This is a genomic window from Streptomyces sp. NBC_00572 (assembly GCF_026341815.1).
Lineage (GTDB): Bacteria > Actinomycetota > Actinomycetes > Streptomycetales > Streptomycetaceae > Streptomyces.
Map to the genome: position 1 here is coordinate 6547632 of NZ_JAPENX010000001.1, position 57671 is coordinate 6605302.

A 57671-nucleotide genomic window follows, 5' to 3' on the forward strand; every position below is an offset into this window, starting at 1 on the left:
GGCCGCAAGCCCATGAGCAGCTACGACGGCCTCGTCAAGGAGTACCGCGCCAAGGGCGGCGACCAGGCCCGCCGCGAGTTCGAGGAAGCAGCCCAGAAGGGAACGAAGCAGTGACCCGCACCCTGCGCGCAGCCGTCGCCACCGTCGCCGCGACGGCCGCGCTCGCCGTCGCCGTCCCCGCGCACGCCGACCCCTCTCACGCCGGTTCCTTCGACCCCGGGCCCGGCGCGCCCGGAGCCGGGGACCCGCTGTTCCCCACGCTCGGCAACGGCGGGTACGACGTACGGCACTACGACCTCTCCTTCGACTTCACCCCGGTCACCTACGACTTCACCGGCAGCATGAAGATCAGCGCCCGGGCCACCCAGGACCTGTCCTCGTTCAACCTCGACATCGACTCCCTCGCCATCGACGCCGTCACCGTCGACGGCAAGGACGCCGCCTGGGCCGTCTCACCCGGCAGCAGCGGCCAGGAGCTCACCGTCACCCCCGAGGGCGGTCTGCGCGATCACCGCCCCTTCGAGGTGACCGTCGCCTACCACGGCAACGGCAAGACCAAGCCGATCGGCGCCCCCGGCTGGCGCCTCATCAGCGACGGCGGCTTCGCCTCCGCCGCCCAGGCCTCCCGCGCCGACACCTTCGCCCCCGTCAACGACACCACCATGGACAAGGCGAGCTGGACCTTCCACCTCACCGCGCCCGACGGCTACACGCCCGCAGCCAACGGCACGGCCACCGGCACCCGCCCGGCCGGCCCAGGAAGGACCACCTGGGACTTCCGGCTCGACGCGCCCATGGCCCCCGAACTCCTCGGCATCTCCGTCGCCCGCCAGACCGTCCTGACCGGACGGGGCCCGCACGGCATCACGCTCCGCCACTACGTCCCCGAGGACCAGGTCGCCACGTACCGGCCGATCGTCGAGCGGACCGCCGGGCAGATCACCTGGCTGGAGAACACCCTCGGCGTCCGGTACCCCTTCGACACCTACGGGATGCAGATCGTCCGCGACGGCTACGGCGACGCCCTGGAGAACCAGACCCTGTCGCTCTTCGGGCCGAACTGGTTCAAGAACGCCGCCACCTCCACGACGTACACCAACGTCATGATCCACGAACTGACCCACCAGTGGTTCGGGGACTCGGTCACCCCCACCACCTGGCAGAGCGCCTGGCTCAACGAGGGCCCGGCCGTCTACTACGCGGCCCTCTGGGCCGACCAGCAGGGCACCGCCTCGATGCGGGACAAGATGAAGGCGGCGTACACCAAGCTGGACGCGGTCCGGAAGACCGACGGTCCGCCCGGACTGCCCACCGCGCTCGGCGGCTTCAACATCTACGACGGCGCCGCCGTCGTCCTCTACGCCCTCCACCAGCAGGTCGGACAGGAGGAGTTCGACGCGATCACCACCTCCTGGCTGAGGAAGCACCGCAACAGCAACGCCGACTCCCAGGACTTCATCGACAACGCCGTCCGCGTCACGCACGACAGCTCCCTGCGGCCTTTCCTGGAGGAATGGCTCTTCAGCACGGAGAACCCGCCCATGCCCGGACACCCGGACTGGGTGTGAGCGCGATGAAGCGGACCCGTGTCCTGACTGCCCTGGCCGCCCTGACAGCGCTGGCCGCGGGCTGTCTCACGAGCGTGCGGCCGGCGGCGGCCACGGACGAGACGGCACCCAAAGTGCTGCATGCCGCACCCGACGGCTCGGGAACGCGGTGCAGCACCGGCCACCCCTGCTCCCTCACCGGCGCACGGGACGCGGCGCGCCGGATCGAAGGCCGTGACATACGCATCGAACTCGACGACGGCACCTACGCGTTGACCCAGCCGCTGGCCCTGGGCGGAGAGGACTCCGGCCGCGGTGGCCACACCGTCACCTGGACCGCCGCCGACGGCGCCGACCCGGTCCTCTCCGGCGGACGCGCCCTGAACGGCTGGGCCGAGAACCCCGACGGCACCTGGACCACCGGCGTCCCCGACGGAGTCACCCCGCGCCAGATGTTCGTCGACGGAGTCCGGGCTGTCCGGGCGAGGGGCGGATCCTGCCCGGCCTCCGTCTGCGACGCGACGAAGACGGCCATGACGGGCGCCCTGGCCACCGGTATCGCGCACTGGGCCCGCCCCACCGACGCCGAGGCCGTCATCAGCGTCCGCTGGCGCAACTACCACTGCCGCATCACCGGCGTCGACGGGGACCTGCTGACCTTCGCCCAGCCGTGCTGGTCGAACTCCGCCTCCGGAACGGACCGCACGGGGCCCGCCTGGGACACGACGACCGTCGACTCCACCCGCTACACGAAAGTGGCCCGCTTCGAGAACGCGGCCGAACTCATCGACGAGCCAGGCGAGTTCGTCTGGAACTCCGCGCTGCGGACGATCACGTACCTCCCCCGCCACGGCGAGGACATGCGCCGCGCGCGGGCCGTCACTCCCGCCACCGAGCAGCTGCTCGTCCTCGACGGCGCCCACGACGTGCGCATCGAGCGCCTCGCCCTTCGGTACGCGGCCTGGGACCAGCCGAACACCGGCGACGGGTACGCCGGCACGCAGGCCGGACTCACCCTCACCGGAGCCACGGGTCCCGTGGACCACGCGGGCCGCCACTACACCAAGCCCGCCGCCGCCCTCACCGTACGCGGAGGCCGTGGCGTCGTCGTCGACCGCGTGGACTTCAGCCGGCTCGGCGGCGCCGGGCTCGTCCTGGAGGACGGCACCAAGGACTCCACGGTCACCCGCTCCCGCTTCACCGACCTGTCCTCCGGTGCCGCCTACGTCGGCGACACGGAACCCCTGCCCGACGACGAGCGAGCGGGCGAGCGGAACACCCTCTCGTACAACACGATCCGGCGCACGGGCGTCGAGTACACCGACTCCGTCGGCATCTGGGCGGGATACGAGGCCGAGCTCACCGTCGACCACAACACCCTCGCGGACCTGCCGTACTCCGGCATCTCGGTCGGCTGGGGATGGAACCAGCCGGAGGCCCGCACCTCCGTCCTCCGCGACAACCGGATCACCGCGAACCGCATCACCGACGTCATGCGGGTGACGGACGACCAGCACGACGGCGGCGCCGTCTACACCCAGGGCGCCCAGCCGGGCACGATCGTCTCCGGCAACTACATCAACCGCAGCGCCTACGGAAACACCGAGCGTGATGGAAACGGCATCTACCTCGACGAACAGTCCAGTCACATCCGCGTGGAGGGCAACGTGATCACCCGCGTCGGCTACAAGTGGGTCTCCAACTGGGCCGACTACGGAATCGACAACCACGCCACCGGCAACTGGACCGACACCGCCGCACCCGCCCTCACCGGCACCGGCTCGACGACGACCGACAACCACACCTCGCTCGACGGGCTCCCCGCCGAAGCCCTGAAGGTGGCCCGCGCGGCGGGCGCGGACGGCCGGGGGACCGTCGAACGACTCCGCCCCGACCTGGCCCGGTCGGCCACGGTGACCCAATCCTCGACCGACGGCGCCGCCATCGCCGGGTACGCCGTCGACGGCGACACCACCACCGACACCCGCACCCTCTCCGAGCCGGGCGCCTGGTGGCAGGCCGACCTCGGAGCCGTACGGCACGTCGGTCAGGTCGAGCTGTGGAACAACACCTCCATGACGACGGCGGACGTCGACGTCCAGCTGGCCGCGTCACCCGACTTCAGCGACGCGACGACGGTGCACGTCACCGGGAAAGCGCTCCGGCCCACCCTGCTGACCACCGACACGGAAGCCCGCTACCTGAGGATCGTGCAGCGTGGCACGGGCCGCGTGGCCCTCGCCCACGTCCTGATCCATCCGTGACGCGCGACCGACCCACAGGCTGCCTCCCGGCCCGGAAAGGAACGACCATGACCGACCTCCGCCTCGGTGTCCTCGGCTACGGACTGCGCGGCTCACTCGCCCGTACGGCCCACCGCCCCGACGCCGGCTCACGGGTCACCGCCCTCGCGGAGCACGACGCACGGGCCCGGGCGGAGGCCGCCCCCGCCTTCCCCGGCGCGCGGATCTCCACCGACCACCGCGACATCGTCGAGGACCCCGACATCGACGCCGTCCTCGTCCTCACCCCCGACCACACCCACGCCGACCTGGCCTGCGAAGCGCTGAAGGCCGGCAAGCCCGTCTTCGTCGAGAAGCCCCTCGCCGTCGACATCGAGAGCTGCGACGCCATCCTGCGCACCGCCCACGAGACGGGCACCCGCCTCTACGTCGGACACAACATGCGCCACATGCCCGTGGTCCGGCTGATGCGGGACGTCATCGAACGCGGCGAGATCGGCACGGTCAAGACGATCTGGGTCCGTCACTTCGTCGGCTACGGCGGCGACTGGTACTTCAAGGACTGGCACGCCGAACGGCGGTACACGAACGGGCTGCTGCTCCAGAAGGCCGCCCACGACATCGACGTCCTCCACTGGCTCGCCGGCGGGTACGCGGAGCAGGTGCAGGCGCTGGGCGACCTCATGGTCTACGGCGACAACCCGCACCGCCGGGCCCCCGGCGAACCCAAGCCCGACGACTGGTACACGAAGGACGGCCACTGGCCGCCGCGCACCCAGCGCGGCCTCAACCCGGTGATCGACGTCGAGGACGTGTCCCTGGTCAACATGCGCCTGGACAACGGCGTCCTCGCCGCCTACCAGCAGTGCCACTTCACCCCGGACTACTGGCGCAACTACACGGTCATCGGCGACGCGGGCCGGCTGGAGAACTTCGGCGACGGTCCGGGCGGGGCGGTCCGGGTGTGGAACTCCCGCCGCTCGGGCTACCGGGAGGAGCCGGACGCCGAGTACCCCGTGCCCGCGGCGGAGGACAACGCCGGGCACGGCGGCGCGGACCCCCTCCTCGTCGACGAGTTCGTCCGCTTCGCCCGCGACGGCGGCCGCACCGACACCTCACCGGTGGCCGCCAGGATGTCCGTGGCGGCGGGTGTCCGAGCGACCGAGTCCCTGCGTACGGGAGGCACGCCCCGAGCGGTCCCGGCCCTCGACCCCGAACTGATCGCGTACTTCGCCCGGGGCCAGAGCCGTTGACGTCGTGGTTCGGCCCGTCCTCGGCCACGAGGCTCCGCAGACGAGCGAGGTCCTGTTCGGTGGTGCCGGAGGGGCGGAGGACGGCGTTCCAGCCGTCGACCACTCGGCTCTGTAGGTGTGGCCGTGGCCGTAGGGTACCCCCGTGGCGAACGGCAGGTCGGCCGTGACCTGCCAGAACGTCACGAACGGGACCCAGGACGTCGTTTCGAGGACGTCGTCGCCGGGGCCTCGCCGATCCGGGCCGATTCGTCGTACAGCAGCTGAGGCCCGGGCAGGGTGCAGGGTGCCTGCACTTTTTCTCGAACGCGATTCGAGATCGTATCAGCTGTTTTGTCCCGCGGAGCTGTGCCCGGAACGGCCGAAGGCGAGGTCGAGGAGGCGTCGCCAGTCCACGGGCGGTGCGGGGACGACGACGCCGGGGCGGTCGCGCGGCACCAGGACCCGCAGGGCGCCCGGGCGCAGGGTGCACACGACGGGCGTGGGCAGGCGCAGCGCCTCGCCGTCCACCGCCACGGGGATCTCGTCCGTACCGGAGTCGTCCGCATCGGGGTCGTCCGTGACGGCATGGTCCGTTTTGGATGCGTCCGTGGCGGAGGCGTCCGGACCGGGGTCGTTCGGGTCGGGATTGCGCGTGGCGGAGGACACCTCGACCCGTCGGGCGGTCGTGACGGTCAGTCCGGTGGACTGCGAACCGCGCACGGCGAGATCCGCGGCCTCCGCGGCGCCCTCCACCCGGATCCCCAGCACACCCAGCTCGCCGTCGTCGAGACTGGGCCGGCGCGCGCCGCCGCTCAGGACGTCGGGCGAGGTGTACGCGTTGTTGCTGACCAGGAGCGCCTGCTGGGACGTCAGCGGCGCACCGTCGATCCGTGCGTCGAGCCGCCGCATCCCTTCGCCGACCAGCAGGTCCGGCATGAGGGTCAGGGCCGTGCCCGCCTTGTCGTCGCGGTACTCGGGGCGCTGTACGACATCGGCGTAGACACCGAAGGACACGGTGTTGACGAAGGCCCGGCCCGCGACGTCACCGAGGTCGATCCGGAGCTCCTCGCCGTCCGTCAGCGCGTCGAGGCAGCGGGCCGGGTCGGACCGGTCGAGCCCGAGGTCCATGGCGAAGTGGTTGCGGGTGCCGGCCGAGATGACGAGGAACGGCAGGTCGTGTTCGGCGGCGACCGCCGCGACCAGGGCCTGGGTGCCGTCACCGCCGGCGACGCCGAGCAGGTCCGCTCCCTCGGCCACCGCCTCGCGAGCGAGCTCGGCCACGTCGGCGGGGGCGGAGGGATCGAGGACGAACACCCGGGCGCCCAGAGCCTCGGCCCGGTCGACCAGCCCGAAGCGGCCGACCTTCCCGCCGCCCGACTTCGGGTTCATGATGAGGAACGCGCGCTGGGGCCGGGGGGTGGCGACCGCCCGTTTGGAACGTCGGGGACGTGCCCTGCGCAGCGCGGCCCGGGCGAAGGCCAGCGCCAGGCCCCAGCACAGGACCAGCGCCAGCGCCGTCTGCCACAGACCGTCCCGCGCGTAGAGCACCACGACGCCGACCGGCGCGGCGATGGCGACGAGGGCCCCGAACAGGCGGACCACGCCGCGGTGCGCCAGGAACCACCACACGCCCGCGACACAGACGACGAGTCCGAGCAGTCCGGCCCCGACGACCACAAGGCCGCCGTCGCCGATGGTGAGCACCAGCACGACCAGGGAGCCGATCGCCGCCAGCACGGCCAGACGCGCGAGGAGCCGTGCGCCGGCATCCGCGCCGGAGCTCGTCGTCCGCGTCCCACCCCTGCCGTCCTGGCCCATCCCGTGTCCCGCCTCTCAGCCCGGTCCGTGCCCCCAGCGTTCACGCTCCGAGCCCGGCGGGCATCCCTGCGGGGCCGCGCGGGTGAGGCTCCTCGCGGGCCCGGTGGCGCGAGGCCGTTCGAGGCGGGCCTGAGGAACGGAGGGGCGGGATCGCGTCGGCCCTTGGTGCGGACGCGGTTCGCGGGCGCCGGGGAGCTTGTCCTGTGGGCCCTGGGGCAGTCCACGAGGCCCGCTTGGTCGATCCCGTTGCGGACGGGGACGGGGTGGCCGTCCGAAGCCGCCGTGCGCTGCCGCCCTTGGTGGGCCGTGCGGCGATCAGTGCCGGATCGGCCGGCCCCTGACGGGCGCGGTGGGCGTTCCGGTACTGCGCGACGGCGACGGCGGACGGGCCGGTACTGCGCGACGGCGGACGGGCCGGCGCGGGGCGCCCCGCACCGGCCCGTCCGCCGTGCTCGTCGTACTCGCCGGCGCTTGTCTCCCCGGCTTCAGGACTCCGTCGGCCGGGGGGCCCGTCGTTCGGCGACGAGGTACGCGATGCCCGGCAGGGTCAGCAGGGCGGAGCCCCACAACGGCAGCAGGAACAGCGTCTCCTCGCCGACCAGCTTCTTCGTGAGGAACATGACCGGCAGTCCGACGACGAGCGCCACGATCCAGCCCTTGCCGAAGCCGAGGGTGCCTCGGCGCAGTTCGAGGACCACGGTGACGGCGCCGATGCTCAGCCAGAAGGCCAGCCGCCCGGCGTCGATGTCCACGACCGTCGTCCAGTGGACGAGGTGCGACATCAGCAGCAGCCCGCCCACGACGAACGGAACCAGCGCCGCCATCCTCGCCACGCGCCGGTGCAGCGGCATCCGCGCCCTGGCCCAGGACGCGGCGAAGGCCTTGACGTCGCGGCCGACGACCTCCTGGGGGGTGCGGCCGGCGGCCGCGGCGTCCTCCAGATGGGCGGTGAGCTCGGCGAGCATCTCCCGGACGGATGCGTCGTCGATGCCCCGGTACTCCCAGTTGCTGCGGCAGACCGCGAGCACGCGCTCGTTCGTCATGGTGTCGGTTCCCCCGTGGGTCGTTCGGTCTCGGTCGTCTCGGTGGGCTCCGTTCCGGCCGCGCCGGCGAGAATCCGGTCGGCCTGGGTGGTGAACCCCCGCCACACGGCCCGCCCGTGGTCCAGTTCGGCCCGTCCGGCCCCGGACAGCCGGTAGTACTTGCGCGGTGCCCCGCCACTGGACGACGGGGCGCGGAACGATTCCACGAGTCCCGCGCGCTCCATCCTGGCCAGGAGGGGATAGATGCTTCCCTCGCTCACCAGTTCAAGCCCGCTCTCCGTGAGCGCCTCCACGAACTCATAGCCGTAACGCGGCCGTTCGGCGATCAGAGACAGCAGGCACAGGTCGAGCACACCGCGCAGAAGCTGGCTGCGCCGTTGATCACCGGCCGTCGACAGCTCCTTTGTCATGCGGTACATGATAGTCGCCGATTATCTTGCGCCGCAAGAGACTCGGGGTTGTCACACCCCTTCCCTAGGCTCGTCCCATGAGCGTCTCTCTCTACTACTCCGCCCGCCGGACGACGCCGCTGACGGCCGTCGAGTCGGCCGCCGTCGCGCGCGTCGTCGCCGCCCACGAGTCGTCCTTCCCCTATCGGGACCAGGAGAGCCTCTGCCTGTACAGCGGTGATCGCACTCCGCCGGACGAGATCGTGGCCGGATCCACGAAGATGCCCCTCGACCTCGGGCGGCTCCTGCCGGTGATCGTCCATGTCCTGGACTCCGTGACCGAGTTGCGCCGTGCTCTGCCGGGAGCGACGTGGCACGTGCACCTGGACGACCTCGACGTCCCCTGGGACGAGAGCGAAGGCTACGCACTTCCCGGCATGCGTGACGCGGACCTGGCGGCCGAGCTGGAAGGTCATTGACCTGGTGGGTACGCGGCAGACGGCCACGACCTCCCGGCCGCGCTCATCGCCCGGAACCGGTAGCCACCGGCGTGAGTGACCCACATCACTTTCTCCGTCCCCCGGCTTTCCGTTATCGACGGCGCGCCCCAGGCTCTCCCAAGCGCAAACATCTCCAACGGACGGGACGGTCGGCGTGCGGCAGAGCACAGGAATCGAGCGGGACACGGAGCTGGTCCTGGCGGCACGGAACGGTGACCCCTGGGCGCGGGACCAGCTGATCACCGCCCACCTGCCCCTGGTCCACACCACCGTGGCGCTGGCCATGAACGGTCGTCACGGTGTCGAGCACGTCGAACACGTCGTACGGGAGACGATGCTCCGCGCCCTCGACGGGCTGGACACCCTCACCGACCCCGGCGTCTTCCGGCCCTGGCTGGTCGCGATCGCCGTGGACGGGATCCGGCGGCACCGGCACGCACAGCCGGCCGGCTACGCGTTCGGGGACGGCGCGGCCGCCGTCCCCCTGCCCGCGACGGGCCATGCGTACGAGATCACCGAGGCGGCCCGCTGGCTGGACCCGGACGACGGTGAACTGCTGGCGTTGTGGTGGCAGGAGTGCGCGGGTGAACTGACCCGGTACGAGACGGCGGCCGCGTTGCGCTGGTCGGCCGAGGAGACGGCGGCTCGGTTCGAGGCGGTACGGGCTCGGCTCGAAGCCGCCCGGGTCGTCGCCGGTGCCCTGGCCGGGAACCCGACCTGCCACTTCCTCAGCCACCAGGCGGCGGACTGGGACGGCCGACCCTCCGCCCCGTGGCGCGAGCACCTGGCCCACCACACCCTCACCTGCGCGCACTGCGCCCCGCGCTGGAGCGGACTGGTCCCGGCGGAGGTAGCCCTCGCGGCCACGCCGCCCGGGTCTGTGGCCCAGGCGGGCGAGGCCGCTGGGGGACCCGCGACGCCGACCACCTCCTCCGCCTTCGCCCCCGACCGGCACGGCACCCCGGGCGGGTACACCACCACCTCCTCCGACACCGACTACGACTCCGCATCCGGCTCCGACCCCTATCGCGCGTCGGAGTTCGGCGAGTTCCGCGAGTTCCCCGAATTCACCGAGATCGCCGACACGGCCGCCACGGCCGACCTGACGGAGCCGTACCTCCTGGCCGGATCCGGACTCTCGGAGCACGGCCACCCCCACATACCCCGGCACGCCCCCGCCTCCTCGGCGCCGCGGCGGAGTGGCTCACGTGCGGCGCTTCGGCGCCGTCGCCAGACGCAGGAGCGGAGCCGGCGCAGGGCGGTCATCGCGGCCGGTGTCGTGGTCATGGCGGTCACGGGCGGGGCGTTCTCGCTGTACGGAGGGCGTGGCGGGGACGACGACCTCCTCGAAGCGAACCGTCTGACGGCCCCGGGCCTGGACCTGCCGCTCACGCAGGATCCGTCCACCCACTCCGGCTCCCCGTCCGCGGCAGCGACGAGCCCCACCGCCTCGCCGTCCGCGTCCAAGACCGCCACCGCACGTCCCTCCACGTCGGCGTCGCCCAGCGCGCGGACCACGACCGCGGCGCCCCGCCCGGTCCGTACCACCGAACCCGCCCAGGTGAAGACGACCCCGCCCCGCACCACGGCACCCACGCCCGGCACGAGGCCGACCCGCCCCGGCACGGGCGACGGCTCGGGCAATGGCACGGGCACGGACGGCGGCAGCGGTACCGGTACAGGTGCAGGTAAGCAGAACGACCAGGGTCAGAGCTCGGCAGCCGATCAGGTCATCGCCCTGGTCAACGCGGAGCGCGCCAAGGCGGGCTGCGGCCCGCTGACCGCGAACGCGACCCTGACCAGGGCGGCTCAGGGCCACTCCGACGACATGGCCGCGCGCGACTTCTTCGACCACACCAACCCCGACGGCGACGGTCCGGGGGAGCGGGTGACGGACGCCGGATACCCGTGGTCGACCTACGGCGAGAACATCGCCATGGGCCAGAGCAGCCCGGAACAGGTCATGGACTCCTGGATGAACAGCCCGGGCCACCGTGCGAACATCCTCAACTGCTCCTTCAAGGAGATAGGCATCGGCATTCACTCCGAGGGCGGTCCCTACTGGACCCAGGTCTTCGGCGCCCGCTGACCCTGCCGCCCCCACGCACGGACCCGGCCCCGGTCACCAGGTGGTGGGGCCGGTGAGTTCGGTGACGGGCCCGCGCCGGGCGTGGGGGAGGCCGAGGCGGTCTCGGGCGTGGTGGACGGCGGCGAGCTGCTCGATCGCGGACGGGCCCCAGTCGAAGAGATCAAGGGCCTGTTCCGGGGTCGTCAGGATCCGGAGGTACGTACGGCCGGTGGCTGGATCCACGGCCGGCGGACCGAGCCGGGTGAGGGCGGCGGCGTAGCGGACCCGGGCGCACGGTTCTTCGGTATCGGAGAGGTACCCGACGTACAAGGCACCGGACAGCTCGGCGGCGGCTTCCTCGGCGGTCTCGCGGCGCAGAGTGGCCTCCGGGTCGTCGTGGTCCTGGGCTTCGGGCGTGCCACCGGGGAGGCAGGCGGCGCCGGTGTCGGGTTCGAGGAGGACGAGGACACGGCCGTCCGGGGCGAAGGCCCAGACCCAGGACTGGCGGACCACCAGCCGGTCCGGCACCGGTGCGGCATGGAAGGGGTAGTGGTGCCGGGCCCGGGCGGTGCGCAGGACGCCGGCGGTGTCGAGTACGGAGGGGGCGATCGGGTGACCGTCCTCCAGGAGCACGGCGCCACCGGCGTCGATGCGGGCGCGCAGCGCCGCGAGGGCGCGGCGGGCATCGCCCGGCGCGAGCAGGCCCGGCAGGTCGGCGGGCTCGACGAACTCGATGCCCGTGATCTCTCGTTCGGGCAGCCGGACGGCGGCGATCCGGTCGTCGCTCCAGGTGCCACCGTCGAAGACGTGCAGGATCTCGCCGGGAAACCGCAGGGGGGCCGATGCGTCGAGGCCGCGGGCGGGAACCCAGTCGACGGCCAGGCCGCGGTCGACGGTCGCGGTGATGCCGAGTTCCTCGTGCAGTTCGCGTGCGGCGGCGTGGGCGGGCGACTCGCCCTTGTCGACGGCGCCGCCCGGGAGGAGACAGGTGTCGCGGTAGTCGACGTGCTGGACCAGGACCTGCCCGCGCTGGTCGGTGATCAGCACCGAGCTCCCGACCCAGAGAGCGGCCGAAGCACGCAGGGCCCCGTACTCCTCGTCGGTCATCGCCGTTCCCGCCGACTCGTCGGGCGTGGAGGTCGTCGTCATCGTTCTCCGATCTCAGTGGGTGTGTCCGTCCGCGCGGGTCCGCGCCGGTCGGCGCCGGTCCGTGACGGACGTTCCGGTGGCCGGGCCTGCATCAGGGGACGCGCCGATGCGGGTCGCCCGGTCACCTCGACCTGCCTGCCGGACGTCGGTTTCGTGGGTGTCATGAGAGGGCTTGGTCCTCACCGAGGTACTTGCTCGGCTCGCCGGTCGGGTCCTTGGGCTGGGTCGGGACAGAAGGGGCCACGAACTGGCGGGCCTGCAGCTCGTACGCCTCGCGGAAGGCGCCCGTGCCGGCGGCGGGGTCCATGAGTTCGGCGAAGGTGCCGTTCTCGACGACCCGGCCCTCGTCGAGGACGTAGATCAGGTCGGCATGACGCACGCTGTGGAGGCGGTGGGTGATCAGCACCACCGTCTGGCCCGAGCCGGCCAGTTCGTGGATCTGGTCGAACACCCGCTGCTCCGCGGCCGGGTCGAGCGCGCTCGTGGGCTCGTCGACGATCAGGACGGCGCCGTCGCGGTACCGGGCCCGGGCGAGGCCGATCTTCTGCCACTGTCCCCCGGAGATCTCCTGGCCGCCCTTGTAGCCGCGGGCGAGCAAGGTGTCCAGGCCGCGCGGAAGGCCGCTGACGACCTCGTCGGCCCCCGCGTACGCGGCGGCGGCCTCGACCGCCGTGCCGTCGATCACGCCGGGTCGGCCGATGCCGATGTTGACGCGGGCGGTGAAGGGCCAGCGGTAGAAGTCCTGGGCGACCATCGCGACCCGGTCGAAGAGCTGGGCGCGATCGGCCTCGGTGGTGCTCACGCCTCCCCACAGGACCCGGCCGGCGTCGGGGAGCCGGGCTCCGCTCAGCAGACGTACGAGCGTCGACTTCCCGCTTCCGTTTCGGCCCACGAGGGCCACGGTCCTGCCGCGCGGGATGACGAGGTCGACATCCCGCAGCGACGGCTCGTCCGCTCCCGGGTACGTGAAGGTCACCTTCTCGAACCGGATCTCGTCGGGCCGCTCGGGCAGATCGCACCCGCCGGTCGGGATGGCGCGCCGGACGGCTTCCTCGCACAGGGTCTCCAGATCGGCGACGAACAGAGCCTCCTCCTGGACATCGGTGACCCTGAGCACGAGGTCGGTGATGCTCGCCGAGCCGGTGCGGATCGCCAGCACGGCCGTACCCGCCACGGCGAGGTCCATCTGCCCGTCCCACAACAGCAGTCCGAGAACCCCGTAGGCCGCCACGGTCGCGATCCCGCGCGCCGAGTCCGCGAACAGGCCCGTGCGCGCGCCGATCCAGGCGAGCCGGGTCTGCTCCCGTTCGCTGGTCTCCGCCATCTGCCGGAAGTGCTGGAGGAGGAACGGTGCGACGTCGTGGACCCGGACCTCGGCGGCGGCCTGCTGGTCGATCAGGAGGCGGCTGATCAGCTGGGCGGCCCGCACGTGCTGGACGAACCGGTGCCAGCTGACGTACCGGTGGCGTGCCATGGTCAGCGATCCCCACGCGCTCGGCAGCGCCATGCCGATCAGGAGCGGGAGGAGCGCCGGATGCAGCACGGTCAGGACGCCGGCCGCGGCGATCAGGGAGATCGCGGAGGTGACCACGGCCGTGCAGTACACGACCATCCGCCGGGCCGACTCGGCCCCCCATTGGGCCGAGTCCATCAGCTTGTGGAACGAATCGTCCTCGATCGCTTCCAGCTCCACGCGTGCGACCAGGCCGAGGTAGCGCTCCGTGGCGGCCCTCTGGACCTTGGGCTCCAGGATCCCGGTCGCCGCCGTCGAGGCCGACTTGCAGGCCGAGCCGATCACGGCGAGGACGGCGACCAGGGTGAGCGACGGCAGCGCGGCCCGCAGCCGGCCGGTGATGTCTCCCGGAGCGAGCAGCTCGACGAGCAGCGTGTTGACCGCGATCAGGGAGACGGCCTGCGCGACCCCGCGGAGGATCTCGCCGATGGCGACCGTGGCGAGCGCCCGGCGGTCGGCGCGGTGGGCCAGCCGGACGGCGACGGCGACCTGCCGGGGTAGCGAGGCCGCCATCGCCCGAAGGCTGAGCTTGAGCCAGGCACCGTTGTGGGTGCCCCACCCGTAGTCGTAGGTGAGTTCGCCGCCGAAGAGCAGCTGCTCGGAGGGCGACGGGCCGTCGGCAGCCGTCGGTGGCGGGGTGCGCATGGTGGCCTCCAGAGCGAGGAATCGGGCTGTCGTGGGGCTCAACGAGGACCTTCGGCGTGTCGAACACATGTGTTTCGGACGTGGCACGAATCCCATGGGTGGGCGAATGTGCGTTCGTGTCGGGTACATCGACCCCTGCGGCACGGGGATCGGCGCGTGCGGCGGGCGTGGCCGAAACAGGGCTGCCTTCGATGCGGACGCGGACGCGGACACGGACACGGGCAGGGGCGCGGGCACACGGACACGGGCGCAGACACGGGCAGGGGTGCGGGCGTAGGCGCGGACACGAACACGCCGTGGTCGCGCAGGAACTGTCGATTCCTCTCACGTTGTGCCCATCGGGCGGCATGCCCTCACATTTTGTGTAACTTGAGGGCGCGCGCCGCCTTGTCGGTTGTGCCTGGGGGAGGGGAGACCTGAGATGCCGGTGGCCATGGTCGGAGCGGTACGGAGCGCACACAGGAACAAGCAGCGGTTCGAGAAGCTCACGCAGCGGCGCAAGAAGCTGGAGCGGCACATCCGGCAGGAGAGCGAGGCGCAGGACACGCGCCGTCGAACTGCCTACGACGAGGCTCTGGTTCCCTTCCAGCAGGTCTTCGCGCGGCTCAAACAGGTGGACCTGGCGGAGCTGGCGCCCGTGGACCCCTCCGATGCCGGCGTATCGGACGTGGCGCTGCGCGAGCTGCAGCACGTGGCGCTCACGGCGGTGGCCTCGCTCGCCGGGGGCGCTGCCGCCGGCGCGGGTGTGGGGGCCGTGACGTACGTGGCGGTGGGGGCCTTCGCGACGGCGTCGACGGGTACGGCGATTTCAGGGCTTTCCGGGGCGGCGGCCACCAGCGCCACCCTGGCCTGGCTGGGCGGAGGGTCCTTGGCGGCCGGGGGTGGCGGGGTCGCGGCGGGCACGCTGGTGATGACCGCCCTGGTGGCCGGCCCGGCGCTGCTCGCGGCGGGAGTCCTGCTGGAGTGGCGCGGCCGCGCGGCGAAGGACGAACAGCGGGCGTTCGCCCGTCGGCTGGCCGAGGCCGACCGGGAGCTGAGGAAGGCCCGGACGGAGCTGTCGGCGGTGTTCCAACGCAGCCGCGAGATTCGCCTGGTCCTCAACGACCTGGGCCGGGCCATGCAGACCCGACAGGCGGCCTTCGCCGAACTGGTGGAACGCTGCGACGACTACGCGTCGTACGGTCCCGGCGCACGGGCCTTGACGAAGGAGATGTTCGACCTCGCCGTGGCCACGGTAGCGGTGATGGGGGCGCCACCGGCCGGTGAGGACGGCTGCGTCAGCGAGCTCTCGGGCCGGGTGGTCGCCGACGCCCGGGTACGGCTGGCGGCTCTGGAAGCGGCAGTGTGAGCGACACGGAGGGGGCCGTGGGAGCCGACGAGGCGGCGTTCACCACTCCGCCCACGAAGCCGTTCACCGCGTCATCAACCGCTCCGCCCGCTGAGCCGTCCACCACACGGTGGGCGGCCGCCGTCGCGTGGTGGGCGGCGGATTCGGCCACCCGCGGGTTCGCCGCCGCGACGATGGAGACGTTGGACACCAGGGAAACCGTGCAGCGCCTCGCCCGCCGCTACGGCGCCATCGCCAACGCCCAGCGGGCCGGCCATCTCTTCGAGGTGGAGCACGCGCTCTCGTTCAATCAGGCCGCGGCCCGGGCGGGATCCGGCGTGCGGGCGGTGGTCACGGAGTGGGCGGCCGGAGGGTCCTCCACGGCTGCCGCCGACATCCTGCTCGTCGAAGGGACACAGACGGTCGGTCAGGTGCAGGCCAAGCTGATGGATTCGGTGTACGGCACCGGATACCAGATTCGCCGCGGCCACTACACGGGGATGACGCGCCTGGTGGCCGGGGACCGATGGGCCGCCGTCGACAGCCTCCTAGAGCGGCGCCTCGCCATGAACCCGGACGGGCTCGGCTTCGCCGACTACGCCGACGCCCGCGCGCACCTCGGCGATTCCATCGCGTACGGCGACATCGCCTCGAAGCCGGTGGATCTGGCCGACGCCCACCGCCATGCCGTCGACCCCGAGAAGTGGATGCGCGGCCAGGTACGCAGGACGGTGGGCCGGGAGGCCGCCACGGCCGCCGCCACCGGGGCGGCGGCAGGCGCCGCGGTCTCCGCCGCCATCACGGCCGCCGGGCAGCTCGGACGTATCCGGGCCGGGGAGACGTCAGCCGCCCAGGCCGCCGTCACCGCGGCCGCGGCGGCGGCCCGCGACGCAGCCCGTTCAGGCTCCCTGGCGGGCCTTGGCTCGCTGGTCCGCACCGCGGGCCGCGCGGGTCGTCTGCCTGCCGCCTTCGGCGGCGGCGAGCTCGCGACCGCCACCGCGACGGCGGCCTTCGCTGTCGCCGAAGCCGGCCTCCAGCTCGCGCAAGGGCGCATCGACGGCCAGGAGTTCGCCGCGCGGAGCGGCGAGGCCGCCCTGCGTGCTTCCCTCACCTGGGCCTGCGGCGCCGTCGCCCAGAGCGTGATCCCCGTCCCCGTCGTCGGAGCGCTGGTCGGCGGGCTCGTGGGCCAGGCCGCCGGGACCGTCATCGTCCAGGGTCTGCAGGCGGCCGTCGTCATCGCCCGGGGCACCCACAGCCCCGGGACGCACTCTCTCGAACACGAACTCCTCGCGGCCTCCCTGACCACCGGCCTGCTGGCCACCGCATCCGCCTCACTGGGCCCGAGCACCCGCACCGGCACCACCGTGCTGCCCGGGCTCACCCCTGTCCGCGACCACCTCACCGGCACCGACCCCGCCCGCGCCCTGTTCTCCTTGGCCGCTGTCACCGCCGAGCACGCGGGTGTCCCCCTCCACCTCACCCCTGAGGCGTTCGACGCCTGGATGGTCGTCCCCGAGGATGTCCCCCTCGTGCTGGACCCCAACTGGTGAGATTGCAGGGTGGGTTGTGAGGCGTGTGGCTTGAGGGGCGCGCGGAAACGGCACGTGCCGCCCTCCCCGTCCCGGCCCTATGGTGTGCGCGCGTCCGCGGCTCCATGATGGACGGGGCGCAATGCCTGCCGAGTGGAGGTCGTTCATGGATCCCTTGTCCCTCGCCATCGCCGGGGCCCTCGCGGCCGGGGTCGCCACCGGAGCGGGTGAGTCCGCCGGAGCGGCCCTGCCCACGCTGTGGCGGCGCGTCCGGGAGCGCTTCGCGGGTCGCCAGGTCGTGCCCGAGGCGGAGGCCGAGATCGCGACCGCGCTGGACGAGGAGTTCACGCGGGACCCGTCGTTCCGACAGGAGTGCGAGACGCTGTGGAACCAGGCGGCCGCCGGTGGCGTCGCCAACTCCTTTCACGGCCAGGCGAAGAACGTCGTGCAGACAGGCGAGATCCATGGTGGTCTGACGATGGGGTGATCCCGCTCCGTCCTCACACCGCGCCTCTGCCCCCGTTTCCGCCCCAGCTCCGGTTTCCGCCCCATCCTCCGCCCCCGTGCACGGACGGCAGGGGCATGTCCGACGTGATGGCCCAGCGCTCGTGGTCGCGCCACACGCCGGCGATCCTGATGAAGCCCGGCGAGAGGCCCTCCCTCCGGAAACCGAGCCGGCGGACCAGTTCGAGGGAGGTCTTGTTCTCCGGCTGAATATCGGCTTCCAACCGGTTCAGTCCCATGACTTCGAACGCATAGTGCACGGCCAGCGCCACTCCGGCGGACATGTATCCCTGTCCTGCATGGGAAAGGAACACGGCATACCCGAGAACGCCCCGCTGATAGGGGCCGCGCACGATGCCGTTTATGTTGATCATTCCCACGAGGTCGCCCTGGTCTTTACGGGCAATCACCATGCAGGCGGCATTCACCTGGTCGGATCGAGCCACGTAGGAGGCGAAAACGTTCGACGTACGGGGCAGTTCCACCCACGGATGGTGGAACTCCGCACTCTCACGCGCCAGTTCCAGGAACCTCGGCTCGTCGGTTGCGACCACCGGCCGTAGCACGATCTGTGACACCCGATCACATTCGTTGCGCACGCTGCCGATTGTACGACAGCCTCCCGGGGAAAGGCATGGGAGAGACGAGGGACAGCAGGGCGTCTCGCTGCTAGCCTGGTATGCCCAGTGGGTCCATTCGCAGACCTGAGCACTCTCGAGCACTCTCGATCGGCCATCATCTCCAGCCGCAGTGGAAAAGGTGACCATGAGCGACATCGAACCTCTCGGGCGTCCGCTTCCCGACCTCAGGAATGTCTCGCTGGCAAGTCTCGTCGCGGATCGCGCCGGTCTGGTCGCGGAATTCCGCATTCACGTCGTCACCCCGGAGACCCCCGTCCGGATGGCGGCGTTCAACTCCGAAATCGGTGGGGACAAGTGCCTTCCTTCATCGACCAGTACGTCCTGAAGGTCCACGGCGCCTGCGATCTGGCCTGCGACCACTGCTATGTGTACGAGCACGCGGACCAGAGCTGGCGGACGAAACCCCGGACCATGAGTCCGACCGTCGCGGAACAGGTCGCGAAGCGCATCGCGGAGCACGTGGAACGGCACGCGGTACCCACGGTGCGCCTCACCCTCCACGGAGGCGAACCGCTCCTCCTCGGCGTCGAGCGCCTGCACGAGCTGATCCGCACGTTCCGCACCGTCCTGGACGGTGTCGTCCAGCTCGGCCTGCACATCCAGACCAACGGCGTGACGCTCAACAAGACGTTCCTCGACCTCTTCGCCGCCTGGGGTGTGCAGGTGGGCGTCTCGCTCGACGGCGACCGGGCCGCGAACGACCGGCACCGTCGGTACGCGAACGGCCGCAGCAGCCATCCCGCGGTGCTGCGCGGTCTGGCCCTGCTGCGCCGCCGGGAGTTCCGCCATCTCTACGGCGGGATCCTCTGCACCGTGGACGTCGAGAACGACCCCATCGCCGTGTACGAAGCGCTGCTGGAACAGGCGCCGCCCCACCTCGACTTCCTGCTGCCGCAAGCCACGTGGGCGCACCCCCCGCCCAGGCCGAGCGGGGCACCCGCGCCGTACGCCGACTGGCTCGGCCGTATCCACGCACGCTGGATCGCCGACGGCCGCCCCGTGCCGATCCGTCTGTTCGACGCCCTCACCGCGGCGGCCTGGGGCGGTCCGAGCGGCAGCGAGGCCGTGGGACTCCGGCCCGTCGCCCTCGCCGTCGTGGACACCGACGGATCATGGGAGCAGGCGGACTCCCTCAAGACCGCCTACGACGGCGCCCCGGCGACCGGCATGTCCGTCTTCACGCACAGCGTGGACCACGTCGCCGCCCATCCCGGGGTGGCCGCCCGCAACCAGGGGTACGCGGACCTGTGCGCCACCTGCCTGGCCTGCCCCGTGGTCCGCGTCTGCGGGGGCGGCCTCTACGCCCACCGCTTCCGCCCCGGGAACGGCTTCGACAACCCGTCCGTGTACTGCGCCGATCTGAAGCGGCTGGCGTCGGAGATCCCGGCGGCGCGGATGCGGGGAATCGCGGTTCCGCACGACGCCGGTCCCCGTACCAGTGCCAGTGCCAGTGCCGCCCCGGATCCCGCCCCGCCCCCCGTCCATCAGCTGCCCGAGGGCGCCTTCGACGGGTTCGCCGAAGGCGCGGGGACCGTCCAGGGCACGCAAGCCCTCGCGGACATGCAGCTTTCACTGACCAGGGCCCTTGTCGCGGGTCTTGACCCGGGCGACGGCGGCACATCGGACCTGGCGGCGGCGGCTGCTCTCGGGTGGCAACTCCTCGTAGAGCTGGACGGCAGCCATCCGGCCGAAACCGCTGAAGTCCTGCGCCATCCGTTCGTACGGACGTGGGCCCGGGCCCAGGCGCTGCGCAGCGAGGCCCCGGCAGGCGCGGGCCACGGGCCGCCGGCCGACGCGGGGGACGGAGCGCGCGACCTGGCACACCTCGCCGGCGTCGCGGCGGCCGCAGCCTGGCGCGCAGGCGTCCCGACGCGGCTGCTGCTCCCCGTACGGGACGGACGCGCGCACCTGCCGGGCCTGGGCGCGGTGCGGGTGGAACAGGCGGGGACCACGGCGGAGGTGAGCGTCGGGGGGACCGACCGGCTGCCCCACCGCTGGATCGGCGTCAGACGCCTGACCACACCCCGGCTGCCCGTCGCCCTGGACGACCTCGACCCCTACCGTGCCCCTCCCACCGACGACATCGCCGGGCACGCCGCCACGGCCCACCCCACGGCCGTCGACCGTCTCTCCCCCCGGCAGTGGACGGCCTGGCAGGTCGCACTCAGCCGGGCCGGACGCGAGTTGAACCTGCTCGTACCGGATTACGCCGCGCCGCTACGGACGGCGATACGGGCCGTGGTCCCCCTGCAGCCGCTGCCGGGGGACCGGCAGGCACGCGCCCTTCACCGGCGGCCGTCGTTCGGCGCGGCAGGTCTGGCGATGCCCACGGGAACCACCGACGTGGCGGCCGCGCTGCTCCAGGAGTTCCAGGGCGCCAAACTCGACGCGCTGATGGACGCGTACGTCTTCTTCGGCAACGGCGCGCCCGCCTTCCTCTCCGTGCCGTGGCAGACCGCCCCCGTACCGCAGGAGCAGGCGCTCCACGGCCTGTACGGCCAGGTCGCCCTGGCGGAACTCTGGCGCGCGCGTGCCGTCGGGCCGCCACGCCGTGAGCCGCCGACCGGTGCGACGCAGGGGAAGACGTTCCGTGGCCGGGACCGCATGCTGTCGGCACGGGCCGCCGCGGTCTTCCGCCGCCGTTTGGCGTGGGCCGACGCCGCCGTCGACGCGCTCGCTGCCGAGGCAGCGCCGGCCCCGGCCGGGGCGCGGTTCGTGGCCGGTCTGCGTACCGCGATCGACCGTCTGTCCGCGGACCAGGTCCCGACGACGGCGGTTCCCCGCCGTACGGCCACGGCACGAAGGGCGGGCTCGTCCGCGTGAACGCAGACAGCGCAGACAGCGCAAGCAGTGCAGGCAACGCAAGGAGCGCCGGCGACGCAGACAACGGGAGCAACGCCTTCGCCGGCCGCGCCACCCATGTGGTGCAGGCCGGGGTCATCTACGGTGGTGTGCACGGTGGCCGGGACGCCCCCTCGGTGCCGACCCTGCCGGTGCCGAGGCAACTGCCCCGAGTCGCGACCTGTTTCACCGACCGGACGGACCTCCTGGCCGCGCTGAACGCGGTCGCCGCCACCTCGAACGGGGTCGCCATGATCTCGGGGACGGCGGGGGTGGGCAAGAGCGCGCTCGCCGTCCACTGGGGACATCAGGCGAGGGACCTGTACCCGGACGGCCAGCTCTACGCGAACCTGAGGGGCTACGACCGGCTCGCGCCCCTTGCGCCCGAGGAGGTCCTCCACGGGTTCCTCTCGGCCCTGGGCGCCCCCGCGGACCGGGTGCCAGGCTCGCTGGACGCCATGTCCTCGCTCTTCCGCTCCCTGCTCGACGGGAAGCGGGTGCTGCTCGTCGCGGACAACGCGGGAAGCGCGGACCAGGTACGGCCGCTGCTTCCGTCCGCGCCCGGTTGCTTCACGATCGTCACGAGCAGGAGCAGGCTCGGGGCCCTGACCGCCGTGGACGGCGCCACGCCCGTCGCGATGCGACCGCTGGACACGCCGGACGCGGTGGAGCTGTTCCGCCGGCTGGCGGGCGACGACGAGGCGGAAGGCGTGACCGGGGACGGAGTGACCAGGCTGGTGCGGCGCTGCGGCCGCCTCCCGCTCACCGTCCGGATCGCCGCCCAGCAAGCAGGCGCCGGCACGAGTCTGGGTGAACTGATCGAAGAGCTGGAAGGCGACGGCCTCCGGCTGGAATCGCTATCGATGTCGGACGAGCGAAGCGGAGTGCGCACGGTGTTCTCGTGGTCCTATCAGCAACTTACCCCCGCCGGCGCCAGGGCGTTCCGGCTCCTCGCGCTGCACGCCGGGCCGGACTTCTCCGTGCCGACGGCTGCCGCGCTGATCGACCTGCCCGAGGCGCAGACCCGGCGGCTCCTGCGCGACCTCGTGGCGGTCAACATGCTGGAGGCGGCGGGACCGAGACGGTACGGCTTCCACGACCTGCTGCGGGACTACGCCCGGGAGCGGGTCGAGGCGGAGGAGCCCCCCGAGGCACGGGCCCAGGCGCTGGGCCGCGAGCTGTCCCACTATCTGCGGATGGCGGACGCCGCGGACCGGGTCCTGGTGCCCGAGCGCCAGCACGTACCCCTCGAACGCCACGCGGACGGCGCGAACACACCGTTCCCGGGGCCCGAGGCGGCCCTCGCGTGGTGCGACTCCGAACTGCCGAGCCTGGTACCCGCCGTGGGCCAGGCGGTGGAGCTCGGTCTGGACGACGTGGCCTGGAAGCTGCCGGTGGCGCTGGTGTACTTCCTGCGGCTGCGGCGGCACGACACCCACCGGCGGGCCCTGTCGGACACCGCCGTGCGGGCCGCCCGCCGTCTGGACGACCAGTGGGCCGAGACCTGGAGCCTCATCTGTGTCGCCGGGGCGGAGTCGGACATGGGGCTCCACGAGGACGCCATGCGCCACTTCACCGAGGCGCTGAGGATCAGCCAGGCCATCGGCGACAGCCATTGGCAGGCGAACAGCATCTACAACATCGCCTGGACGCTCCGCCTCATGGGGCGCTACGAGGAAGCGCTGGAACGCCAGCGGGAGGCGCTGCCGATCCACCGGAGCATCGGCGACCGGCGGGGCGAGGCGATCACGCGGACCGAGATGGCCGCGTCGAGCCTGGCCCTCGGCCGGCCGACCGCGGCGTTCCAGGAGTACGAGCGGGCCCTGGACGGTGCCCGGGTGACGGCCGACCTGCCGACGCAGGCCAAGTCCCTGCACGGGCTGGGCGATGTCTGCCGGACGGTCGGCCGTACCGACGAGGCGATCGGCTGGTACGAGCAGGCGGTCGACGTACGACGGCGCGTCGGCGACCTGCTCGGGCTGGCCCGCTCGCTCGACCGGCTCGCCGAACAGCTCGTCACCGTCGGTCGCGCGGCCGACGCCCAGGAGGCCTTGGTCGAGGCGGTCGCGATCCTCGATTCGCTCGGAAACCCGATGGCGGAGGAGGTACGACTCCGTCTCGTGGCATTCGACCACGGCACGGAGCCCGGGGACCGGCCGGCCGACCCGCTGACCGACGGTGTGTGACGGCGCACCGACGCCGGACACCGAACCGACCGGACACGGAACGGACCGGACACGGAACCGACCGGACACGGAACCGAGCGGCGCGGGCGTAGGGCGGGCGGAAGGCGGGCGGCTCACCCCCTGGCGATCTCCTTCCCCGCCGCACCGAGGCGGGCCACCGCCTCGGTGACCGCCTCGGCGGACTTGCAGAAGGCGAAGCGGGCCAGCCACCGCGGGGCGTCGTCGCGGTGGTGGAAGGCGGAGCAGGGGATGGCCACCACTCCGGCGCGTATCGGCAGGTCGCGGCAGAACTCCACGTCGTCCGTGTAGCCCCAGCCCCGTACGTCCGCCAGGACGAAGTAGCCGCCCTCACCGGCGAGGGTGGGCAGTCCGGCCGCCTCAAGCCCGTCCCGCAGCAGGTCGCGGCGGCCGGACAGCTCCTCGCGCAGTTCGGCGGTCCAGCCCTCGACGTCCCACAGCGCCCCGGCCACGGCGGCCTGGAAGGGAGTGCCGGCGGCGAAGGTGACGAACTGTTTGACGGAGAGGAGGGCGTCCACCAGCGGGGCGGGGCCGCAGGCCCAGCCGATCCGCCAGCCGGTGACGTTGAACGTCTTGCCCGCCCCGGAGACGACGAGGGTGCGTTCCCGCATGCCGGGCAGGGCGGCGATGGTGCGGTGGCGCCGCCCGTCGTAGGTGAGGTGCTCGTAGACCTCGTCGGCGACGACGATCACCCCGTGCTCCTGGCACAGGGCGGCGACCACGGCGAGTTCCTCGTCGGTGAAGACCTTTCCGGTCGGGTTGTGCGGGGTGTTGAACAGCAGCACCCGGGTGCGCGGCCCGAACCCGGCCCGTAGCGCGGCCTCGTCCAGGGCGAAGCCGTCGTCCCCCGAGGCCAGGGGTACGGTCACCAGCCGGGCGCCGGCCAGGTCGGCGCAGGCGGAGTAGGCGTCGTAGCAGGGGTCGAAGGTGAGGACCTCGTCCCCCGGATCGCAGAGGGCGAGCAGGGCTGCCGACAGGGCCTCGGTGGCACCGGCGGTGACGACCACCTCGGTGTCCGGCCGGTACCGGACACCGGTGGTGCGCCGCCGGTAGGAGGCCACGGACTCGCGGAGCTCGGGGAGCCCGGCCGCCGGGGAGTACTGGTTGAGGCCCTTCGCCACGGCCGCGGTGACCGCGGCCGTCAGGGCGGCGGGGGCGGCCATGGCGGGCGCCCCCTGCCCCACGTCGACGGCCCCGGTACGGACGGCGAGCTCCCGCATCTCGCTGAAGACCGAGGGCCGGAAGTGCTGGATGCGGAGGGCCCGGTCACGGACGGGAACCGGCGGGCGGGAGGCGTCGTGCACGTGTCCGGGGCCTCTTTCTCGTGTGTTCCTTGGGGTCGTGCCGGGCGTCGAGGCGGGCCTGCTAGCCCTGTGCCAGCTCCGCGGCGATGGTGTCCCCGTGGTACCAGGGGTTCCCGGCGGCCTCGGAGATCAGGTTCCGCGAGTCGGTGTCGTAGACCCGGCCGAGGTCGAGGGTGAGGTACTGGATCAGCTCCAGCGCGGTGAAGTACTTCCGCATGAAGGTGGGCTGGTCCAGCGCGACGGTGGTGACCTCGATGTTGCGGTTCTGCGGCAGGTCGCTGGTCAGCAGCCGGATCAGGTTCGCCATCTTCTGCTTGGTGTACTCGTCGTCCTCGTCGTCCTGCAGGATCAGGACGCTGTGCTTGCGCGAGGGGTCGGAGAGGGTCGCGACCTCGCTGTGGCAGAACTCGTGGAAGTAGTTCCGCGTGGCCGGGACCATCGCGATCTCGTTGAGGTGCATCTTGGCCAGCTTCAGCAGGCTCTCGTGCCACTTGGGGGATGCCAGCATGATGACGTTGGCGCCCTCGCTGCGGGCCGCGGCCGCGCGGGCGAGCTCACGGTGGGCGGGGGTGAAGTCGCGCTCCAGGTGATCGGGGAGCGCTGCCACCTCGGCGCGGAAGTCCTGGGAGATCAAGCCCAGTTCGTAGAACATGTCGAGGAGGATCGCGAAGTACTGGCCGACGTGGAACAGCGGGTACTCGCGATCCGGCTCGCTGAGCTGCCAGCGGGCGATGGAGACGCCGTGCTCGGTGCCCAGATCGCCGAGCTTGCCACCCGAGGTGAGCAGCAGCACCCGGTCGTGGGCGTGCGCGAGGCGGTGGAAGACGTGCAGGGGCTCGGTGGAGTGGCCGCTGTAGGAGCTGAGGATGACGAGCGTCTGCTCGTCCTCGATGACGGACTCCGGTATGAGGTAGCGGAAGTCGTAGTCGTTGAAGACGTGGAATTCCAGCTCGGTGTCGACGGAGGTGAAGAAGGCCCGGACGACATCGGAGACGATGGCCGAGCAGCCCATGCCGGTGAAGACGACACGCTTGAAGTGCCCGTTCTTCATTCGGTCGCGGAGTGCGGGAGTGATCTCGGCGATCGAGTACTCCTCCGGCTTGCGGAAGCCGCCCCGGTACTGCTTGGTGAGAAACTCCTCGTACCGATCGATACGCGACTGCATGGGGTGTTCCCTTTCGACTGTCCGTGTGGGGGAGGTGCTGAGGGTGAGAGGGATCTTCGGTCCGGCGGTTCGCGTCGCTACCACATGAACTGGCCGCCGTCGACGATGAACTTCTGGCCGGTGATGTAGGCGGCCTTCTCGCTCACCAGGAACTCCAGGGCGTCGGCCATCTCCTCCGGGCTGCCGATCCGGCCCTGCGGGATCTCGGCCAGCAGCCGGTCCCGGTATTCCTGTTCGTCCGTGCGGAAACGCGTGCGCATCTCCTCGGTGTCGATCATTCCGGGGATCAGGGAGTTCACGCGGATGGCCGGGGCGAGTTCCAGCGCCAGGCATTTGGTGAGGTGCAGCAGGCCGGCTTTGCTGGCGCAGTAGTTGGCTCCGTTGAGCCGCGGCCGGATGCCGGTGGTGGCGGCCACGTTGACCACAGATCCGCCGCCGGCCGCCAGCATGGCCGGGGCCAGAGCCCTGGTCATGTAGAAGGGGCCGGACAGATTGGCCGAGAGGACCTGGTCCCAGTCCGAGGTGGTCATCTCCAGGAACGGTCCGTCGATGTTGCGGCCCGCGTTGTTGACGAGCACGGACGGGGTGCCATGGGCATCGAGGACGAGCTCCGCGACCCGGGCGACGTCGTCGGCGTCGGACACGTCCGCCCGTAACGCCGTGAATCCGGCGCCCAGTTCCTTCGCGGCGAGGTCGGCGGACTCCTGGTCGCTCCGGTAGAGGGCGACGACCCGGTAGCCCGTCGACACCAGCCGACGGCTGAGGCTCACCCCGATTCCCTTGGTGCCACCGGTGACGACGGCAAGGCGATCCTGCATGGAAGCTCCCTCGAACTGACGGCTGTTCGGGGATCACCCTTCACGGCGGGAGCGCGCGTATCCAGAACGTCGGCATGCTGGTACTCCGACTACCACTCCCGCCGACCGCCCGGCGGCACCCGCCGTGTGCTGCCCTTTCGCCGTCCGGGCGGCCCGTCGGCTCAGCCGGGTCGCTTGGCCATGACGACCAGACCCGGCCCGCTGTACTCCTCCGGAGGGAGCCGGAGTTCGGCGACCGGAAGCAGGCCCGCCCGCTCGATCAGGTCCACGATCTGTTCCGGCCGCCATCTGTGTGTCGTCCAGCGAACGGGCACACCTCCGTACGCCTCGGTCCGCACCGTGTCCTCGTCGCCGACGTGGGTGGCCATGATGAAGTGTCCGCCCGGCTTCAACGCGCGAGTGAACAGGGAGAGAACCTGAGGAAGGACGTCACGGGGGAGGTTGAACAGCGACCACCACCCGAGCACGCCGCCGAGGGACGCTTCGGCGAGGTCGAGGTCGGTTGCTGAGGCAACGCTGAAACGGCACTGCGGGTGCAGACGGCGCGCGTTCTCGATCATCCGGGGAGAGAGATCCACCCCGGACGCGTCGAGACCGCGTTCGGCCAGGTAGGCGGTGACCGTTCCGGGTCCGCAGCCGACGTCGAGGACGGGCCCGAGCCCGCCCACGCTGTCGGCGAAGGCGTCGATCGACGCCTTGTGCCATGGATGACGACGGATGTCGCCGATACCCGTCGTCGCCACCATGTCGGCGTAGTTGTCGGCCACTCGGTCATAGGACTCACGGACGACGTCGAGATCGGACGGGCGGTCGATGAGGTGTTCGCGCATCAGCCAACGATAGGGCCGCGCGCCGGCCGGGGGAGCGCGGCTATGGTCGACCGGACCGATGTGCGGCCCGGAATCGCCGTGGCCGACCGGATCACGCCGTTACGGGCATGCACTCGGCGAGAAGGCCGACGACATCGCGCCAGGCTCGCCGCGCGTGCCGTGCGTGGTAGCCGACGCCGGGGACCACGGCCTGGTCGACCGGCGGGTGGTGGAAGGCGTGCAAGGCGCCGCCGTAGACCACGAGTCGCCAGTCGACGCCCGCGGCCTCCATCTCGGCGGTGAACGCCTCCCGTTGCGGGGGCGGCATGATCGGGTCCTCCGACCCGACTCCGGCCCACACCGGGCAGCGGATGCGCGCCGCCTCGCCCGGGCGGCCCGTGGTCAGCGCGTTCACCGTCCCGATCGCGCGCAGGTCGACGCCGTCGCGCCCGAGTTCCAGCACGATCGCGCCCCCGGTGCCGTAGCCGACGGCGCCGATCCGGTCGGGGTCGGTCCGCGGTTCGGCGAGCAACACGTCCAGCGCCGCGTGGCCGATGCCCCGCATGCGGTCGGGGTCGGCGAGCAGGGGGGTCACCCGCGCCAGTATCTCCCCGGGGTCGGTGAACCAGCGGCCGCCGTTGATGTCGAAGGCCAGCGCCACGTATCCCAACTCGGCCAGGGTGTCGGCCCGGCGGCGCTGGAAGTCGTTCAGCCCCGGCCCTTCGGGCCCGACCAGGACCGCGGGCCGACGGTCGTCACCGGCCGGGAGCGCGAGGTGCCCGATCATCGTCAGGCCGTCGGCCGGGTACTCGACCGTGCGCGTGGTAACCGTACTCATGGGCCTGGATTGTAGTGATCGCCGAGTCCCGTCGGGCCGGTCTCCTCGCCGGCACGACAGCGCCGGTGCGCCTCTGACGTGCGGCGATGGCGCGCAGGATCCCTCTCAAAGCCAGGGTGCAGGAGGGGGTGTCGCCGTGACGGGCGACGAAGGGGCAGTGGGTCGGCGCCGTCGGACCGGCAGCCTTCCACGCGGTGTCGGGGGCCGCACTCGGGACCTCCCCAGGTGGCCGGAAGTGGCCGCCCCGGCCGGGCCGTGGACGTCGGTCGGCTTCCCGTCCGCGGACCACCGTTTCCGGATCCGGTCCATGTCGCCATTGCCGGTGCCTGGCCGGTCGCTCCACACCTGGCCGGATTCGCCTCCCGATTCTTTCCCATTCTTTCTGTATGCACCGTTCCTGATGGGACGACAGTCCACTGGCTGCGGTACATCGGCCCTGTCGCGCGCGCAAATATCCTCGTTTTCAGGCCACTTGAAGATGCAGGTGGTGCGATCCTCCGCTCTCAGCGAACGATTCGGCAGCCGTGCAGCCCCCGGCGTGAGTGCGTGTTAGCTTCGCCATATGTGAGGGTGGGGGGTGTTCACTCCCGCTTCGCTCACCGAATGGACGGAGCCCGGCCGGACCGGGACCCTCGCAAGGATGAGGAGTGAAATCAGATGGGCGCTCAGCAGTTCCCGCTCGCATCGCAGCAGATGCCGCCTTACGGCCTCGACGGATACGGTGACGCACCCGCCGGCGAGGCGGTGTACAACCGTCTTCTCAACGACCGGATCGTCTTCCTCGGAAAGGAAGTCGACGACGACATCGCGAACCGCATCACCGCACAGCTGCTGATGCTCGCAGCGGACCCGACCCGCGACATTTACCTGTACATCAATTCCCCCGGTGGATCGGTCACCGCGGGAATGGCGGTGTACGACACGATGCAGTACATCAAGAACGACGTCGTCACCATCGCCATGGGATTCTGCGCCTCCATGGGCCAGTTCCTGCTCACCGCCGGCGCGCCCGGCAAGCGCTTTGCGCTGCCCCACACCAAGATCCTGATGCACCAGCCCTCGGCCGGATTCGCGGGCACCGCCTCGGACATCAAGATCTACGTGGACCAGCTCAAGCGGACCAAGCTGGAGATGGCCGAGCTCATCGCCCACCACTCCGGCCAGAGCACCGAGACGATCACCCGCGACTCGGACCGCGACCGCTGGTTCACCGCGCAGGAGGCCAAGGACTACGGCCTGATCGACGAGGTCATGCAGTCGACGTCCGCCCTGCCCGGTGTGGGCGCGGTCGCGCCCCGCTAGCTCCCTCCCGCCTCCCGGCGGACCCAGCACCCATCCCCACCCGGAGGACCGCGCGCAATGAGCACGCCCACTTCTTCTCCAGCACCCGGCCCCGCCGGCTCCGGTTCCATGCTCCCGCAGAGCCGCTACATCGTGCCGCGCTTCGTCGAGCGCACGTCGCAGGGCACCAGGGAATACGACCCGTACGCCAAGCTCTTCGAAGAGCGCATCATCTTCCTCGGCCACGAGGTCGACGACGTCGTGGCGAACGACATCATGGCCCAGCTGTTATGCCTGGAGTCCATCGACCCGGACCGGGACATCTCCCTGTACATCAACTCGCCCGGCGGGTCCCTGACGGCGCTCACCGCCGTCTACGACACCATGCAGTTCGTCAAGCCCGACATCCAGACCGTCTGCCTGGGGCAGGCCAACTCGGTGGCCGCCGTGATCCTGGCCACCGGTACGCCCGGCAAGCGCACGGCCCTGCCCAGCGCCCGGATCCTCCTGCAGCAGCCGCGCAGCCACGGCACGCAGGGCCAGGTCTCCGACCTGGTGATCGAGGCCACCGAGGTGCAGCGCCAGCGTGAGCTGGTGGAGGGCATGCTCGCCCAGCACACCCGGCGGGACCTGAACCAGATCCGTGAGGACGTCGAGCGGGATTACGTCCTCACCGCTGAGCAGGCCCTGGAATTCGGACTGATCGACCACGTCATCAGCCCGCGTTCCCTCGTCCGCGGCGCCTGACGGACATCCGCCCGCAGCGTCGTTCGCGTCAGCGGGGGCCCTTACGGTCCCCGCTCTGACACCCGCGGGCAGCAGAGCCCGGCGGGGCCGGGGAGTTCGCTCCCCGGCCCCGCCGTCGTCGTTCCCTCAGTGACCGGAGAGCTGTGGCAGGTGGTAGACGACCTCCAGCGACGGATGCATGCCGTCGGCGAGGATGACCAGTCGCATCGGGACCGTGCCGCGCCGCGGGTGGCGGAGGCGACGGAACTGCGGCTCCGTGTTGAGCACCCGGTACTCGTCCCACAAGGTCCGGAAATCGCAACTGACCTGCTTGAGGTCCTCGACCATCTCGCTGACGGAGCTCCGGCCGGGAAAACCGGCCGACACCGCTCGCAACCTGCCCACCTGGTCCCGGGCGTCGCGCCGCCAGTCGGCCAGCCGCACCCTCGCCTCGGGCGCGGTGAACAGCCACCAGAGCAGGTTCCGGCGGGCCTCCGGCATGCGTCCGAAGTCCGTGTACCACTCGGCGGCGGCCTCGTTCCAGCCGAGGATGTCCCCCAACTTGTTGACGACGTAGGCGGGGTTGGGGCTCAGCGAGTCGGCCACCTGCTGCAGCGCGGTCTCGGTCGGGGCGTGCCGCCTTTCGAGGCGTTGCGGGAAGGTCCGGCTGTGGACGAGCTGATGGATGTATTCGCGCTCGTGTTCGGCCAGATTCAGTGCGCCGGCCAGGCTGTCCAGGACCTTGAATGAGGGGGAAACGTTCCTCCCTTGTTCGAGCAGCGTGTACCAGGTGAGGCTCAACCCCGCGAGTGCCGCCACTTCTTCCCGGCGGAGGCCAGGGGTCCGCCTCCGGGGGCCGTTCGGGAGGTCGACGTCCGCCGGGCTGAGACTTTCGCGTCGAGTGCGTAAGAAATGGGCGAGTTCCTGCCTGCTGACTTCGTTGTCTAAAGCAACGCCATTCATAAAGTCTCTTCTTCCCCGATAAGGAATTCCAACGTATCCGCCGTTGTGAGGGGGTACGCCGTGTCCGCGTGGAGTCGGCAGTGCCGGGTCAGGCCCACCGGTACTGCACCCCCCTGCGTCCAGGGACATCCCCCCCGCACTACGAAGGAGTCCAAGTTCCACGGGCAGCCTAATGCATACGTGGCGGATGAATTGAGATGGAAATCAAGGTTTGGGTGTCAAGACGGGCGGGTATTGCCGATTGGCGCGGGAGTGATTTTTGGACACTGTCGATCCGATGGCCAACCCGCGGTCATCGCCGCATAATTTCGGGCTGCAAACCCCGTGGGCGTCCCGTCACCGAGTCGCGGTCGTCGAGAGTGTCGCGCGCAACGACGAGAGCGCCGGCCGGTGATCCCGTACCAGCGCTCCAGGTCACCCCGGCCAGGCCCCCGCCGGGGCCACGTCCTCCGTGCCTAGTCCAAGCCGCCGGGTGGCGCTCCCCGCCCCGGTCAGGCCGCGGCGGACCGCCCAGTCGAAGCCGATGGGCGCCGGATGCCGGGCGTTCCCCCGCATCCGGCGCCCGTCGGCGAACTCCGCACCTCCGCCTCGGGCTTCTCGGCCTCGAAGCCGGTCAGGGCAGCGGCGGAGTCCGCCAAGGCACTACTTGCTCCCGTTCTCGGAAGGACCTTCCCGGAAGGGGTGTTCGGCCGCCCGTGCCACATGCTCGGCGACGACGGCGACGTGCGGCTCCTCCAGGAGCACCAGGTGGTCGCCGGGCACGTCGACCACCTCGACCCGACCGGTGGTCATCTCCCGCCAGCCGTTCGACGGGTCCTCGTGGAGGCTGCTGGCCGCGCCGTGCATCGGTTCGAGCACCTTGGGCAGGGGAGCGTCGGCCCGCAGCAGCACGAGGTCCTCGTCGGCCCGCTCGGGCCGGTAGGTCAGCAGCGCGTGCCAGTGCGCCTTGAACATCGCGAAGAGGCGGCGCACCGCGCTCTGCGAGCCCTCCGCCGGCAGGATGCCCGCCGCCGTGGCGCGCTCCACGACGAAGTCGAACTTGCCGTCGGCGTCGAGGCCCTCGGGGATGGCCTCCAGCGGGGTCTGCCCGCCGCGCTCCATCCACAGCAGTTCCCAGAAGAACCACTCGAGGAGGGAGCCGTCGGCGATGCTCGGCCGGTCCCCGGGGGCGACCGCGATCGGGTCGATGAGGATCAGGGAGGCGACGTCCTCGGGATCGGTACGGCGCAGCTGCCGGGCCATCTCGAAGGCGATGAACCCGCCGAACGACCAGCCGCCGATGACGTACGGCCCGTCGGGCCGGGCCCGCCGGACGGCCTCCAGGTAGCGGGCGGCGATCTCGGGTATGGAGTCGGACGGATCGACGCCCGGGTGGGTGCCGGCGGCCTGCAGCGCGTACACCGGCTGGTCCTCGGGCAGGTGCTTGGCCAGGCCCAGGTAGCAGAGCACGTTGCCGCCCAGCGGGTGGACGAGGAACATCGGCGGGCGGCTGCCCGTCGTCCGGATCGGGACGACCGGGTCGTAGGCCACGCCCGCCGCCCGCTCCCGCAGCCGCTCGGCGAGCCCGGCGACGGTGGGGGTGCCGATGAGCGCCGACAGCGGGACGTTGACCCCGAAGAGCTTCTCGATCGTCACCACGAGCCGCATCGCCGTCAGAGAGGTGCCGCCGAGCGCGAAGAAGTCGTCGTGCACCCCGACCTCCGGCACCTGCAGGAGCTCGGCCAGCACTCCGGCCAGCGCGCGTTCCTGGGCGTCGCGCGGCGCCACCCGGTCGGCGCTCACCCGGGAGGCCAGGGCCGTGCGGCGCAGCTGTGCGTCGTCCCGCTTCCCGCTGGGGGTCAGCGGCAGCGCGGGCAACCACTCGAAGTGCGAGGGCACCATGTAGTCGGGCAGGAGCCCGCGCAGCCGCGTCCTGAGGTCCTCGACCGGTGCCGCGCCCTCCTCGCCGACGAGGAAGGCCGCGAGGAAGGCGTCGGCGCCGTCGCGGTGGCGGGCCACGACCGCGACCTCGCGGACACCGGGGTACTCGTCGGCCAGCTTGGTCAGTGCCAGTTCCACCTCGGCGAGTTCGACGCGGAAGCCGCGCACCTTGACCTGGGAGTCCTCCCGGCCGAGCCAGACCAGGTCGCCGCCCGGCAGGAGCCGGGCCAGGTCGCCCGTGCGGTAGAGGCGTTCGCCCGGCTCCCCGAAGGGATGGGGGACGAAGCGCTCGTCGGTCAGGTCGGGCCGTCCCAGGTAGCCGTGGGCCAGGCAGACGCCGCCGATGTGGATGATGCCCTTCGCCCCGGGCGGTACGGGCCGCATGTCGGCGTCGAGCACGTACAGATCGATGCCGTCCATGGGCCTGCCGATGGGCGGCAGTGCCGGGAACTCCGCCGGGTCACCGGACATGGTGAAGCTGGTGAGGAGGTGGGTCTCGGTGGGGCCGTACTGGTTCTCCAGCACCGTTCCCGGCACCGCGGCGCAGAAGCGGCGGATCTCGTCGGTGACGCGCAGCTGCTCACCGGAGGAGATGATCACGCGCAGCGCGGCCGGGCGGATGCCGAGGGCCTCGGAGGCCTCCGCGAGCTGCTGCAGGGCGACGTACGGCAGGAAGACCCGCTCGACCGCCTCCCGGTCAAGGAGTCGCAGCAGTGCGGGCATGTCCCGCCGCTCGTCCTCGCGGACCAGCTGGAGCGTGCCGCCGCCGCACAGCGTCGAGTAGATCTCCTGGAAGGAGACGTCGAAGCTCAGCGGTGCGAACTGCAGCGTCTTGCCGCCGGCCGCCCCGCTCGCGGCGGGAATCTGCCACTCCATGTAGTTGGCCAGCGTCCGGTGCGGCAGCACGACGCCCTTGGGCTCACCGGTCGACCCGGAGGTGAACAGGATGTACGCGGTCGTCTCCCCGGTGACGGTGGGCAGCGCCAAAGGTTCCGGGCCGTCGTCCGCCGCGAGCGCCTCGTCCAGCGGAAGCACCCGGGCGCCGGGGAACAGGGCGGCGTGACGCTCGGGAGCGAGCACCCGGAAGGGCTCCGCGCGCTCGACCATCAGCGCGAGCCGGTCCGCCGGGTACGTCACGTCCATGGGCACGCAGGCCGCGCCGGCCTTGGCGATGCCCAGCAGCGCCGCCACGACCTCGGGGGAGCGGTCCATCGCCAGGCCGATGTGGGAACCGGCGCCTGCGCCCAGCCGCACCAGCCGACGGGCCACCCGGTCGGCGGCCGCCCCCAGCCGCCGGTACGTCCACCGCTGGTCCTCGAAGGCCACGGCGATCGCGTCCGGTGTCTCGGCGACCCGCTCGTCGAAGCGGTCGGTGACCAGGGCGGGCAGCTCCGCGCGGGGCGCGGGGGCGACCGCCGGGGCGAGGAAACCGAAACCGACGGGCTCGTCGGGCCGCTCGACGATCCGGCGCAGCAGATCCAGGTAGACACGGCCGAACCGGTCGGCCTGCGACCGGGTGAAGACGCGGCCGTCGTGGTCCATGCGCAGCCAGATCCGCTTGTCGGCCGGGTCGACGACCGCGTTGACCAGGAGCTTGAAGTTCGTCTCCTCGTAGGTGCGGAAGTCCGTCAGCTCCACGCCGGTGTTCTGCAGCAGCTCGCTGAGGACGCGCGGGTTGACGTAGTTGAAGGCCGACTCGATCACGGTGTCGCCGCCGAGGTCCTCCTGGACGGCGCTCAGGGGGTAGTGGCGGTGCGGGTGCGCTTCCTGCTCCTGCAGATGGGCCTCGCGCACCACGTCCAGCCAGCTGCGGTGGCCCGGACCGATGCGGATGGGCGTCGTACCGAGGAACAGACCCGTGACGCGCTCGGCACCGGCGAGCTCCGGCCGTCCGTGCATGACGAGGCCGGTGACCACGTCGTCGGTGCCGCCGAACAGCCGCAGCAGCAGGCAGTGCGCGGCGAACAGCACGGACTTGATGGGAACGGACCGCTCCCGGGTGAAGCGGCGCAGCGCCTCCCCGAGACCGTCGGGGAGCTCCACCCGGTGGGCGAAGACGCCTTGGGAGCCCGGTGCCTCGTACGGCCGGAAGCCGTCGAACTGTACGGGCTCCGCCCCGGCGAGCTTGTGCCGCCAGAACGCCCTTCCGGCCTCGGAGGCCAGGGCGCGCCGCTCGTCGAGCACATAGTGCGCGGCGGACGGCAGCGGGCCGTCCGCGACGGGCTCCACGTCCTGCCCGGTCTCGTGCAGGTAGTCCTGGAGCAGCTCCCGGACCAGGGTCGCCACGCTCCAGCCGTCGAGGATCGCGTGGTGGAAGCTGAGGACGAGCTCCACCGAGTCCCGCAGGGCGTGGGCGCGGAAGAGGTAGAGCGGCGGGTTGTCGAAGTCGTAGGCGTGGTGGCGGCGTTCCTCGATGTGCGCCCCGATGACGGCCTCGGCCTCCTCGGCACCGGCCTCGCGCAGGTCGACGACCTCCAGCCCGCCGTCGACCTGCGTGCGGACGGTCTGCAGGGGTTCGGAGAAGCCGGCCAGCGAGAAGCCGGAGCGCAGCACCGGGTGCCGCGCGGTGAGCCGGCCGAACGCCGTGCGCAGAGCCTGCTCGTCCCACGGCAGACGGAGCGAGTAGTGGAAGACGTCGTGGTAGACGGCCGAGTTCTCGTGTTCACGGCTGTGGTAGAGCAGGCCGAGCTGGAGGCGGGTCGCGGGGTAGGCGTCGGCCAGGCCGGTCAGACGGGCTCGGTCGACGGTCGGCACGAGGGTGAAGGGCTCCAGCGGCGCCGCGTCCGCCGGGGCGGCCGAGGTGCGCACACGTCCGGCGAGTCCGGCCACGGTGGGGTTGAGCACCAGGTCGGCCAGGGCGAAGCGGACGCCCTGCTTCTCCGCCAGGGCGCGGATCCGCAGCATGAGGATGGAGTCGCCGCCCAGGGCGTAGTAGTTCTGGTGCACCCCCACCCGCTCCACGCCCAGCACCTCGGACCAGATGTCGGCCAGCGCGGCCTCGACCTCGTCGCGCGGTGCCTCGTCACCGGTCGCGGACAGCTCCGGCGCCGGGAGCCGGCGGCGGTCGGTCTTGCCGTTCGGCGTCAGCGGGATCTCGTCCAGCCGCTGGAAGTGAGCGGGGATCATGTAGCCGGGCAGGGCGGCGGCCAGATGACCACGCAGCACCGCCGCGTCCAGTTCCTCGTCGGCGGTGTAGTAGCCGACGAGGTAGGTGCCGCGGTCGGCCGACCGGTGGTCGGTGACGGCCGCCGTCCGGACACCGGGGCAGGTCGCCAGGCGGTCCTGCACCTCGCCGAGTTCGACGCGGTTGCCGCGGATCTTCACCTGTCCGTCGATCCGGCCCAGGTACTCGATGTCCCCGTCCGCCAGGCGGCGCACGAGGTCTCCGGTGCGGTACATGCGGCCGCCGGGTACGAACGGGTCGTCGGCGAACTTCTCCCGGGTCAGCTCCGGCCGGTTCAGATAGCCGCGGGCCACGCCGACGCCCGCGATGCACAGCTCGCCGGGCGCGCCCACCGGCTGCGGGCCGCCGTCCTCGTCCAGCACGTACAGACGGATGTTGTCGATGGGCCGGCCGATCGGCACGCGGTCCACCGGCCGCGCGGGGTCGGCGGGGCAGTCGAAGAACGAGACGTCGACGGTGGCCTCGGTCGGCCCGTACAGGTTGACGAGCCGGGGTGCCGTCCGCCCGGCGAAGACCACGTTGAAGCGGTCCACCAGGGCGGGCGGGAGCGCCTCGCCGCTGCAGAAGACGTGGTGCAGCGACCGGGCGTCGTCGACCAGCCCGGGGGCGTCCTCCAGGAGGTCCAGGAAGCCGGCGAACATCGACGGCACGAAGTGGACGACGCCGACCCGGCGGCGGGCGATCGTACGCAGGATCTCCCGAGGGTCCTTCTCGCCGCCCGGCGGCAGCAGGGCGAGGGAGGCCCCCTCGACGGCCCACCAGAACAGCTCCCACACCGAGACGTCGAAGGAGATCGGCGTCTTCTGCAGCAGGACGTCGCTCTCGCCGACGGGGTAGCGGCTCTGCATCCACGCCAGGCGGTTGATCACCGAATGGTGCTCGACGACCACCCCCTTGGGCTTGCCCGTGGAGCCCGAGGTGTAGATGACGTAGGCGGGGTCGCGCGGTCCGGCCGCCGGCTCCAGGGGCGCGCCGGAGGCCTGCGACAGCTCCTCCACGTCCAGGACGGGCACCCCGCCGCCGGCCGCCCCATGGGCTTCGCCGCCGCCCGCCACCAGGACGGCCTTGGCGCCCGAGTCCTCGACGAGGAAGCGGATCCGCTCCGCCGGGTAGTCCGGGGCCACCGGCGTATAGGCGCCGCCCGACTTCAGTACGCCGAGGACGGCGGCCGGCATGGACAGGCAGCGGTCCATGAGCACCGCGACGCGGTCACCGGGCCGCACCCCCCGCTCCCGCAGCACCCGCGCGATGCGGTTGGCCCGCTCGTCGAGCGCGGCGAACGTGAGCGACGCCCCGGTGGCGTCGTCGACGACGGCCGTGCGGTCCGGGGTGCGGGCGGCCTGCTCCTCGAACAGCCCGTGCAGCGTCCGGTCCGCGGCGTACTCCACGGTCGTCTCGTTGCAGCCGTCCACCAGCGCGGCCCGCTCGTCGGCGGCCAGCATGGAGATCCCGGCGAGCGGCAGGTCCGGGGCGTCGAGGGTGCGCTCGATGACGGCCTTCAGATGGCGGCCCACCGCCTCGACGGGGAAGTCCTCGTCGAAGATGTCGCAGCCGTAGTCCACGTCGACGAGGAGGTCGCCGACGTCGTCGAGCTCGTTGACGACGACCGCCAGCGCGTCCGTGTCGTGGGCGCGGGCCTGCACCACGGTCCCGTAGGACAGGCCGGGGAGCTCCAGCTGCCGCGGCCAGCGCAGATGGGCGATGGTCACGTCGAACAGGCGGCGCGGCCCGTCGCTGCTGTGCAGGGAGAGGTCCCGCAGCACGTCGCCCAGGGCCAGCCGCTCGTGCGGCTTGAGGGCGCGGGTGGCGCCCCGGATCTCCGCCACGAGCTCGCCCATGGTCTTGTCGCCCGACGGACGGGCGAGCAGCGGCAGGGTGTTGGCGAAGTGACCGACCGTCCGCCGCTGATCGTCGGTGGGCCGGTTGAGCAGCGGGACGCCGAGCACGACCTCCTCGGTGCGCAGCACGCGGGAGAGGTAGACGGAGAAGGCGGCCGAGACGAAGGCGAAGACCGACTCGCCGCGCTCGCGGATCCGGTTCACCAGGGCCCGCTCGACGACGAAGCTGTGGCGGGAGCTGCGCCGTGCGCCGCTGGCCTCCTTGCGGGGGAAGAACTCGGGGACGACGCCCGCCATGGACGCGCGGAAGAAGTCCCGGTCCTCCTCGTGCTCCCGTGAGGCGCGGTAGTCGCCCTCGGCGCGCACGAAGTCGACGTACTGCGGGGCTTCGGCCGCGAGCGGGGCACCGGTGCGCAGAACGTGCTCGTAGTCGGCACGGACCCGTGTCATGAACAGGTTGAGGCCCCAGGCGTCGGCGACGATGTGGTGGGCCTTGACGTGCGCGTGGACGACGGAACCGGATTCCACGAGGAGGGTCAGTTCGGACGTCCGTCCGCCGCGCAGATCGAAGGGCCGGTCGAAGGAGTCGCGTATCCATCGGCGGCAGGCCGCCGCCGGATCGGGCTCGGCACTCAGATCGACCGTGCGGACCTCGGGCACGTCGGCGAGCCACTGGTGGGGCGTGCCCTCCACCTCGCCGAAACGCAGCCGGAAGGCGTCGGACGCCCCGGCCGCCCGGTGCAGGCAGTCCGCCAGGAGGCCGAGGTCGGCGGAGCCCTGGAAGCTGTCGTAGATCTGGCAGTTGAACTGGGGGTTTTCCGGGAAATTGGCGTTGGCCGCCCACACGTCACGCTGATACGCCGTCAGTGGGGTACGCACAATGGCATTCACAAGCTTGGTCCCCTCGCACAAGTCTGCTGATCCGCGGCCGATCCTGCACGGACGGGCGGCACGCATCCAGAACGCGGGGATCCTGGTAGTCGCAGTACTTGGTTGACAGGGTGGTTTTCGGCCTTGTAACCGAAAGGATTTCAAGCGCCTTTGGGGCTTCGGCGGCCTCAAGTGAAGGGATGCGGAAGAAAGCACCGCACGATTCACGCCACCCACAGTGATCATCGCCGTATGAGGGGCCTTGTGTGATCACTGGAGTTTGTTGTTGCCTCTGTTGCACCGAAGCCCGCTCAGGCCCGTCGGGCGGCGGTATTCGTCGTGGAAGCCGGCCGCGGATGGCAATCCGCGGCACCGGCTTCCGCTGCCTGCGCGCCCTGGGCCATCGATCGGCAGAACCGGACGATGCCGGACTTCACCACGACTCGGCCGAAGGCATTCGCCGGAGGCCCGCGATTCCGTGAAGGGGATCATCATGACCGAACCGTCGGCGACCGCCCTGGACGACCTGTGGAAAATGGTGTACGGCAGTTTCCGGTTCCCGTTCCTGCATGCCGCGCAGCGCCTTGAATTGTTCACCTTCCTCAAGGAGCGGCCGGGCAGCACCCTCGAAGAGATCACCGGCGCGCTGGGGCTCGAAGAACGCGCGGGACACGTGCTGCTGCTGGGGTGTTCCGCGTTCGACCTCGTGCGCAAGGACGGCGAGGGATATCACAACACCGCCGCCACCGATCTCCTGGCGGGCGATCCCGACGCCTTCATGCCCGTCATCATTCGCTACACCCAGGAGATGCTGTACCGGCCGGTGGGCTGGCTGTACGAATCGCTGGTGAAAAACGAGAACCTGGGGCTGCATCGCGAGCTGCTCGCCGGATCATCGGCGACCACGCTCTACGAGCTCCTCGGCGAGGACGAGAACCTCGAAAAGGTGTTCACCGCCATGATGGAGCACCAGAGCCGCTCGGTGGTCGAGGACTTCGTCAACACCGTGGACTTCTCGTCGTACCAGCGTGTACTGGACGTCGGCGGAGGCACCGGAACCAACGCCATCGGCTTCGCCCAGCGCTGGCCGCAGCTCCAGGCGACCATCCTCGAACTGCCGAACGTGGCGAAGATGGCGAACGACAAGATCGCCGAGGCCGGCCTGTCCGAGCGGGTCCGCGCGATCGGAACCGACATCCTGCAGGACGAGTTCCCCACGTCGTCCCACGACTGCGTCGTGTACTCCCGGTTCCTCGAAATCTGGTCCCCGGAGCAGGTCCGCGAGCTCTTCGCGAAGACCTACCGGGCGTTGGAGCCGGGCGGTCACATGGTGATCGTCGCCGTCGCCCAGGAGGACGACGAGACCGGTCCCGCCCACGCCGCGTTCATGTCCGCGTACCTCCACACGGTCGCGTCGCCCGAGGGCCGCACCTACACGCCGCAGGAATTCGAGCGGTGGTACACCGAAGCGGGCTTCGAGCCGATGGACCGCCAGTACCCCGGGCGGTTCGACGTCATCCTCCGCGCCCGCAAGCCCCTGGCCGGCTGAGTCCACGCACCTGGTCCTCGGCACGTTCCCGGTGACCACGTGGTCCTGCCGGAGAAACCGCACGTGAACGTCGTCGCCCAGAAAGTCGCAGAAGCGATGGCCGGCCGCCTCGATCGGCGGCCGGCCGATAGGAGCGGGAAATGACGCAGCACTCCACACGCAAGGCCCTCGTCATCGGGGCCGGGATCGGCGGACTGGCGGCCGCGGCCACGCTCCGCCGGGCCGGTGTCGAGGTCCAGATCTTCGAACGGGCTCCCGAGCTGCGACCGGGGACCACGGCGGTCTCCCTGATGTCCAACGCGGTCCTGGCGCTGCGCACCCAGGGCATCGACATCGCCCCGGGCCTGGACAAGCGCGGTGAGGTCTTCGACGAACTGAAGTTCCTCACCAAGCGCGGCCGACTGATCAGGGCCCTTCCGTTCCGTGAGCTCGCGGACCGGCTGGGCGCGTCGAACCACGCCGTCCACCGCGCCGACCTCCAGCAGACGCTCCTCGACGCGCTCGGGGACGACCAGGTCATCGAAGTGAACGCCGCGGCCACGGGGTTCGTCACCGGCGACGACGGGGTCGAGGTCACCTTCGAGGACGGGCGGAAGGCCTCCGGCGACGTCCTGATCGGCGCGGACGGCTTCAACTCCGCGATCCGCCGACAGGTGGCGGGCGCCGAGGAGCCGCGGTCCGGCAACTACGTGTGCTGGCTGGCGACCGTGCCGTTCAGTCACCCGCGGCTGACCAAGGGGTACGCCGCGCACTACTGGGGGCGCGGCCAGCGTTTCGGCCTCGCCGACATCGGCCACGGCCGCGCGTACTGGTGGGGGACGAAGAACGTCCCCGACTGGGTTTCCGGGACCCCGCGCCTCGGCAAGGAGAAGATCGCCGGCGTCTTCGCCGGCTGGGCCGACGAGGTACAGGAGGCGATCCGGGTCACCCCCGAGGAGACGATCGTCACCATCACCGCCCAGGACCGACCGTTCCTGCAGCGATGGGGCACCGGACGCACGACCCTGCTCGGCGACGCGGCGCACCCGATGCTGGTGAGCCTCGGCCAGGGCGCGGCGCTCGCCATCGAGGACGCCGTCGTCCTCGCCGAGCACCTCAAGGACGCGACGGACCTGCCTGCGGCCCTGCGCGGCTACGAGGACGAGCGTCGCCCGCGGACCGAGGCACTGGTCGCCGCGGCCCGTGCGCTCAGCGAGAACGAGCAGCTGGACGGCCCGTTCTCCTCGCGGATGCGCGACCTCTACTTCCGGTTCGCGCCCATGTCCAAGTTCACCAGCCAGAACGAAGCGGTCCTCACCTGGCCCCCGCTGGGATGACCACGCCCCGTGACGCTCGCCGGCCGGCCCGCGGCGAGCACGCGGGTGCCCACGACGACTACGGTCGACGTGGTCGGCGTGTCCGTCTGGGCGGTGAGCCGCCACGCCGTCGCCCAGCGCATAGTGGAGGATCCGCGCGGTTCCTGATGAACAGCCGGAACCGGGGGTCTCACGGAGTCACGATCGGGAACTCCGGCTCGGGGGTTTCGAGGATCGCGAGCAGCCGGGGCAGGAGTGCGCGGTCGCCGGTCATGGTGATGCCGCCAGTGCCCTTTCCGGCGAGCAGGGTGAGGAGCTGGGGCTTGGTCATCGTCATGGTCAGGCCCGCGTCGGCGGCGGGGCGGGTGTCCGTGGTCCAGGTGAGCAGGCCGTTGGCGAGGCGCAGGTGCCAGTAGTCGGCGCCGATGTGCCAGTCCATGGTGATCCGTAGCGACCAGGCCTTCGGGCCGTCGACGCGGACGGCGAGGCTGTCGATGATCTGGCCGACGGTCAGGGCCAGGTACATGTCGGGGCCGAGCGCGGCGGTGGCGTGGGGTGCGATTCCGTGGAGGAGCTCCTGGGCGCCGGTGAGGTAGAAGTTCCGCCAGACGGCGTTCTCGACGGCCTGTCCCAGGCGGGTGTAGAGCGCGGCGAGCTGACGCCTGGCACGGCTGTCCCGGGGGTCGTTGAAGACGGCGTGGTTGAGCAGCGTGACGGCGAAACGCAGCTCGCCCCGGTCGGCGTAGTGCCGGGCGCGGGCACGGACCGCGGCCTGGCCGCCGAGGGACTCCACCCACAGACGGGCCTCCTCGACGGGCGGGTGTTCCCAGAGATGGGCCGGGTTGCCGTCGAACCAGCCCATGTACCGCTGATAGACCGCCTTGACGTTGTGGCTGAGCGAGCCGTAGTAGCCGCGATTGGCCCAGACGCCCTCCAGCTGGGGCGGGAGCCGGAAGGACTCCGCGATCTCGATGCCGGTCAGGCCCCGGTTGATCAGCCGGACGGTCTGGTCGTGCAGGTAGCCGTACAGATCCCGCTGGTGGGTGAGGAGGTCGACGATGGCGTCGTTGCCCCAGGTGGGCCAGTGGTGCGAGGCGAAGGCGACGTCGGCGGTGCCGTCGTAGAGGCCGATCGATTCGGTGAGGTAGCCGGCCCAGGCGTGGGCGTCGCGCACCTGGGCGCCGCGCAGGGTGAGGATGTTGTGCATGGTGTGGGTGGCGTTCTCCGCCATGCACACCGCGCGCAGGTCGGGGAAGAGGAAGTTCATCTCCTCCTGGCACTCGGTGCCCGGGGTCATCTGGAACCGGATCCGCACCCCGTCGAGGACGACCTCCTCTCCCGTGGTGCCGATGTGCTGGGTGGGGGCGATGAGTCCGACGGTGCCGAGCGAGACCGTGAGCCCGAGCCCGCAGCCGACCTGTGCGTTCGCGTTCTTGGGGAGCGTGGAACCGTACATGTAGGCGGCGCGGCGGGCCATCGCGGTGCCGACGTACACGTTCTCGCTGACCGCGTGCTCCATGAAGCCCTTCGGAGCGAGGACGGGTACGTCCCCGGCGCCGTCCGGCAGCACTCCCCGGCATCCGCCGAAGTGGTCGACATGCGGATGGGTGTAGATCATCGCCCGGACGGCGCGGTCGCCGCGGTGGGCGCGGTACAGCCGAAGGGCCGCGGCGGCGGTCTCGGCGGAGATGAGCGGGTCGATGACGATGATGCCGGTGTCGCCCTCGACGATCGTCATATTGGACAGGTCCAGGCCCCTGACCTGGTAGATCCGGTCGGTGACCCGGAACAGGCCCTGGCGCGACAGGAGCCGCGCCTGCCGCCACAGGCTGGGGTCGACGGTGTCGGGGACCTCACGCCCGCCCTGGTCGCCCTGGTCGCCCTGGTCGCCCTGGTCGCTCGCGGCCTCGGCGAGGAAACGGTAGGCGTCGGGGTCCCAGACGGTCTTCCCGGCGGCCGTGGTGATCGGTCCGCCGGTGAACGCGGCGATGAAACCGCGTTCCGCGTCGGCGAAGTCGGTCTCGTCGTCGTAGGGGAGCCCGTCGGTCCGCGTCGGGGTCCGCACCGTCCGGGGCAGGTGCCCGGCGAGCGCCTGGGCGGTCTGCGGGTTGAGGGAGACGGAGGCGGCCGCGGCGCCCATCGCGGCGGCCGCCGCGACGAAGCCGCGCCGGTTCATCGAAGTCATGGCAGTGTCACGCCCTTCTCGGTGAGGACGCCCACTATTGCAGTCTGACTGCAATACGAGTCAAGGGGTGTGCGGCCCGACCCTCAGGAGCGCCCGGAGCGTGCGGTCGATCGCCGCACGCGCCGCCGTCCCGTCCAGCCCCCGGCGGGAGCGCAGGTGGTCCCAGACCGCCCACGACGAGGCGGCCTCCAGCGCGTCGAGCAGCCCGCCCGCCTCTTCCGCGTCGGGCACCCGGCCCAGCTCGGGCGCGAACACCGCGGCGAGGTCCGCCCGGAACCAGGCGTCCCCCTCCGCCATCACCCCGCGCAGGCCCGGCGAATCCGGTTCCAGACCCAGCCCGATCTTCCGGATCGGCGTCATCACCTCGTACATCCGGCCGCGCTGTGCGAGCAGCGCCTCCACCTTGCGTGCCGTCCGCCACGCGGGCGGGACCGGTTCCGCATGGGCGTGCCACCGCGCGGCCTGCCGCCGGGCCGCCGCCACGTACAGTGCCTCGCGGTCGGCGAAGTGCACGAACACCGTCCGCTCGGAGACTCCCGCCCGCTCCGCGATCGCCTTCCGGGTGGGCTCCCTGCCCTCCTCCGAGACCAGCCCGAGCAGCGCGTCGAGCAGCGCCGCGTACGTCCACTCCGGGTCCCGCCGGCGTCGCCCCCGCCCGCCGGTGTCCGCACGTCCGGGGTCCTTCTCCGCCTCTGTGTCGTTCACCGGCCCATGGTGGCAGAAGGGCAGGTGGACGACGCGTCACTCTCCCGGCGGGTGCAGGCGGTCGGTGAGGAAGGCGAGGATCTCGTCGCGGGCCCGGACCGTGGGGTGGCCCGCCTCGTCGACGAGATGGGCGGTGACGACGCTGTGCGGGGTGCCGACAAGGTCGGCGAAGAAGGGCGGCGGAGCCGGGTTCGCGGCGCCGTCCGGGAGGACGCGCCCGTCGAAGGCGTCGCCGAGGAGCGCGCGGTAGGCGGCGAACCGCCGCCCCGTGCACCAGCGGTCGCCCTCGAAGCGGTAGGCGAGGACGGTGAGTCCGTCGCGGGCGATCCGGTCACGCACCGCCCGCGCGTCCGCCGCGTCGAGTTCGAGTCCGCCGGGGTCGTCGAGGGGGAGCGACGGGTGGTTGACCACGGGGGCGATCACCGCCGGTTCCAGGGCCATGGTGAGGGCGAAGTTGCCGGTGAAGCACAGGCCGATCGCGCCCACCCCCGGCCCGCCGCAGGCCTCGTGGGCCTGGCGCGCGAGCCCCCGCAGCCACCCCGTCACCGGGCTGGTGCCGCCGCCGGCGAAGGCGCGGAACTCCGCGCTGACGCAGGCGCGACGGACGACCTCCCGGCCGCCCGCGACCGTGGGGAAGGCGCCGTCCGTCCCGAACAGGGAGGGCACATGGACGGTGAAGCCCGCGTCCCGCACCCAGCGGGCGAGCCGCAGGACGTCGGGGCTGATGCCCGGCATCTCGGGCAGCACCACGACCGCGGGCCCGGTCCCGGCCACGTACACGCTCTTCGTCACCCCCTCCACGGCCACGCTCCGGCGGGTGAAATCGGTGATCGGATCATCGGTCATGAGGACAGCGTGGCCCCGTGCCCGGCGGTCCGTTGAGGGGCCGGATCGCCAAGCTCGGAGGTAATCTCGCCACGCGGCGAGGGGCGGTACGGGACGGCGACGGATGTACGGGGATGACGGGGATGACGGGGGTACGGGGGGCGATGACGGAGGCGACGGGGCGGGCGGAGGCGCACGGAGGCCCGGGTGCCGAGGCGGGTGCGTTGCGGGTCGGCGTCCTCGCCCACCCGGGCTGCTTCGCGTCCGAAGTCTTCGGAGTCCCCGACCTGTTGACCATGGCCGCACACGTGGCAGGACCCGACGCGCCCGGCTACCGGGTGTCCGTCGTCTCGCCCCGCCGCCGGGTCACCGCCTCGGGCGGCGCGAGCCTGGACGTCCGTCCGCTGCGCGAGGTCGACGTCCTCGTCGTCCCCGGCTTCGAACTGGCCCCGGCCACGGACCTCGACGCACACCTCGCCGGGCTGGCCCCCGAGATCGCCGCGATCCGCGCGCAGGCCGCCGCCGGCACCGCGGTCGTCTCCCTCTGCGTCGGCGCGTTCCTGCTCGCCGACGCCGGGCTGCTCGACGGGCGCCGGGCCACCACGTCCTGGCTGTACGCCGACGAACTGGCGAGGCGCTGCCCGCGGGCCGACGTCCGCCCCGAGCGCCTGGTCGTCACCGATTCGGGCGTGACGACCACGGCCGCCTTCAGTGCCATGTGGGACTTCGCGCTGGACCTGATCCGCCGGCACAGCGGCGCCCGGGTGGCCCGGGCCACCGCGCGGGTGGCGCTCGTCGACGACGCCCGGACCTCCCAGACCCCGTACGTCGACCCGCGACTCCTGCCGCAGCCCGGCGGAGAGTTCTCCCAACGGGTCATGAGGCGGCTCGACCAGAACCTCGCCGAGCGGTACGACCTCGCCGCGCTCGCGGACACCTTCCAGGTCAGCACCCGCACGCTGCTGCGCCGCTTCGCCGAAGAGACCGGACGCAGCCCGCTGGCCCATCTGCAGGCCTCCCGGATCCGCCGCGCCCGCCACCTCCTGGAGGCCACCGACCGCACCGTCGCCGCCGTCGCCGCGGCCGTCGGCTACCAGGACCCCGGCACCTTCGCCGCCCTCTTCGCCCGCCACACCGGTCACCGCCCGAGCGCCTACCGCGCCGCCTTCCGCCGTACGGACCGGGCGCTCGCCCCGAAGCGCGACGCCTGAGACGTGCCGCCGAATGCCTCACCACAACAGCACTATCAGGCCAACATCCTGACGATTTCGGCTCCCGGGACAACCGGCGATCCGGTCCCCTCCTCTCACCCCACGGGCGCAGCGAGTACCTCTCACCGTGCCGGACGGACGGCTGTGCCGTCCCGTCGGCCCGCTGCCCGCTTCCTTCTCACAGCATCCGGAGAACGAGGGAACGATGACCACCACGCGCACCACCCGGCTGCGGCGTCCGCTGCTCGCCGGTTCCACGGCCGTCGCCGTCCTGGCAGTGACGGCCGGCATCATGGCCGCGACGCCGGAGCAGGCGAAGGCCGCGACGGGGCCCAAGCTGAGCCTCATCGCGGCGACCGACTCGGTCACGCTCACCTCCTGGAAGGAGGAGCCGGGCGTCTACCTCGACCTGGGCACCTACCTCACCGCGGAGGGCACACCGCTGGAGCTCAAGGTGACCCGGAAGTCCTACAAGGACCCGGTGACCATCACCCAGACCGTGTACGAGGGCGGCAAGGCCAAGGCCAAGGCGCTGCCCCTGGGCACCGTGAAGGACTTCTCCGGGCTGCCCGGCTTTGCGGAGATCACCGTCACCGACAAGACGGGCAAGAAGGTCGTCAGCCGGACGGAGAGCTTCTGTCCGAACAACGCCAGCGGACGGGTCCGACCCGACGCGCCCTCCACCTCGAAGTATCCGGAGAGCTGCCCCACCAACGCGTTCACCCTCGGCTCCGTGTGGGGTGTCGAGAAGGGGTGGGCCGCCAACACCTACGCCGGGTCCTACACCCAGCCGGTGAAGCTCGCCGCCGGCACGTACACGGCCAAGGTCGGAGTCGCCAAGAAGTACCGGGACCTCTTCGGGATCGCCGACAAGCCGGCGACCGTGAAGGTCACCGTCCAGGAGCGCAGCTGGGAGGAGGGTCCCGGTGTCTCGGCCGCCAAGCCGGCCACCGCCGGGGAGCACGCCGCGCACGGCAGCGCCCACCAGGCTCCGGCCGGTCACGCCGGGCACGGGCCGGGGCACGATCCGACGCCCGTCCAGGCCGCCGCACCCGTGACCAGCGGCGCGGGCCCTTCGTACAACGTGGGCCACGGGCCGCTGAAGGCCGCGCCGCCGGCCCTGCCGTGGGCCACGAAGAAGCAGCAGGCCGCGCGCGCCGACGCGCAGGACGTGCAGGACCTGCAGGCCGGTGACGCCGCCGGGCAGACCGACGGCTCGCGCAAGGCACCCGCCCTCACGCCGCAGGCCAAGCGGCCCACCGGCACGCCCTCCGTCCCGGCCGTCCCCAAGCCCGACCTGCGGTCGCTGCCGGCCTACGGCATCACCATCAGCGACGGTGCCCAGAACATCCCCGGCAAGGACTACCTGGCCTTCAGCGCCAACGTCTGGAACGCCGGCCCGGCTCAGCTCGTGGTGGACGGCTTCCGCTCGCCCGGCAAGGCCAAGATGGACGCCTACCAGTACTTCTACGACGCCAACGGCAAGCAGGTCGGCTACACCCCGACCGGAACCATGGAGTGGGACCCGCGTCCCGGCCACGTGCACTGGCACTTCACCGACTTCGCCAGCTACCGGCTGCTGAAGGCCGACAAGAAGGAAGCGGTGCGCAGCGGCAAGGAGGCCTTCTGCCTCGCCAACACCGACGCCGTCGACTACACGGTGAAGAACGCCAACTGGCACCCCTTCAACACCGACCTCTCCACCGCCTGCGGCCAGGAGAACTCCATCTCCGTCCGCGAGGTGCTGGACGTCGGCTCCGGTGACACCTACACCCAGGACCTGCCGGGGCAGTCGTTCGACATCACGGACGTGCCCAACGGCACCTACTACATCCAGGTGCTGGCCAACCCGGCCAAGCGGCTGAAGGAGACCAACCTCGACAACAACAGTGCCCTGCGGAAGGTCGTCCTCGGCGGCACCGCCGGCAACCGGACCGTGACCGTTCCCGCGCACGACCTCGTGAACGCGAACTGATCACACCCCGCTCAACGGAACGCCCGCCGAGCCAACCTGAGTTCGGCATGACTCAGGCAGTCGCGCACCCCCGGGAAGGAGCCTTCCCGGGGGTGCGCCACGACACGACCCGCCCGCGATTCCGTAGGCACGGCACGGCACGGCCGGAGCGGGTCGGGCGCGCCCCGGCGCACGAGCCGATCGACTCGGTGGCCGAACTGCGGGTCCGCAACTTCGGGTCAACGCCCCTGACGCCGACGCGCGTCGAACCGGAGCAGCACGCGCACCACACGCCACACCGCGGCGGCGCCGGCCAGCACGGCCCCCACCACGAGCAGGCCCTTCCCCGCAGGCTCGGAGACACCGACGGCCATCGCGGGCACCAGGAGCACACCGAAGACGAGCGCGGCCAGCGCACCGGCCGTCACCAGGGCGAACATGATCTCCACCGTCATGGCGTCCTTCTCCCACCGCGACTCGCGCCCCTGGTCCATCCGGCAAGTCTCACATGAACCCCGGGCGACCGTCAGACCCTCACACGTGGTGCGGCGACTGATCCACGGGCCGGCGGTCGCAGTTCGTCGGCCGCCCGGACCCGATGGAGGTGGATGAGGATGTCGTAGGCCCGGCCGAGGGCGAGGGTGGGCAGGGGATCGGGGGTGAAGGTCGAGCCCGCGTCGTAGACCGGCCGGGCACGGTCGAGCCAGGCGCGGGCAGCGGCGGGTGCGGTCCGCAGGTCGAGGTAGAAGTCCCGGTACCCGACCCGGTCCAGGACGTGTTCGTTCATGCCGGGGCGTGCTGCCGGGACGGTGACCGGCTTCCACTCCCCGTCGAGGGAGGTGTCCTTGGTGAGGAAGGAGCCGCCGGCGAAGCTGAAGCCGATGGCGGCGTAGCCGTCGCCCAGGCGGTCGCGCAGCACGGCGCCCTGGGTCCGCGGGTACATGTCCGGGTGGGTCGAGAGGTATCCGACGTGGCCGTTGTGGGCCGACAGCAGCATCTTGTGGCCGGTGTGGCGCTGCCACCACAGCACGTTGTCGGCCATGGCCTGGTCGCGCAGGAGCTCGGCGGCGGTGACCGAGGCCGGGTCGGCGAGGTCGACGGTGGCGAAGGCGAAGGTCTGCGCGATGTTCAGGGCGTGCCGCACCGTCCACGCGTAGTCCGTGCCGTCGGACTCCTGGTCCTCGGCGACCAGGTCGAGTGCCTCCTGGGCGCGCGCCGCGTACTCCTCGCGTTCCGCGACGGGTTTGCGCAGATGGGCGAAGACGTCGTCGAAGGGGCGCAGCCCGGCGTACAGCTCGGTGAGCCGGGGGAGCACCTCGGGCCGGGTCTCGCCGACGGACGACAGCACCCGCGCGAAGACGTGGTCGCCGAGCTTCGGCGCCCCCAGATCGTCCCCCATGAAGTGGACCCGGTGGCCGGGGTGACGGCGGTTGTGCTCGCGCATCCAGCCGATCAGGCTGACGAACTCCTCACGTTCCCACGGGGATCCGGCCAGCGTCTCCTCCGCGATCCTCCGTGGGTCTCCGGGACCGCCCTGGAGGTACTCGTCGATCCGGAGCCCCGCCGACCAGCTCATCTCCAAGGCGAAGGTGGTGAAGCCGCGCTCCTCGACGAGGTGCCGGAAGACGCGTTCCTTCATGGCGAAGAACTCGTGCGAACCGTGCGTGGCCTCGCCCAGACCCACCACCTTCGCATCGCCGACCATGGCGCTCAGCCCCCGCAGGTCCCCGGTCCTGCCGCCGGGCTCCGTGGAACCCAGCGGGTGAGCGGCCCGTTCCAGAGACCGTACGAGGGCTGTTCTCCCGTTCGCCGCGCCGGAGTCGGCGGACAGCGCCGAAGCGGCGGAGGCGTCGGGTGCGGCCGAGGGCGCCCGTCCGGCCGGTGCCGCGGCGGCCAGGGGGGCGGCCGACGTCGTGGCGGCGAGCGCTCCCATGAGGACGAGGAATCCTCGTCGGCCGGTCGTCTTCCTGTACCTGTGGATTCTGATCACTCCTTGCGTGCGATGGCTCCCCGAGCCGACGAAGTGATCTTCGTTCACTGTGGCGCGGACCGCGCTGGGGTGACCCACCGACTCGCTCCGGGGGACACCCCCCGGCTGCTCGGCCGGGCCGGGGCTCCGCACCCATCTGCCCGCCGACGCGAAGTCGTGGGGGGACCAGCAACCGCGGGCCTTCTCGGACGTCTGTCGGACGAAGCCCGGGGGAGGAGGAGATCGGCCCAAATCCGGCCCTGCCCGCGGTATATGGTCGCCGGAGGGTGGGCCGGCCACGACGGCCGGACACGACGGGGGGCTCGCATTGGAACGCCTGGCCGAAGGGGACCGGCCCGCACCCGTGGTGCTGCTCCCGTCGTTGCGCGCGTGGCTCGGGCTGACCGCGGTCCTCGGCGCACTGGTCGTCGTCGTGCTCGGAGTCCTGTACGCCGACGCCGGCCGGTCCGGCACGGTGGACGCGCGGATCGTGGCGGCGGTGGAGGACGTGGGGCCGCGGGGTCGGCAGGTCGCCCTGGCCACGGACTTCCTGGGCGAACCCATGGGAGCCGCGGCGCTGGTCGCGGCCACCGTGACGGGCTGCCTGTTGCTTCGGCGTCCTCGCGCGGCGGTGCTCGTCGTCGCCGCTGTCGGCATCACCGTGGCGACGACGAGGCTCCTCAAGCACCTGGTGGGACGCACCATCCACGGCGAGGAGAACCTGTCCTACCCGAGCGGGCACACCGGCTTCCTCACCGCGCTGGCCCTCGTCGTGGCGCTGCTCGCGACCGGCCGGTTCGGCCTCGGCAGGACGGCCGGCGTCTCGCTCGTGCTCGCGGCGGCGCTGGCCGCCGGTGCCGCCATGGGCTGGGCGCAGGTCGTCCTGGGCGCGCACTACCCGACCGACGTCCTCGGCGGCTGGTGCACCGCGCTGGCGGTCGTTCCGGCGACCGCGTGGCTGGTCGACCGGATCTCCGGCGACGCTCGGTGGCAGCGCCGCTGACGTCAGGTCACGTCACCTCACACCAGGCGGCGGAACACGGGCTTCACCGGCCTCCCGGAGAGCCAGGGGGTGGGGTCGGCGGCGTCCAGTGCCTTCCGGTACACCGCACACGCCTGGGCCACCACGTCGACGGTGCGGTCGATGTCGGCGTCGTCGAGCGCGCTGCTCACCACGAACGACGGGGCGAGGACCCCGCCCGCGAGGAGACGGCGCAGGAACAGGGTGCGGTACTCCTGCGACGGCTGCCGGTTCTCGTCGAGGGTGGCGAAGACCAGGTTGCTGGCCCGGCCACGGACGACGAGGTGGTCGCCGACGCCCATGCCGGCCGCGGCCTCGCGGACACCGGCGGCCAACCGCTCGCCGAGGGCGTGCAGCCGCGCGGTGATGCCCTCCTCGACGTAGGTCGTCTGCACGGCCATCGCCGCGGCCAGCGAGTGCGTCTCCGCACCGTGCGTGGTGGACAGCAGGAACACCCGGTCGCCGGAGTGCCGCAGCCCGCCCCACTCCATCAGATCGCGGCGCCCGGCCAGCGCGGAGACGGCGAACCCGTTGCCCAGCGCCTTGCCGAACGTGGAGAGGTCGGGGACGACGCCGTACAGGCCCTGGGCGCCCGCCTCGGACCAGCGCAAGCCGGTGATCATCTCGTCGAAGACCAGTACGCAGCCGTGCCGGTCGGCCAGTTCGCGCAGACCGGCGAGGTACCCCGGCGGCGGCTCGGCGTGGCCGGCGGGTTCGAGGATCAGACAGGCGACCTCGTCCTGGTACCGGGTGAGCAGTTCCTCCGTGGCGGCCAGGTCCCCGTAGGGGAACGCCACGGTGAGCTCGGTGGTCGACGCGGGAATGCCGGCGGACATCGGTGTGGTGCCGATGAACCAGTCGTCGACGGAGAAGAACGGATGATCGCCGCAGACCGCCACCCGGGGGCGTCCGGTGACGGCGCGGGCGAGGCGTACCGCGGCGGTGGTGACGTCGGAGCCGTTCTTCGCGAACTTGACCATCTCGGCGGTCGGCACGGTGGCCAGGAAGCGTTCCGCGGCCTCGACCTCCACGATGGACGGCCGGACGAAGTTGCTGCCGCGGTCGATTTCCCGCCGTACCGCCTCCAGCACACGTGGGTGGGCGTGGCCGAGGCTGACCGACCGCAGCCCTGACCCGTACTCGATGTAGCGGTTGCCGTCGACGTCCCACACGTGGGCGCCGCGGCCGTGGCTGATGACCGGGGCCAGGTTCTCGGGGTACTGGTCGTCGCCCTTGGCGTAGGTGTGCGCGCCCCCGGGGATCAGGGCGTGCAGCCGCTCGTTCGCCTGCCGCGACCGGGGGAGGAGGAACTCTTCGGTGTCCACGCTGACTTCATTTCTCCTTGTGCTTCAGGGCTTGGTTCACGGCTTCCGCTGCAGGGCCTCGGCGAGTCCCGGCGCCTCCCGGTCCCGCTGGGACATCGATACGGCCGGCAGCGGCCATGGGATGGCGAGCTCCGGGTCGTCGAAGGCGATCGTCACGTCCTCGGCCGGATCGTGCGGGCGGTCGATCCGGTACGAGGTGTCGGCGGTCTCCGTCAGCGCCTGGAAGCCGTGCGCGCACCCCGCGGGGATGTACAGGGTCACCTGCGTCTCGCCGGACAGCTCGAAGAAGGCCCGGTTGCGGTAGGTCGGCGAGCCGGGCCGCAGGTCGACGACGACGTCGAAGACCTTCCCGTACGAGCAGCGCACCAGCTTGGCCTCACCGGCGCCGGAGCGCAGGTGCAGACCGCGCAGCACGCCCCTGGCCGACCGGGACAGGCTGTCCTGGACGAAGGCGTCCGGGTCGAGGCCCACCGAGCGGACCACGTCGGCGTCGAAGGTGCGGCAGAAGAAGCCGCGCTCGTCGGCGTACGGTGTCGGCTCGAAGAGGTACGCGCCGTCGATCTCCGGGACTTCGATCGCTTTCATGGGGTCTCCCGCAAGGCGTGGGCGTGGGCGTCGGCGTGGGTCGGGTCGGTCGTAGGGAACAGGGCCGCCGTCAAGGCGGTGAACTGGTCTTCGAGACGTCGGGCGGCGGTCAGGTTCCGCTCGGTGAGGGTCCGCCGCAGCTCCGCCGCTCGCCGTTCCAGCGCCCGGAACTGATCGAGCAGCCGGTCGGCGTCGACCTCGCGTGCCGGGTGGCAGTACGGGGCGAGGCCCATCTCGGCCATGAGCGCGTCGCTCTTGGCCGCATAGCTGAGCGCGAGCGTCGGCACGCCGACCTTCAGCGCGCAGACCAGGTTGTGGTAGCGGGTCGCCACCACGGTGTCGGCGGCGGCCATCTCCTTCATCAGGTCGGCCAGCGAGGCCGCTTCGGCGGCGGTGACCAGCGGGGAGTCCACCGCGTCGAGGATCGCGGTGACCACCGAGCCGTCGGCCTCGTCGCCGGTGAGCAGCCGGACCGGCCTGCCCTCCTCGACCAGCGCCCGGACGAAGCGGATCGTCCCGTCGAGGTAGCGCCGGTGGATCTCCTCGGCCCGGGCGCGGTCGTCGTCGCCGCCGTGGAAGGCCATGACGCCGACGCAGACCGGACCCGGCGGACCCGAGGGCGCGAGGGGGGTACCTCCCGGCCCGGTCGGAGCCGAGAGCTCGGGGGGCTGCGGCGCCGGCAGGGCGAAGGCGAGGTCCGGGTGGACCTCGTCACGCGCGGTGTCCACGCCCATCGCCCGCAGCGCGTCGCGGGACTGGGCGTCCCGGTACGACCGGAACGTGGCCAGCCGCGCCGACCAGCCGACCAGGGCCCTGGTCGCCCGGTTGCCGATCGGCGCGGCGCCGACGCCGACCAGCGCGACCCGAGTCCCGAAGAGGCGGCCGGACGCGCAGAGCAGGAACAGCGCGTACGGGAAGCCCCACGGCCGCAACGGCAGCGTGGCCTCCAGGACGCCCATGCCCGGCACGATCACCACGTCGTGCCGGCGCACCCAGGAGGCGGTGCGGAAGGCGTCGACCAGTTTTCCCAGGCCCTTCCCCGCGACCGCGCCCGCGCGTGACGCGGTCCGATACTCCCCCCGGTACCAATGCAGTCGCGTCGCGGGGATCCCGTACCGCGCCTTCACGACCTCGGGCCCGCCGCACAGCGCGTCCACGACCGCCCCCGGGTGCTGTTCCCGGAGGTATCCGAGCACGGCCTCCAGCGACCCGTCGTTGCCGAGGTTGCCCGAGCCGAGCAGGCCGAACACCCCGACACGTACCGGGGTTCCGTCCGCCGACGTCATGCCTGCCGCCTCCCCTCGCGGCCGGCGACGAGGGCGTCGACCGAGACGGTGAGGCGGGCCGGGTCGACCGGGGCGCGGTCCTCGACCCGCTCGCCGGCACCCGGCCGCACCCGGCTGGTCGCCCACGAGGCCAGGTGCCCGTAGCACGCGCGACGGTCGGCGGCGGACAGCGGCGCCCGCCGGATCGCCGAGACGAAGCCCCAGACGTACTCGGCGAGCAGCCTGGGCGTCGGGTGCAGGAGGCCTGCCCGGCGCGGGTCCAGGTTGACGCACCGGGAGCGCTTGGAAGGGTTGGCCCGCTCGGCGCGGGTGGGGTGGTCGCGGCGGAAGTACAGCAGCTCGGGCACCTGGTGGAAGGGCCCGTGCAGGCCGATCTCGGAGACGAACGTGCGGTCGGCGTGGTGGTAGCTGTCGTGCGGCTTCACCCGGCGCAGCACGTCGGCCCGCATCACCCCGTAGAAGTCGTCGCCGCCGGGCTCGAACAGCATGCTGCGGAAGCGCTCCGGCGCGTGCCGGGAGCCGGTGGCGAGCGTGTACTCGTAGGGGACCTTCACCTGACCTTCGCCGTCGATGACCGCCTGGTCGGCGTGCGCGAGGATCACCTCCGGCCGCTCGTCCAGCGCCTCCACGCAGCGCCGCAGCAGATCCCGCGCGTACAGGTCGTCGTGCGAGGCCCACTTGAACAGCTCGCCGTGGCACTCGGTGAACACGTAGTTGTGGTTCGGTGCCGCGCCGATGTTCCGGGGCAGCCGGATGTACCGGATGCGTGAGTCCTTGTCGGCGTACCGGCGGGCGATGTCCTGCGTACCGTCGGTCGAGGCGTTGTCGGAGATGACCAGTTCGAAGTCCTCGTACGTCTGGCCGAGCAGGGCGTCGAGCGATTCGGCGAGGTACTCCTCGCCGTTGTACACGGGCAGGCCGATGCTGAGCCGGGGTCGGGCGGTCATGAGGTCCTCACTTCGGGAAGGGGGTTCCGGTGGTGCTCGCGCAGGGCCGAGCGCAGGTGCAGCCACCACACGGCCGAGCCGCAGACCGTCGCGGCGGCGACGCCCCAGGCCGAGCCGACCGTGCCGGCCGCCGCCGCGCCGCCGAGCCCGCCCACGACGTAACAGGCGGAGGCGATCAGCTGGCTGCGCAGGCTGCGCCGGGCCGCGCCGAGCGCGCGCAGCCCGGCCGCCGCGCCGGTGCCGAGGCCGGCGCCCGCGACGCCGACCGTGACCGGCACGATGAGCTCCGAGGCGGCGCTCCAGACGCCGCCGAGCACGAGCTCGCCGAACCGATCGGGAACGAGCAGCAGCGCCCCGCCCCAGAGCAGCGCGGCGACGGCCTGCCCGCCGCCCAGCAGAAGGCAGAACGCGCCGAGGCGGTGCGGGGAGCGCCGCAGCACCCGTGCCGCCTCGGCGACGGTGACCAGGGACAGCCCCATCAGCACGGCGAGGAACGGGCCGAGCAGGAGCTCGGCGCCGCGGATCACCCCCACCGCGCCGACGCCGACGATCGCGCCGAGCCCGTACGCCCGCAACTGGCTCGCGCCGCTGTTGGTGACGTTCTCGACCAGGTACCGGGAGCCGAGGTCGCGGTGCTTGTCGAGCCACTCGCGCGCCCCGGTCGGCCGGGGCCGGATGCCGGACTGGAGACAGCCGTACACCGCGGCCACCCCGGCGGACGCGCCCCAGGCGAGCACGAAGGCGGCCACGCTGCCCACCCTGGCCGCCACCACCAGGGCGGGGACGAGCGCGACGCCCCACACCATGTCGTTGACGAACGCCTTCCGTCCGGCGCCGGCGGCGAAGAACGCGAACCGCCACGCGTCCTGCAGGAGCAGTCCCGGCAGGACGACGCCGAGGCAGGCGAACGCGGTCCCCACGCGGCCGCCGACAGCGAGGCCGGCCACCAGAGACACCGCGCCGAGCGCGGCGCCGACGCCGAGCGCGGTGCCCGACGACCGGGCCACCGCCGCGCGCCAGGACCCGGCCGACACGCCGCTGAAGCGCACCACGAGCGGATCGGTGGCCAGTCCGCGGGAGACGTTGAGCACCACGCCGTAGGTCACCCAGGCCAGACTGAACACGCCGAACGCGGTCAGACCCAACGAGCGCGCCACGTAGATCCCCACCGCGAAGTTGGACACGCTGGAGGCCGCCTGGTCGGCCAGTCCCCAGGACAGCCTGCCCGCGACGGCCCGCTTGGCGGTCCGCCGGTCCGCCGGTGTCGTCGTCTCCCCCTCGGTGGTCATCGGCGTCATGCCTTGATCAGCCCGGCGGCGCCCAGGGCGTCGGCCGCGACGACGACCGTGTCGAACGGCAGCCCGGACCGCTCGGCGATGTCGAGCAGACCGTGCTCGCCGTCGGAGAGGCTGAGCACCCAGAGCATGGCCATCTGGGCCTGCTTGGCGTCACTGCGGCCGCCGAGCGACTCGTACAACCCCCGCCGTCCCAGCTGCGGTTCCCCGTAGGGGCTGAGGTTGAGGTACCGCCGGTTGCGGTCGAGGACGGCGAACGCCTCGCGGCAGACGTCGAGCGTGTCCGCCATCGCCGCCGGGGAGACGAAGTCCGGGTTGTCGGCCGAGGTGTGGTACTCGGGGTAGCCGGCGTACGGGGTCCGGCTGAGCGAACCCACACCGAGATCGAACCCGGGCGAGCAGTACTGCCGCTCGTCATAGCCGTAAGGAGTGAACTCGGTGACGTGGTGCGGGCGTTCGGTGGCCGCGAGGACATGCCTCATCACCCGGTCGATCTCCGCGTCGCCGCGTCTGCTCTGCTTGTACGTCAGCCGGCCCGAGTCGCCCGCGCAGGCCAGCACGAGCCCGTGCTTGACCCGCTCGATCCGCTCCGCGTTGCGGGCCAGCCAGG

43 protein-coding genes (2 of these 43 cut by a window edge) are annotated in these 57671 nt (G+C 71.8%); 19 read left to right on the forward strand and 24 right to left on the reverse strand.

Annotation, left to right across the window (positions count from 1 at the left end; genetic code table 11):
* The 4 genes in view from OG514_RS29690 to OG514_RS29705 are tightly spaced (at most 47 nt apart) and all read left to right on the forward strand, a layout consistent with a single transcriptional unit that may run on beyond the window.
* Positions 1 to 114, forward strand: the final stretch of a protein-coding gene (locus OG514_RS29690; protein WP_266900047.1) for an extracellular solute-binding protein. Its footprint begins 1602 nt before the window's first position; the window shows 114 of its 1716 coding nt (coding positions 1603-1716); its start codon lies off the left edge, out of view; it ends in the stop codon at positions 112 to 114.
* Positions 111 to 1568 (forward strand): M1 family metallopeptidase, encoded by a 1458-nt coding sequence (locus OG514_RS29695; protein ID WP_266900048.1) that lies wholly within the window; start codon positions 111 to 113, stop codon positions 1566 to 1568. Before OG514_RS29690 ends, OG514_RS29695 begins: the two co-directional genes overlap by 4 nt.
* 5 nt (positions 1569 to 1573) lie before the next feature.
* On the forward strand, positions 1574 to 3811 hold the full coding sequence (locus OG514_RS29700; RefSeq protein ID WP_266900049.1) for a right-handed parallel beta-helix repeat-containing protein: 2238 nt from the start codon (positions 1574 to 1576) through the stop codon (positions 3809 to 3811).
* Positions 3812 to 3858: 47 nt separating this feature from the next.
* Positions 3859 to 5043: a Gfo/Idh/MocA family protein gene (locus tag OG514_RS29705; RefSeq protein WP_266900050.1), complete on the forward strand. Its 1185-nt coding sequence runs from the start codon at positions 3859 to 3861 to the stop codon at positions 5041 to 5043.
* Positions 5044 to 5364: 321 nt separating this feature from the next.
* Here OG514_RS29705 and OG514_RS29710 read toward each other — a convergent pair whose 3' ends face one another.
* The 3 genes from OG514_RS29710 to OG514_RS29720 all read right to left on the reverse strand — a co-directional run bounded on the left by OG514_RS29710 (position 5365) and on the right by OG514_RS29720 (position 8293).
* Positions 5365 to 6840, reverse strand: a complete 1476-nt coding sequence (locus tag OG514_RS29710) for a diacylglycerol kinase family protein (protein ID WP_266900051.1) — start codon at positions 6838 to 6840, stop codon at positions 5365 to 5367.
* Between the two features lie 485 nt (positions 6841 to 7325).
* Complete coding sequence (locus OG514_RS29715; protein WP_266900052.1) at positions 7326 to 7883, reverse strand: hypothetical protein; 558 nt, start codon at positions 7881 to 7883, stop codon at positions 7326 to 7328.
* Positions 7880 to 8293, reverse strand: a complete 414-nt coding sequence (locus OG514_RS29720) for a PadR family transcriptional regulator (RefSeq protein ID WP_266900053.1) — start codon at positions 8291 to 8293, stop codon at positions 7880 to 7882. Before OG514_RS29720 ends, OG514_RS29715 begins: the two co-directional genes overlap by 4 nt.
* A gap of 77 nt (positions 8294 to 8370) precedes the next feature.
* On the opposite strand from OG514_RS29720, the gene OG514_RS29725 reads away from it, so the two are divergent.
* Together OG514_RS29725 and OG514_RS29730 are read left to right on the forward strand one after the other, a co-directional pair.
* The gene (locus OG514_RS29725; protein WP_266900054.1) at positions 8371 to 8751 is read left to right on the forward strand and encodes a hypothetical protein; all 381 of its coding nucleotides are present in this window, start codon (positions 8371 to 8373) and stop codon (positions 8749 to 8751) included.
* 175 nt (positions 8752 to 8926) lie between these two features.
* On the forward strand, positions 8927 to 10861 hold the full coding sequence (locus OG514_RS29730) for a CAP domain-containing protein (protein WP_266900055.1): 1935 nt from the start codon (positions 8927 to 8929) through the stop codon (positions 10859 to 10861).
* Between the two features lie 33 nt (positions 10862 to 10894).
* On the opposite strand, the gene OG514_RS29735 is transcribed toward OG514_RS29730, so the two are convergent.
* Both OG514_RS29735 and OG514_RS29740 read right to left on the reverse strand, forming a co-directional pair.
* Positions 10895 to 11989: an NUDIX hydrolase gene (locus OG514_RS29735; RefSeq protein WP_266900056.1), complete on the reverse strand. Its 1095-nt coding sequence runs from the start codon at positions 11987 to 11989 to the stop codon at positions 10895 to 10897.
* Between the two features lie 160 nt (positions 11990 to 12149).
* Positions 12150 to 14147 carry an ABC transporter ATP-binding protein gene (locus OG514_RS29740; RefSeq protein ID WP_266900057.1) on the reverse strand — a complete coding sequence of 666 codons (1998 nt, stop codon included), beginning with the start codon at positions 14145 to 14147 and terminating at the stop codon, positions 12150 to 12152.
* 421 nt (positions 14148 to 14568) lie between these two features.
* Here OG514_RS29740 and OG514_RS29745 point away from each other — a divergent pair, with 421 nt between their 5' ends.
* The 3 genes from OG514_RS29745 (at position 14569) to OG514_RS29755 (ending at position 17490) form a co-directional block, all read left to right on the forward strand.
* Positions 14569 to 15495, forward strand: a complete 927-nt coding sequence (locus OG514_RS29745) for a hypothetical protein (protein ID WP_266900058.1) — start codon at positions 14569 to 14571, stop codon at positions 15493 to 15495.
* On the forward strand, positions 15492 to 17024 hold the full coding sequence (locus OG514_RS29750; RefSeq protein WP_266900059.1) for a hypothetical protein: 1533 nt from the start codon (positions 15492 to 15494) through the stop codon (positions 17022 to 17024). The genes OG514_RS29745 and OG514_RS29750 overlap by 4 nt, the downstream gene beginning before the upstream one ends.
* 145 nt (positions 17025 to 17169) lie before the next feature.
* Positions 17170 to 17490 (forward strand): hypothetical protein, encoded by a 321-nt coding sequence (locus OG514_RS29755; protein WP_266900060.1) that lies wholly within the window; start codon positions 17170 to 17172, stop codon positions 17488 to 17490.
* Between the two features lie 13 nt (positions 17491 to 17503).
* Here the strand turns inward: OG514_RS29755 and OG514_RS29760 are convergent, their stop codons facing one another.
* Complete coding sequence (locus OG514_RS29760) at positions 17504 to 18106, reverse strand: GNAT family N-acetyltransferase (RefSeq protein ID WP_266900061.1); 603 nt, start codon at positions 18104 to 18106, stop codon at positions 17504 to 17506.
* A 166-nt stretch (positions 18107 to 18272) separates the two neighbouring features.
* Between OG514_RS29760 and OG514_RS29765 the strand changes: the two genes are divergently transcribed.
* From OG514_RS29765 to OG514_RS29775, 3 genes are read left to right on the forward strand one after another with little or no spacing between them, the layout of a single operon-like run.
* Positions 18273 to 18473, forward strand: coding sequence for a hypothetical protein (locus OG514_RS29765; protein ID WP_266900062.1), 201 nt, complete (start codon positions 18273 to 18275; stop codon positions 18471 to 18473).
* Complete coding sequence (locus OG514_RS29770) at positions 18443 to 20971, forward strand: FxsB family cyclophane-forming radical SAM/SPASM peptide maturase (RefSeq protein ID WP_266900063.1); 2529 nt, start codon at positions 18443 to 18445, stop codon at positions 20969 to 20971. The genes OG514_RS29765 and OG514_RS29770 overlap by 31 nt, the downstream gene beginning before the upstream one ends.
* Positions 20968 to 23175 (forward strand): tetratricopeptide repeat protein, encoded by a 2208-nt coding sequence (locus OG514_RS29775; RefSeq protein ID WP_266900064.1) that lies wholly within the window; start codon positions 20968 to 20970, stop codon positions 23173 to 23175. Before OG514_RS29770 ends, OG514_RS29775 begins: the two co-directional genes overlap by 4 nt.
* A gap of 113 nt (positions 23176 to 23288) precedes the next feature.
* Here OG514_RS29775 and OG514_RS29780 read toward each other — a convergent pair whose 3' ends face one another.
* From OG514_RS29780 to OG514_RS29800, 5 genes are all read right to left on the reverse strand, one after another.
* Positions 23289 to 24497: an aminotransferase class I/II-fold pyridoxal phosphate-dependent enzyme gene (locus OG514_RS29780; RefSeq protein WP_266900065.1), complete on the reverse strand. Its 1209-nt coding sequence runs from the start codon at positions 24495 to 24497 to the stop codon at positions 23289 to 23291.
* 61 nt (positions 24498 to 24558) lie between these two features.
* Positions 24559 to 25662, reverse strand: coding sequence for an SIS domain-containing protein (locus tag OG514_RS29785; RefSeq protein ID WP_266900066.1), 1104 nt, complete (start codon positions 25660 to 25662; stop codon positions 24559 to 24561).
* A gap of 77 nt (positions 25663 to 25739) precedes the next feature.
* Positions 25740 to 26480, reverse strand: coding sequence for an SDR family NAD(P)-dependent oxidoreductase (locus tag OG514_RS29790; protein ID WP_266900067.1), 741 nt, complete (start codon positions 26478 to 26480; stop codon positions 25740 to 25742).
* Positions 26481 to 26641: 161 nt separating this feature from the next.
* A complete protein-coding gene (locus tag OG514_RS29795; RefSeq protein ID WP_266900068.1) occupies positions 26642 to 27310 on the reverse strand; it encodes a class I SAM-dependent methyltransferase in 669 nt (222 codons plus the stop codon).
* Between the two features lie 91 nt (positions 27311 to 27401).
* The gene (locus OG514_RS29800) at positions 27402 to 28127 is read right to left on the reverse strand and encodes a dienelactone hydrolase family protein (RefSeq protein WP_266900069.1); all 726 of its coding nucleotides are present in this window, start codon (positions 28125 to 28127) and stop codon (positions 27402 to 27404) included.
* A 693-nt stretch (positions 28128 to 28820) separates the two neighbouring features.
* Here OG514_RS29800 and OG514_RS29805 point away from each other — a divergent pair.
* Together OG514_RS29805 and OG514_RS29810 are read left to right on the forward strand one after the other, a co-directional pair.
* Positions 28821 to 29429, forward strand: a complete 609-nt coding sequence (locus OG514_RS29805; RefSeq protein WP_266901010.1) for an ATP-dependent Clp protease proteolytic subunit — start codon at positions 28821 to 28823, stop codon at positions 29427 to 29429.
* A gap of 57 nt (positions 29430 to 29486) precedes the next feature.
* A complete protein-coding gene (locus OG514_RS29810) occupies positions 29487 to 30155 on the forward strand; it encodes an ATP-dependent Clp protease proteolytic subunit (RefSeq protein WP_323181633.1) in 669 nt (222 codons plus the stop codon).
* A 126-nt stretch (positions 30156 to 30281) separates the two neighbouring features.
* Here the strand turns inward: OG514_RS29810 and OG514_RS29815 are convergent, their stop codons facing one another.
* Entirely contained in the window at positions 30282 to 31226 is a 945-nt protein-coding gene (locus OG514_RS29815) for a helix-turn-helix transcriptional regulator (RefSeq protein ID WP_323181634.1), read from the reverse strand.
* Between the two features lie 513 nt (positions 31227 to 31739).
* Positions 31740 to 38918, reverse strand: a complete 7179-nt coding sequence (locus OG514_RS29820) for a non-ribosomal peptide synthetase (RefSeq protein WP_266900071.1) — start codon at positions 38916 to 38918, stop codon at positions 31740 to 31742.
* 484 nt (positions 38919 to 39402) lie between these two features.
* Here OG514_RS29820 and OG514_RS29825 point away from each other — a divergent pair, with 484 nt between their 5' ends.
* Both OG514_RS29825 and OG514_RS29830 read left to right on the forward strand, forming a co-directional pair.
* Positions 39403 to 40458, forward strand: coding sequence for a methyltransferase (locus OG514_RS29825; RefSeq protein ID WP_266900072.1), 1056 nt, complete (start codon positions 39403 to 39405; stop codon positions 40456 to 40458).
* A 140-nt stretch (positions 40459 to 40598) separates the two neighbouring features.
* Positions 40599 to 41774 (forward strand): FAD-dependent monooxygenase, encoded by a 1176-nt coding sequence (locus tag OG514_RS29830; protein WP_266900073.1) that lies wholly within the window; start codon positions 40599 to 40601, stop codon positions 41772 to 41774.
* Positions 41775 to 41943: 169 nt separating this feature from the next.
* Here the strand turns inward: OG514_RS29830 and OG514_RS29835 are convergent, their stop codons facing one another.
* From OG514_RS29835 to OG514_RS29845, 3 genes are read right to left on the reverse strand one after another with little or no spacing between them, the layout of a single operon-like run.
* Positions 41944 to 43938, reverse strand: coding sequence for an alkyl/aryl-sulfatase (locus OG514_RS29835; protein ID WP_266900074.1), 1995 nt, complete (start codon positions 43936 to 43938; stop codon positions 41944 to 41946).
* 60 nt (positions 43939 to 43998) lie between these two features.
* Positions 43999 to 44643 (reverse strand): TetR/AcrR family transcriptional regulator, encoded by a 645-nt coding sequence (locus OG514_RS29840; RefSeq protein WP_266900075.1) that lies wholly within the window; start codon positions 44641 to 44643, stop codon positions 43999 to 44001.
* A gap of 36 nt (positions 44644 to 44679) precedes the next feature.
* Positions 44680 to 45489 (reverse strand): dienelactone hydrolase family protein, encoded by an 810-nt coding sequence (locus OG514_RS29845; protein ID WP_266900076.1) that lies wholly within the window; start codon positions 45487 to 45489, stop codon positions 44680 to 44682.
* Between the two features lie 113 nt (positions 45490 to 45602).
* Here OG514_RS29845 and OG514_RS29850 point away from each other — a divergent pair, with 113 nt between their 5' ends.
* Both OG514_RS29850 and OG514_RS29855 read left to right on the forward strand, forming a co-directional pair.
* Positions 45603 to 46679: a GlxA family transcriptional regulator gene (locus tag OG514_RS29850; RefSeq protein WP_266900077.1), complete on the forward strand. Its 1077-nt coding sequence runs from the start codon at positions 45603 to 45605 to the stop codon at positions 46677 to 46679.
* A gap of 205 nt (positions 46680 to 46884) precedes the next feature.
* A complete protein-coding gene (locus OG514_RS29855) occupies positions 46885 to 48654 on the forward strand; it encodes a lysyl oxidase family protein (protein WP_266900078.1) in 1770 nt (589 codons plus the stop codon).
* Between the two features lie 218 nt (positions 48655 to 48872).
* Here the strand turns inward: OG514_RS29855 and OG514_RS29860 are convergent, their stop codons facing one another.
* The gene (locus OG514_RS29860; protein ID WP_266900079.1) at positions 48873 to 49127 is read right to left on the reverse strand and encodes a DUF6332 family protein; all 255 of its coding nucleotides are present in this window, start codon (positions 49125 to 49127) and stop codon (positions 48873 to 48875) included.
* A 32-nt stretch (positions 49128 to 49159) separates the two neighbouring features.
* Positions 49160 to 50566 carry an erythromycin esterase family protein gene (locus tag OG514_RS29865; RefSeq protein ID WP_266900080.1) on the reverse strand — a complete coding sequence of 469 codons (1407 nt, stop codon included), beginning with the start codon at positions 50564 to 50566 and terminating at the stop codon, positions 49160 to 49162.
* 364 nt (positions 50567 to 50930) lie between these two features.
* Between OG514_RS29865 and OG514_RS29870 the strand changes: the two genes are divergently transcribed.
* A complete protein-coding gene (locus tag OG514_RS29870; RefSeq protein WP_266900081.1) occupies positions 50931 to 51605 on the forward strand; it encodes a phosphatase PAP2 family protein in 675 nt (224 codons plus the stop codon).
* A 17-nt stretch (positions 51606 to 51622) separates the two neighbouring features.
* Here OG514_RS29870 and OG514_RS29875 read toward each other — a convergent pair whose 3' ends face one another.
* The 6 genes in view from OG514_RS29875 to OG514_RS29900 are tightly spaced (at most 36 nt apart) and all read right to left on the reverse strand, a layout consistent with a single transcriptional unit that may run on beyond the window.
* A complete protein-coding gene (locus OG514_RS29875) occupies positions 51623 to 52948 on the reverse strand; it encodes a glutamate-1-semialdehyde 2,1-aminomutase (RefSeq protein WP_266900082.1) in 1326 nt (441 codons plus the stop codon).
* A 36-nt stretch (positions 52949 to 52984) separates the two neighbouring features.
* Positions 52985 to 53533 carry a dTDP-4-dehydrorhamnose 3,5-epimerase gene (gene rfbC / locus OG514_RS29880; protein WP_266900083.1) on the reverse strand — a complete coding sequence of 183 codons (549 nt, stop codon included), beginning with the start codon at positions 53531 to 53533 and terminating at the stop codon, positions 52985 to 52987.
* Positions 53530 to 54819 (reverse strand): polysaccharide pyruvyl transferase family protein, encoded by a 1290-nt coding sequence (locus OG514_RS29885; RefSeq protein ID WP_266900084.1) that lies wholly within the window; start codon positions 54817 to 54819, stop codon positions 53530 to 53532. Before OG514_RS29885 ends, rfbC begins: the two co-directional genes overlap by 4 nt.
* Positions 54816 to 55766 carry a glycosyltransferase family 2 protein gene (locus tag OG514_RS29890; protein ID WP_266900085.1) on the reverse strand — a complete coding sequence of 317 codons (951 nt, stop codon included), beginning with the start codon at positions 55764 to 55766 and terminating at the stop codon, positions 54816 to 54818. The genes OG514_RS29885 and OG514_RS29890 overlap by 4 nt, the downstream gene beginning before the upstream one ends.
* Complete coding sequence (locus OG514_RS29895; protein ID WP_266900086.1) at positions 55763 to 57064, reverse strand: hypothetical protein; 1302 nt, start codon at positions 57062 to 57064, stop codon at positions 55763 to 55765. The genes OG514_RS29890 and OG514_RS29895 overlap by 4 nt, the downstream gene beginning before the upstream one ends.
* Positions 57061 to 57671, reverse strand: partial view of a DUF4910 domain-containing protein gene (locus OG514_RS29900; RefSeq protein ID WP_266900087.1) — the end only. 673 nt of this gene lie beyond the right edge of the window; only the last 611 of its 1284 coding nucleotides appear in the window; its start codon lies off the right edge, out of view — the gene reads right to left on this strand; its stop codon occupies positions 57061 to 57063. The genes OG514_RS29895 and OG514_RS29900 overlap by 4 nt, the downstream gene beginning before the upstream one ends.

What these genes read in the sequence shown, in the direction of transcription:
- OG514_RS29700 (WP_266900049.1), top strand. Translation starts at nt 1,574, where the DNA reads ATGAAGCGGACCCGTGTCCTGACTGCCCTGGCCGCCCTGACAGCGCTG.
- OG514_RS29705 (WP_266900050.1), top strand. Translation starts at nt 3,859, where the DNA reads ATGACCGACCTCCGCCTCGGTGTCCTCGGCTACGGACTGCGCGGCTCA.
- OG514_RS29710 (WP_266900051.1), bottom strand. Translation starts at nt 6,840, where the DNA reads ATGGGCCAGGACGGCAGGGGTGGGACGCGGACGACGAGCTCCGGCGCG.
- OG514_RS29715 (WP_266900052.1), bottom strand. Translation starts at nt 7,883, where the DNA reads ATGACGAACGAGCGCGTGCTCGCGGTCTGCCGCAGCAACTGGGAGTAC.
- OG514_RS29720 (WP_266900053.1), bottom strand. Translation starts at nt 8,293, where the DNA reads ATGACAAAGGAGCTGTCGACGGCCGGTGATCAACGGCGCAGCCAGCTT.
- OG514_RS29725 (WP_266900054.1), top strand. Translation starts at nt 8,371, where the DNA reads ATGAGCGTCTCTCTCTACTACTCCGCCCGCCGGACGACGCCGCTGACG.
- OG514_RS29735 (WP_266900056.1), bottom strand. Translation starts at nt 11,989, where the DNA reads ATGACGACGACCTCCACGCCCGACGAGTCGGCGGGAACGGCGATGACC.
- OG514_RS29740 (WP_266900057.1), bottom strand. Translation starts at nt 14,147, where the DNA reads ATGCGCACCCCGCCACCGACGGCTGCCGACGGCCCGTCGCCCTCCGAG.
- OG514_RS29745 (WP_266900058.1), top strand. Translation starts at nt 14,569, where the DNA reads ATGCCGGTGGCCATGGTCGGAGCGGTACGGAGCGCACACAGGAACAAG.
- OG514_RS29755 (WP_266900060.1), top strand. Translation starts at nt 17,170, where the DNA reads ATGGATCCCTTGTCCCTCGCCATCGCCGGGGCCCTCGCGGCCGGGGTC.
- OG514_RS29765 (WP_266900062.1), top strand. Translation starts at nt 18,273, where the DNA reads ATGAGCGACATCGAACCTCTCGGGCGTCCGCTTCCCGACCTCAGGAAT.
- OG514_RS29785 (WP_266900066.1), bottom strand. Translation starts at nt 25,662, where the DNA reads ATGCAGTCGCGTATCGATCGGTACGAGGAGTTTCTCACCAAGCAGTAC.
- OG514_RS29790 (WP_266900067.1), bottom strand. Translation starts at nt 26,480, where the DNA reads ATGCAGGATCGCCTTGCCGTCGTCACCGGTGGCACCAAGGGAATCGGG.
- OG514_RS29795 (WP_266900068.1), bottom strand. Translation starts at nt 27,310, where the DNA reads ATGCGCGAACACCTCATCGACCGCCCGTCCGATCTCGACGTCGTCCGT.
- OG514_RS29800 (WP_266900069.1), bottom strand. Translation starts at nt 28,127, where the DNA reads ATGAGTACGGTTACCACGCGCACGGTCGAGTACCCGGCCGACGGCCTG.
- OG514_RS29805 (WP_266901010.1), top strand. Translation starts at nt 28,821, where the DNA reads ATGCCGCCTTACGGCCTCGACGGATACGGTGACGCACCCGCCGGCGAG.
- OG514_RS29810 (WP_323181633.1), top strand. Translation starts at nt 29,487, where the DNA reads ATGAGCACGCCCACTTCTTCTCCAGCACCCGGCCCCGCCGGCTCCGGT.
- OG514_RS29815 (WP_323181634.1), bottom strand. Translation starts at nt 31,226, where the DNA reads ATGTCCCTGGACGCAGGGGGGTGCAGTACCGGTGGGCCTGACCCGGCA.
- OG514_RS29825 (WP_266900072.1), top strand. Translation starts at nt 39,403, where the DNA reads ATGACCGAACCGTCGGCGACCGCCCTGGACGACCTGTGGAAAATGGTG.
- OG514_RS29830 (WP_266900073.1), top strand. Translation starts at nt 40,599, where the DNA reads ATGACGCAGCACTCCACACGCAAGGCCCTCGTCATCGGGGCCGGGATC.
- OG514_RS29835 (WP_266900074.1), bottom strand. Translation starts at nt 43,938, where the DNA reads ATGACTTCGATGAACCGGCGCGGCTTCGTCGCGGCGGCCGCCGCGATG.
- OG514_RS29845 (WP_266900076.1), bottom strand. Translation starts at nt 45,489, where the DNA reads ATGACCGATGATCCGATCACCGATTTCACCCGCCGGAGCGTGGCCGTG.
- OG514_RS29850 (WP_266900077.1), top strand. Translation starts at nt 45,603, where the DNA reads ATGACGGGGATGACGGGGGTACGGGGGGCGATGACGGAGGCGACGGGG.
- OG514_RS29855 (WP_266900078.1), top strand. Translation starts at nt 46,885, where the DNA reads ATGACCACCACGCGCACCACCCGGCTGCGGCGTCCGCTGCTCGCCGGT.
- OG514_RS29860 (WP_266900079.1), bottom strand. Translation starts at nt 49,127, where the DNA reads ATGGACCAGGGGCGCGAGTCGCGGTGGGAGAAGGACGCCATGACGGTG.
- OG514_RS29865 (WP_266900080.1), bottom strand. Translation starts at nt 50,566, where the DNA reads ATGGGAGCGCTCGCCGCCACGACGTCGGCCGCCCCCCTGGCCGCCGCG.
- rfbC (WP_266900083.1), bottom strand. Translation starts at nt 53,533, where the DNA reads ATGAAAGCGATCGAAGTCCCGGAGATCGACGGCGCGTACCTCTTCGAG.
- OG514_RS29885 (WP_266900084.1), bottom strand. Translation starts at nt 54,819, where the DNA reads ATGACGTCGGCGGACGGAACCCCGGTACGTGTCGGGGTGTTCGGCCTG.
- OG514_RS29890 (WP_266900085.1), bottom strand. Translation starts at nt 55,766, where the DNA reads ATGACCGCCCGACCCCGGCTCAGCATCGGCCTGCCCGTGTACAACGGC.
- OG514_RS29895 (WP_266900086.1), bottom strand. Translation starts at nt 57,064, where the DNA reads ATGACGCCGATGACCACCGAGGGGGAGACGACGACACCGGCGGACCGG.